Origin of the sequence: Brucella lupini (assembly GCF_002252535.1) — a bacterium.
Classification (GTDB): Bacteria; Pseudomonadota; Alphaproteobacteria; order Rhizobiales; family Rhizobiaceae; genus Brucella; species Brucella anthropi.
Window position 1 is genome coordinate 1 of the sequence record NZ_NNRN01000055.1, and the last position, 51,683, is coordinate 51,683.

Here is a 51,683-nt window from a genome sequence, read left to right on the forward strand (position 1 = left end):
TATCAGGCCACGCTGGGTCAGTTCTCAGTGGCAATCAACAGTTCTTCATTATTCGAGCCACTGGCGAGCGTTTCAGTCTCGGACGTGACAAAGTCCTTGCTGAAGCCTTCGCCGCTCTGTGGCTCGCTCTGGCGCTGTTGCAGGCGCTGCATGACGGAAGGGACAGGCGTAACGTCCTTGGCGTTATCCGGGCCTTGGAACGATTCCGCTTCGTCGCGGTCATAGACGCCGAGCAAAACCTCCGGACAGTGACGGCGAGCCCATGAACGAGCCGAGAAGTAACCGAGCTGCTGCTGCGGATCAGACTTCCAGAGCGGGCTGTTCTTTGTCGGGATCGTGCCGATCGTCGGTGACGTATATTCGCATTCCTCACCGTTGAGCGTACCGGTGACTGTGCACGTCATATCGTTGCCGGATCCGTTGAATGCGTACTTCAAGCGCCCCTTTATGCCAGAGCGAGTGTTTACTACCGCTGCGATTAGCTGTGCTTCGTAAGCAATCGTGCCGTTCACCGAGTAGGACTTGGACGCGACAGCAAATGGCGACATTTGCCATTCAAGGGCCTGCATCGCTACGGCCATGCATGCGCCGGCATTGCCGCGCAGGTGCTTCGGCAGGGCGATATCGGCCTTGCACATGACTTCGGCGAACCGGACAACTTCACCAAGGTTCTGGGGCGCAATGCTCGAACCGTTGGCGCCAGATGCGACGGTAACGCTGTTGATAGAGGTTTCACGCGGGGCGATCTGGTTCATTATGCGGCCCTTTCAGAGATTTTGATTTCGTCCTCGACGCGGGTTCGTGCCCACGCTGGCATTTCGATGAAGGACATGTGCTGTTCGTGACCGTCGTATCCGGGCCATTCGCCTGTCTTCAGGCACTTCTCCAGCACCTGCAGGCCAATGCGCGCTTGCTGTTCGCCAAGATCGATATCGGCGTCTTTCAACGTGACGACACGGACGTCGTAGGGAGCGGTCTTTTCGACAAAGACGAATGTGAATGACGTAAAAGCATCATCGCCGAGCACTTCACGGACAACCATGCGGGTGAAACCAGCCTGGATATGATAGCCGTGGGCATAGATCGCGGTTGAAAGGCTCTTATCATCGACAGAAGCTGCCGTTTTAAGGTCGACAAAGTCGCCACTGTCGTTCGGGATCACGTCGGGACGGTTCTTCAACCAGATGCCATTGCGCTTGGTGAAGATCGAACGTTCGATACGACCGTTCAGAATGCCCAGCCGGATTGCTTCCTTGTTCGAGAGAGCTTCGGCAATGTGTTTGATGTGCTCGACTTCAGTCTTGGTGATGACCGTACGACCGGCTTCCGCTTGTTCAACAAGCCAAGCTTGGCAAGTATGCGAATTACCGCTCCACGGCTTCCAAACGCCCTTGTTATCCTCGTACTTGTCTGGACGAAGGGCATAGCGTTCCGCAAAGCCATCTTCGCCAAGCAGAAGCATGTGGGCAGCCTTGCCGAAGTCGAGAGCCTTTGAACCTTCCGGCTCTTCTGCCTTCGGATTGTAAGGGCTGGAGTACCAGTACTCGAGAGGGCGCCGAAGGATTGTGCGAAGGCCAGATGATGATATAGAGAAGCCGTCAAACAGGCTTGTCTCACGGTGATACGTTTCGATAGGCACCATCGAGTACACGCCCGGTTTCATGATCTGCAAACCGTTCCACCGATGTTCCTTCGCCAGTCCGCTGACAATTGCATTCGTCACGCTTCCGACTTGCTGGAAGCTGTCGCGGTCGATGATCTTATTCATGATCACCTCCACGGGCAGCGAGCATGGCGTCAGCGGCCTTGTAAGCGGCCTCGGACATATCGCGCCAACCCATGATCATATCGCCGTCGTCTAGAGCGATGCTGGCCATGCCTTGAAGTGCCTTCGCTGCGAAGTAATCGCGGAGCGTCATGCCGGTTTGAGCGATGCTAAAGTTACCGTCTACTGTTTCGTGAAATGGGCGGGGGAATGCCGGTCCGCCTGTGTTGATCTCAGACATTCAAATCTCCCGGAAATGCTTCTGTCAGAACCTTTTCAAGCTCACGCGCTAACCATGCTGTCGTGATGAGTTTCGGCTTTGACTGGATTGGTTTGGATGGCTGGGCGCTTACTCGGAGGATGGCAGCCATCAGAGCACTGCTTTGATCGTCTCATCGATCTTTTCAAAGAGGGTGCTTGCGCGTTCCGGTTTATAATCGCCGCCTGCCTGATAAACGTTCAGGAACACGTCTTTCCCAAATGCCCTGCCGACACGTTCAGATTGAGCACGGACCGACTTCAACGCGCGTTCCAGTGTATCGATCCGGCTGAGAGCGGATTCCATCGCGGCTTTCGCGCCGGTCATAGCCTTTACGGCTTCCTTATCCTTGGCGATCTGGGCTTCGGTCTTTGTGATTTCGTCTGACATGATTGCCTCACACTTTCTCGGCCAGATACGCGGCCCACACTGCAAACGTTGCGATGAAGGTTGAAACGGCTACGAAGGATGCGATGTCATGGAGAAGGTCACGCATTGAAAAGCTCCACGATTAGACGCCAGATCAAAGGCGCTCCGAAGAACAGAATGATGGCGTAGAAGGAAACCATCGGGTGAACCCCGGCCTGTGCACACCATTTCCCGAACCAGAATGAGAGCGGCGAGAGCATGAAAGTTGTCAGGCACCAGAGGGTAAAAATCTTGTCTGTGCGGCTCACGGCCTCGTCCTCTTGATCTGGCACAGCGCGATAAAAGCGACGATCAGTGCCATGGTGATTAGGTGATCGAATGGGGAGAGCGTCATGATTTGGACCTCACCATCAGGTGGCAGACCCAGAGAACGACGATCCAGCCGGTCTCAATGAATTGTCTGCCTACTTCGTGCTCGTAAATTCCGTTGGCGATCAGGGCGATGAGGAGTGTCATTTCTGCCTCCGCTGGCACACAACTTCCGTGGTCATCAGGCGAAGCGCTTCGTATGGTCCGGTTTGGTAGGGGCGGTGGATCAAGTCGAAGGCGTGGTTTACGATGCCCTTGCCGACAAACTCACAATCATCACGGTCCCAGAATGGCCCGATCTGCTGCGTTACCCGGTTCTCGATCAGAACAAACCCAACATGTGGATCGTGCGGTCTGGTGGCTGGTACGACGGACAGAGCCGTGGAAATCATCAGTGCAGAGAACATTAAGCCGCCTCCGAAACTGTATCGATGGTCCACCGCATGTCTGAATAGCGCCGTGGTTCTCGATGCTTGCGTGGATTGAAACGAAGGGATGGGCGCGGTCTATCGCGCAGCCATTCCAGATAGGCCTTGAAGCCTCCATTGCGACGACGAAAGAAATGAATGACAGGCTCTAGGCTGGTCTCTTTGTCGCCTCGCTCAAGATTGTGAGCGACCCTATCAACAATACCGCATCTAGCGTGCGCCCGTCCTTTTGCACCCATTCCGGGCCAAGAACGGTTATTCCACGCATCTTCGTACCAATCTGGTTCTTCTTTGATCGCCAGTTCTGGATACCGGTTGTCCCCATGATACGGTAGCCAAGTGGGCATATAATCGAATTCAACCCATGTGGTGGACCTAGGCTCAAACCCGACTGGCGTAAGACATACTGGGCACAAAGTCCCGAAGCGCACAGCGAACTCATCAAGTGTATCGAGTGCGAAAAATCCCTTTTCCTTACAGCGATGCCCAGACTTTGTTGTTACGCTCACATCATCGCAGCATGGCCAAGAAAGATCGTCCAACGTATTCCAGACCGTATTCTCTGGCACGTGGGCGAATTGGCCCGCTTCGAGGATGGCGCGCCCCATTTCGGAGCGCGCATATAAGTATGTCTTAAGAAGACCCATGGTCAGGCTCCTAGCGTCAACGGCGAACCAAGCACAGACTGACCGGCGTGTTCCGTGTTGCCCGGTGCGGCCTGCCGAAGATGGCGCTGCACTTCCAATTCCATGCGAACAGTTTCAACAATGCCGGTTGCCAGCTTTGCCACAGCGTTAGCTCTGGTAGGATTGCTGTTTCCGTTGCGGATAGCGTCAATCTCGTCAAAGATTGCATCACGGAGACCTGCGCTAGTACGGCTGATCGGTGCGGCTGTTACTTCGATCGTCTTCTTTGTCATGGTGTTTTCCTTTTAAGGTCCCTTGGAAAATGGCCGCGTGGCGGGACAAATCACCGGCCAATTCTGATTGGTGCGACGAGCTGTCTAAGCTGCCTCTCCGCGGAACCCGTCCTGAGCCCATTCACGGGCCTCAGAGAGCAATCCCTCACGATCATCGAGGGTTTTCTCACGCATGATCTTGCGGTCAACGCGGGTCATCGGAGGCTGATTGCCCCAGCCGCGGACCTCATCAATCAGGCCCATACGGGTGTCAGTGACGATCTCATCAAATTCCCGGAGATACTCCGCGAACTGAAAGAAGCTCTCAGACTGAGCCTTATTGTCGAAACATGCGCCCGGCTGAATGCGGAGCTTCAAGGCTTCAAGCCGAGCCTGCATGTTGGTGATAAGAGCTTGGGTACCGGTCTGCGACATTTGCTGCCTCGTCAATCTCCGGGCGTTCGGTGACCCGGCGGTGAATTCGTTGAGCAGTTTTGGACATGCTCAGGTCCGTTCCAGTTCTTTCGGTCGAGTTGCGCGCACCGCGCTGCGGTTCACATGGCAACCTCCATCGCCTGTTTCGGCTTTGGTTCTCACGGACACTGACCAGATCAGCGGCTGGCTTCTTCGTGGTTGTGTTCGTTCGATGACTTATCAATAGCGGTAGATTTACCGCCAGTCAACAAGAAAACGGTAATGCTACCGCTTTTTTTGTTGCGCGACGCTATCGTGTTGGTTTAAGGGTGTTCTTACCGGAGCGGTATTTGTACCGGTTTTCATGGAATGCCTATCCTGAAAAGGACGGCCTCACGGCAGTTCGGAAGCTTCGACTTTAAGTCGCCTTCTGGTCTGTTTGTGCAGTAGGGGTGTGGTTTGCCGATCCATGGAATTGTCGAAGGCAAGGGACACAAGCGGCTCACCGGCAATCAGGTGAGAGGGAAGGCGCAACGACAAGGGCACCGTGAAAAGCCCCGCGCATGAGGCTCCTGAGCCAATAGAAACACGGCATGATCCGGACAGGCTATGCGCCGACATATGGCGTACCGGGGATGCAAGGAAACCTCACAGCTCGTCCGAGCTTCAAATGTTTCGTGCAGTAGTCCTTGGGCTGGGTTCGTCCCGGTCCCAAGGGATTACTGCGTCGTTTCCTACAGTCTGAACCGTCTTCAAATGAAGAATCGTCCTGAAAAATACAGATAGCGGATACGTTGAAAGGTAAGCGCTATGCATCCACGCGAAGAAAAAAATCTGACGATTGATCGATACCCGCGCTGCAAGGGCTATCTGGCGGCGATGTGGATAAAACCGCCGTACCACGGGATGAACGATTATTGGTGTGCGGTCGCTATCGCTGAAAGTTTCGACGATGAATATCTCGCGGATCTCGGAACGGTGAATTTCGACACTATGTCCGGATCGCAACTGCTGGATGTGTTTGAAAGAATATTGGCGGGCAGGGCGAAGTCGGCCAAATCTAAGCCAGTAGTTCATGCGAAGAAGGCATCAACTAGGCGTCGGAAAAAGCGGAAAGCGCTAATAGCGAAAGCCGCATAACTGCAACCATTGCACTTATTGGCAAAAAGAAACCCCGCAGTGCGGGGCCAAATAAACTTACAGCAGGTGAGGTGATAACCTCGCCGGCATACTATCAACGCTTTGTGTCAGTAATAAAAACCCCGCCGGAGCGGGGTACGTCTTATTGTTTTGGTGCTGGATTAAGTGGAGCCGGTTCGTTTTTCTTCTGAGCCTCAACGGCAGTTAGTATTACACCAATCTGCTGCTGCAGCGTCTGATAGTTTTTATCCAGTCTTTCGAAATTTGCATTCATGGTCGCGAAACGAGGCTCTGCTTGCAGCACAACATTCTTTGCCGATTGTTCCGCAATTGTTTGGGTGTCCAAACCGGCCGAAAACATCGAATTCCCATACTGGAGAGCCGTGTAGAACAGGCCTCCTATTGCTATAATTGTCGTAACTGCTGTTACCAGAACTGTCGTCTTGACCGACGAAATCGATTTTCGGGTCTCTCGATAGTTTTCGTCCAAATGCTCCAATTTACCGGAAATCACACGCAGCTCGCCCATCATCTCGGCAAACTTGGTGTCTGTCCGAGCTTCGGCAGCGGCAATTTTGGCGTCAACTTCACTCATTGGCAACTCGTCCTCTGCGGGAGGAACTTCCCCGCTGTTTATTCTCTCCCGTAGGTTTTTCAATAGCAACAAGTTTTTAGATGGCGGATAAGCCCTCTTTTCTCGCTTGTTAGATAGGTCATTAAATATGACAAATCCATGTTGAGCGGAGTGTTTCGGTTCTCGCTGTTTATTGCTATCTATCGAAACATCCTCTGCACCAGAAGAGGACCAGTTTGACGCATCTGTCCAAGGCGACGTTGAACTGCTTTGGCTTTGGCTCGTCATTTTGGCTGTGATCTTTCTTTTGTGAAAGGTGTCACAATCGTGCCGAACTCCTTCTCGTAGTTGGAGACAGCTTCATTTAGAAGTATCGTCAAGTCCTTCACAGACTGAGGGCTCATGGCAATAATGGCCTGAACATCAACGCCAGAGATCATCGTTTGTGGTTCTTCTGTGTTGCCAAATAAGCCTGGATGTTGACGCCCGCAAATGATGGTAAAATCATTGCCGGCCCAAATTGTTTGAAACATCGATGCATAGAAAAAGGGTGCTTCGATTTTTTGAACTTTTTGTTCTTCCGGATTCCCTGTCGTCATATCGCCCCCAAAAATGCTTCCATCATTTACATTCATAACGAGCCTCATATTGCGGCTCCAGCACAAGAGTTATGTCCCTAACCGAGCACGAACGTCCAGTTGACTTCAAATATTCCTCTGCCGCGTCACGATAGACGACTTCCGAATTTGACGGATTGTAAGCGCCGAACGTTGCACCTTTGATCGCGCCGCCGCCCATGGATGCGGCGATTGATGGCGTAATCATCAACCGGTTTTCAGTCGGCTTGTCGTAGATTCGGAAATCGGAGCCGGTCGACGTGGTAAAACTTTTGACCGGAACTCCTGAGTAGTGTGTCATCGCGTAGTTGGCGCCAGCGCATCCTGTAAGCGTCAGCGCTACTCCCGCCGCTATAATCCCCCGCATAATTCCCCCTTTCGTCCGTTAAACGATATTGAACCGCCCTTGAATCCCACCCTTGCGCTCGACGCGCCGGATTGACGATCTGGGCAGTACTGCAAAGATCTCCCCAACCCATTCCAAGTGGACGTCTTCGATAAGCGCGGAATTCCATGAAAACAGATTGACGCCGTTCGGCCCCCGCATGACGGTTTTGATGAACCTTCGTCCATCGGCGGTCCGAACTGCGGCTTCTTCGCCATAAAAGGATTCGATCGGGCGCTTCTGCTCGCGGTAAACGATTACGATATGCCCGTCCTTGTAGACGGGGAGCATTGAATCGCCTTTAACCTGGAACGCGATCATTTCGTCAGGGAGGGGGAAGGGAACCTTCACCTCATCGATGCCTTCTGGCGGGATCTGTTCGAACTCTGGCTCAATTTCTGCGCCAGCACCGATGTATCCCATGACGGAAACTATACCCTCATCGTGATGGGCATCCTCGTCGCCATCGCCTTCCAGTAGCCAAGCTACAGAAGTTTCGAGAACGGGGGCCAATGCGGAAATGGTTCGTGTAGAAACGCCAGCGCGTCCTTTTTGCTGAATAGCACGCTGCATATTGCGAATTGCGTCCTTGCTCAGGCCCGCTTTCACTGAGGCTGCTTGCGCCGATAAACCCACGGCTTTCAAGCGTTTTTCGACTCTATCGAGAACATCATCCAACATAGCGGTAAAATGAACGCTTCATGTATTTTCGAAAAGCGGTAAGAAAACCGTTGACAATGGCGGTAGAATTACCGCATAACAGATACATGATGATGAACACCGCACACATTCTCACCCTCGCTGACGCATACAAGGCGGCACTCGGTCTTGAAGATAAGACTGTGTCCAGCCGCGTGTTCGACGACAGCAAGAAGCTTACTGCGATCAGAACAGGTTCTGATCTTACCGTGTCGCGGTTCAATGCCGCGCTGCGATGGTTCGATGAAAATTGGCCTGACGGTGCTGAGTGGCCGAATAATGTCATTCGTCCTGTAACCCCTAACCGTTTCGACGGTCTGGCTGATGCGCATCGAGGTGCGGCATGAGCACGGCGGTAAGCTGCCCAAAATGCGGTGGCGGTCTCAAGACACAGCAAGTCAGCAACATCATCAAGAAGTACTGCGAACACTGCGGGCCTCATGTGTGGGGAACGAATGTGAAGACAGGCGCGTCTGTGCGCGTCCAGCGCTGAGCGCTTCGAATTAACTGATTACCTGCCGGGCCCCCAAGCCCCCTGCCTGTTACCCGGCAGGTAACGCCCGACGCGATGGGCACTCCTCCGAAGTCGCGTCGGGCAACTCATCCGCCACCACTGGCAAAACAGATTGTGGGCGGGTTTCCGGTGACTGCAGCGCAATCAAATGCGGAGGAACCGGGGTGGGCGACCTTCACACGAATGGGTCGCAACTGAACGCCCAGTTCGAAGGCGTGACAGTCGGGAGAGACCGGCACCGAATTTCAAACTGAAGGAACTCAACCGTGAACAGCAATTGGATCATCGCATGGCTTTACGTCGCGGGCTTCATTTCCTGCGCGGTTCTGGAGTTCGATCCACCCAGCCGATCACCAAAATGGATCAAGTGGGTTCTCGTTATAGGTTGGCCGCTTTGCGTGATGATTGCGGCTGCGGCTGGCCTTTGCCGGGGTATCTTTCGAGGTTTCCGGCCATGACCACAAGACAAGTTGAACGCCCGTATCAGTTTTCCAGGCTTTCCGGGTCGTTCGCTTCATCTTCATCGCAGTTTTCCTCTTTCAATCAGGAGGCGGCTTCAAGTCCGCGTCCCGTCCAACAATCTCAACGTACTGAAGGGATTGTCGGAAATGTCCGAAAAGTTGTCGGAGAAATCAGAAATGTCTGAGTTGGTTTTTGCGTCCAAAGTTCTGAAAAGCCACATCGCGCCGCCTTCAGTGGCGAGCGGCATTGGCGCGCGCATTCTCGCAGCTTCTCGGGCTCTCAAATGGTCTTTCAATCGAACCAAGGACGTTTGGTACGCGGATGAACGCGTGTCGATCAAGCCTCGGGAACTACGCAAACTAGAGGAGGTGTCCGGTGTCAAATACGGACAGCAAGAACTCAGTGAAGTCGACAAGCTCATCAGCCGAGCACAGGAAATCTTGGGTGACGAAGATAAGGATCTCGCTCGCTCGTTCCTTGCTGCGTTCCGCGCGTTCCTTGGCGCTGTGGATCGCCCCAGAGCTTAAGGAAGATCAGCGATGACGGGGCCGGTCGATCAACGGAAATCCCCGCCCGTCATCCTGAAATGGTTGCCACTAGTGAAGCGAATGCGACTGGCAACCACGATCAAACGGATCGGCAAGTCAATCGCAAATCGGGTTTGTCCAGAAATGGCTGATTACCCATCGATTGAACAAGAATTCAACATTCCACCATCGGGAGCCCGGAAATGACCAAAGCAGGACATAATTCGCAACTTTCCGAAACTGACAAGAAAGCGCTGTTCTTCCACCATCTGCGTATTCGCATGGGTCACGACGCCAAGGTGAAGGAAGCTAATGCCGATAAGAAGGCAGCAGGCAAGCTCGCGCAGGCGGATGATATCGTTCTCGGCGATCTGGACTATGCGATCAAGGCAATCAGTGCCGACGACAAGGCAACTGTCACCGATCGGTTTCTAGCCCATGGTGAAGTCCTGTCTTGGCTGAATGTCATTCCCGGCTTCCAGTCTGATCTGTTGCGTGACCGGGCACCGGCCATTGATCGTATCGAAGGCGAGGGCGAACTTGCCGGTCTGGCTGGAAAAGACCCTGAGAGTGGTTACGACAAGGGCTCTGATGAAGACGCTGCTTGGATGCGCGGATGGGACAAGGGCCAGAAGTTCATGCGCGACAATCTCCAGTCTGCAATGGAGAAGCGCAACGCCGAAGCCGATCGCGACCACGGCGATAATCCTGAGTTTCCAAGTCAGGAGGCGGCGTGATGGCCAATCAACTCCCGATCATCGCCCGGACAAACAAGTCCGGGCTCGACCTCCTGACCGTCCACAAGTCCCAGACTTTGGTTCTGCCAAACGGCGACAGTGCACCGGACTGCGATGTGGCTCTGACACTTCATAGCGAGGCACAGGAGATTGTTGACGGCCTTGTCGGTGCAGTAGAGCACTGCAAGCAGCTAATTATTCGATACGAGATCAACGCCGTCGACCATATGGAAATCGAAGACAAGGCGTTGAAGATTATACAGAGCGCCCTCGCCAAATCTCGCGGGGAGGCAGTCTGATGACAGTCTTCACCGAACAGCTCGAAGCCCGCATTGTCGAAATGGTCAAGAAGGGCGTTAACCAGATCATCATCCGTCACGAACTGCAGATCGGCAGCCGTCGACTTCAGGAAGTGATCAAGAAGCACGGTCTCAACTCCGGCCGCGGAAGTAAATCCTGGAGCGATGAAGAGCTCGCCATCATCGAGCAGATGCATTTCAAGGATGGGAAGTCTCCGACTGAAATTCATAGGTCTGGCGCACTTCCGGGCCGCTCACGAGCATCCATCTCCACGCGCTGTTACAGCATGACGAATAGTCGATGCAGCGGAGAGACGTCCAGCGTCATCCCGAAGGGCCAGATTGCCGCCCGTTTGGCCGAGATACCCGAAGACCGTCGCAGTAAGACCGGTCGAATTTTCGGTGATCCGATTTTTGAGAGGTCTTCTTTATTCGAAAAGCTGAAAGAGCAGCACACCATACCGATACGGAGGGTGGCATGAACGACTTTATCTGCTGGTTCATGATCTGTGCCGTGCTGGCCTTGGTCGGCTTCTTCATCGGTGTTTATCCGGTCATCATTTGGTGGGTGGGGTGAGACATGGACGCTTATCAGGAATTTCTTGCCCACAAACGCATTGTTGACCCAATGACGGGCATTGCCGGGTCCATCGATCTACCGGCAGTGCTCAAACCACACCAGAACGATATTGTTCGATGGGCCTTGCGCCGCGGTCGCGCGGCAATCTTCGCCGGCACTGGTCTTGGCAAGACGTTAATGGAACTGACGTGGTCCGGGAAAGTAAATGCCTTCACTGGTAAGCCCACGCTGATCTTTGCGCCGCTGGCAGTCGCCGAACAGCACATAATCGAAGCCGACAAGTTCGGGATCGCGGCTAATCTGGTGAGTTTCCACCCGGATGAGGGGTGGGGCGTCAACGTCTCCAACTATCAGAAGATGGATCATTTCGATCTGTCCAAGTTCGGCGGTGTCGTGCTGGACGAAAGCAGCATCCTGAAAAGCACAGACGGCAAATACCGCAATCGACTGATCGAAGAATGCTCGACCATCCCTTTTCGACTGGCTGCCACAGCCACGCCGGCGCCGAATGATTTCATGGAGCTGGGCAACCATGCCGAATTTCTCGGCGTCATGTCCTATACCGATATGCTGGCGACGTTCTTCATCCATGACGGCGGCGAGACACAGAAATGGCGGCTCAAGGGACATGCTGAAACCGAATTCTGGAAGTGGATGGCGTCATGGGCCGTTATGCTGCGCAAGCCTTCCGACCTTGGATATGCCAATGAGGGCTATGACCTTCCGAAACTGACCTATCATCAGCATATGGTCGGCGTGGAATACGCGCCAAGTATGGAAACCGGGCTGCTTTTCCCCATGGAAGCCCGCACGATGCAGGAGCGTATTTCTGCGCGGAAAGACAGCGTTGAAGAACGCGTTGCTCTGGCTGCCCGTCTGACGCCAAATGACAAGCCTTTTGTCTGGTGGTGCAATCTCAACAGCGAGGCCGACGCACTTACCAAGGCGATTGACGGCGCGGTCAATCTGTCCGGCTCGGACAAGGATGACGACAAGCGCCGTAAGCTGGTCGATTTCTCCAATGGCAAGATCCGCGTTCTGATCACCAAGCCGTCAATCGCCGGGTTCGGCATGAACTGGCAGCATTGTGCCGACACTGGTTTCGTCGGTCTGAATGATAGCTTCGAACAGGTATTTCAAGCTGTGCGCCGGTTCTGGCGCTTTGGCCAGACAAAACCCGTCAGCGTTCATTTTATCGCGGCAGAGACGGAAGGTGCAGTGGTTGCCAATCTGCGGCGCAAGGAAGCCGATGCCGAGCGTATGGCGGCGGCAATGGTCATGCACATGGCCGATCTGTCCAGCGAGGCTGTTCGGGGCGCTGTGCGAGAGCGCCCCGACTACGCCCCATCAATTCCGATGACAATTCCAGAATGGCTGACAGGAGTAGCGGCATGAATATCAAAGCCGTCGATCAGGTCGTCAATGACCGATATGCAATTTATCAGGGCGATGCTTGCGAGCTCATTCGTGGCGTTCCTTCCGGAACCGTCCATTTTGGCATCCATAGCCCGCCGTTTGAGGGACTTTACCGGTTCAGCAACTTTGACAGGGATATTTCCAACAATGACGGTGACGGCTTCTGGCAGCATTATGCTTTCCTGATCCAGGAACTGCTGCGCGTGACTATGCCGGGCCGCATTCACGCTGTTCATTGCATGCAGCTTCCGACCAGCAAGATACGACACGGCCATATTGGCATGCGTGACTTCCGAGGCGAAGTCGTTCGGGCTTATGAGGACGCTGGCTGGATATTCCATAGCGAGGTTTGCATCTGGAAAGATCCTGTGGTCGCTCAGCAGCGTACCAAGTCGATCCGCCTTCTTCACAAGCAGATCACCAAAGACAGCACGATCAGCGGGCAGGGACTTGCCGACTATATGCTGATGTTTCGCAAGCCCGGTGACAATCCCGAGCCGGTTGACGGAATGTTCGATCGCTATGTTGGATACGGAAACGCGCCGACAACAGTTGAATCACGTCTCGCATCCGGCGAGGAACGCGCCAAGGCCGAGAAATGGTTCTCTATTGAAGTCTGGCAGCGTTATGCATCGCCGGTGTGGATGGATATCAACCAGTCCCGCACTTTGCAGTACCGTGCTGCACGTGACGAAAAAGACGAACAGCATATATCGCCGCTTCAGTTGGACGTTATCGAACGCTGCATCGAACTGTGGAGCAATCCAGGCGACGTTGTGCTGACGCCATTTCTCGGCATTGGCAGCGAAGTTTACGCTGCAGTAGCTGCGGGACGGAGGGGTATGGGTTTCGAGTTGAAGCCTTCTTACTTCTCGCAAGCAGTCCGCAATCTCAAGGCTCTTGATGTGGAAAAGACTGCGTCTCTGTTCGTGACGGAGGCGGCAGAATGACACTTCACAAGCTCACAATCGACATTTCGACCAAGGCTGGCTGGTGTCTTCTCCTTGATGATAGTGCCAAACCGAAGGATGAACAGCGTCCAGTCGGTCAACGGCTGTTCTATGGCACCTGGGATTTGACCCGAGATCGTGACGGAAACAAATGCACCCGCCGCGGTCAGTACTATCTCAATCTCTGGGACAGCATCAGTCAAATGCGCCGTCATCACGGGATCGAAGAAGAAGACATTGAGATCGTAATCGAAGCGGAAGCCTACTCAGCGGCCCGTACAGAAGCATCAGCACAGTTGGCCGGTGGATGGCTCGCAACGCTTGAAATCATGTGTGAGCGGCGCGCTCTGCTCTATCCTCGGACGGTTACGACGTCATCATGGCGCAAGGCGTTCATCGGCGTGAGCATGGCGCCCAAGGAAATCAAGGATACCGAGGAACAGCCAAACGCCCGCCGCACATGGATCAAGGAAAAGGTACTCGAAGAATGCGCCCGTCGCGGTCTCAAGCCCCAGAACGATAACGAGGCTGACGCGATTGGAATCATGTTCTGGCTCGTGTCGGGTGGAAAGATTCATCAGGAAGCCAAGCGGGCAGCCAAGAAAGCCAAGTCTCTCGAAAAGCGCCGTCAGCAGAAGATGAACTTCAAGGTGGCGGCATGAACGCGCTTCGCAAATACGAATCCGAACCTGTTGTTCAGCCGATCTGCAATGTCGACGGTGAAGGCGCGATCATCGGTTCTATCCTGGTCAACAACGACGCTTTCCAGCTAGTGGCGGGCATCCTTCAGCCGATGCACTTCTTCGACAAGGTGATGGGCGAGATATACGAAGTCATCTCGACGGTCATCAAGCAGGGGAAGGTTGCCCAGCCGATCACTATCAAGCCTTATCTACCGTGGGACAGGAATATCGACAGCGAAACCACTGTCGGTCGCATGGTGTCGCGCTGTGTCGCTCAATTCTCCATGCCGCCGATGATGCTGCCACAGATCGCCGAGCAACTTGTCGACTTATACAAGCGTCGTCAGATGGTCGTGATCGCTGAGGATATGATCAAGGCAGCATATGAAATGTCGTTTGATGCCAGTCCGGCTGAAATCGGCGAGCAGGCAATCGCAGACCTTAGCCAGACGTTGTCGGACGGCGACGACATCTATGGCGCTGTGTCTCTCGGCACCGCACTGGATGAAGCTCTGGAGGACACAAACCGGGCTTACAGTGGCAAGAAGGGAACGGGCATCAATTACCGCTTTCGTCCTGTTGAAGAGCTCATCGGCCCGATGTGTGGCGGACAGCTTATCATTCTGGGTGGAGCAACCAAGCAGGGCAAGTCCGCACTGGCCGGTCAGTTGGCAATGGGCGCTGCGGCTGAAGGATTTCCAGTCTGGTTCTATTCCGGCGAGATGTCAGCGAAAGAGCTGGCGATGCGTGAAAGCAGCCGTGAAACGAAGGTCACTGTGAACCGACAGAAGCGTGGCAAGGTGAACGAGACCGATTTCGAGCGCCTGATGAACTTCCGCAACGCAAACCGAGAGAAGCAAATCTACATCCAGCAGAAGCGTCTCACACTCGATCAGATTGAAGAGCGCATCCGGTACTTCGTGTCCAAGAAAGGCAAAGGACTGGCCGTAATCGACCATATGGGCCTGATCGACAAGAGCAAGGATGAAAAGAAGCTGGCCGATTGGGAATTTGGACAGATAGTAACAGCCAGGCTGAAGCAGATCGCCAGAGAGACGGACATTCCGATTATCGGCTGCGCACAGTTGAAGAAGAACACCTTCACTGACTATAGACCGACGATCAATGAGAAGTTCTTCCACCAGCTTCTATCCAAAAAGCCACGTTATTCTGACCTGATAGGCGCAATCGAACGAGACGCCGACCATGTGTTGATCCCGTTCCGTCCGGTGGTCTTCCTCAAGGAATACGAGCCGTCCAAGTTCTCCGATCTGTACGAGGTCTGGAAAGACCTGGTCGACCAGAACGAAGACAAGGCGAAGGTGTTTCTTGCTCTGTCTCGTGAAAGCCAATGGCCGCGTGATGTCGAATGCGGCTGGCATGGATCAACAACAACCTTTGTCGATCTGGGCGGGATGAATGAGCGCGAACTGATCAAACAGGCAGTCATCGATAATCCAATGGGTCTGAACCTATGAACGAAGCAACCGCATTTGCAGAAGGTACGCCCAAAGGCTTTATCGGCAAGTTCCGTCTGGTCTGGCGCACTCAACATTTCACCGTGGCCAATGAAGACGGTCAGCCAAGGTATTTCCCAACCGCCGAAAAGGCAGAATGCGAGGCGTGGAGAGCGAAACACAAGATCGAACAAAGTGTGATGGTCCGGGACGGTGAAAAGCTGTCTGTGGCTCGCTCCGAGGCGGAGAAGGTATTCGGCACCATCTTCAGGAAAGGCCGCAAGATCGAAGTCGAGCGGAAGGAGAGGGCGGCATGACCCGGATGTGGTTCTGTTACGAGTTGGAAAACATGTCGTGGTCGCCCGTCGTTTACCGAACCAATGGCGGTGCGCCTGAGCTGAAAGCCGTCATGCAGCGCAGCAAGATCGTTGAAGTGCCGGCGGATTGTGTTGGGTCAGACGGTGAGCCAATGTTCGGAGCCTTGAAGCAGCGGCTTCCGCTTGAGGTGTTGGATGGCTAGGAACCATTGCGACATCTACAAGGTGGCCCGTCAGTGCGGTGTGATCCTGCGGGCCAGTTGCGATCACTCACCGACAAGCCGGAAGCCCCGAGAGTGCTTCTGCAAGCCAACACTGCGGGAAATAGGAAGAGAGCACGGCGAGGATCATCTTCGCCTTGTTCTGCAATTGATGGTCGGAACGGTGCCTAACTCGCGGGAACTGTTCGCAGATATGATCAAGGCCGTGTCGTCGGTGCTGGTCAGAAACCCGGAACTGGTCAGGCGGAGGACGCTATTGGATGACTTCGACGCTATTGACCTCGGCAGCCTGCGCCGAAAGGCAAAAGCCATGAACTGCGGGTTGCCTACTTCCCATGTTTTGCGTGTGCTTATCACCGTCCGGTTTTACGAACCGATCCAAGGAGACCTTCTAGATTGGCTGGAGGCAGCATGAATTACCAAGCATGGACATATGAAGCGGTAAGAGATCGGGTCGTAGAAGCCGCACAGACGCTGCTTTCTTCTCCCGCCGATCTTGGACCAAGAGCTAAGCAGGGCGCATTCAGCGACCTTGTGGCCGCCGTGATCCAGACCGAATATGACAGAGCGCCATCATACCGGCGGATATTGTCTGCGGGCGCATTAAGCCGGATGGAAGAAACGTGGAAGTGGATAAATGACTATCTGGATGAGGAAGATCGCAAGCTGGTTTACGATTATGGCTTCATAAAAAGCCGGAAAGGTCTCTATCTCGACCGTTATCTTGAGAAAAACGACATGGTGCGCCGAACTTTCGAACGTCGAATTAAGCGGTGTTGTCAATTAATTGCAGACAATCTTAACCGATTGTACTCAGTTCGGTTTACAGAGAGGCTAGACGACGTGTCGCAAATCGAGGTAGATATCGTGACAACAAAGGTATCGTCCGAGAAATGCGCCAATCACTGGAGAGCACCGGACGCCAAGCCCAAGAACATCCCTTCTCTTCATGAGAAAATGAAACCCGCTGCATAGCGGATCGGCACCAATATGCGGGTGCAAGTAGCAGGCGACCGAATGTCCAACCGGTTGCCGGGAGGTGCAAATCCTCCCACAGCGCCAAATCAAAACGGGATGGCCTCATCCTGCGGCATTGACCGGAGTTTCAAGAAGTCGTCACGGTCAAAGATATTGTAGCCTTCGATCCATACCTTAAGGTCAAACGTGGCATGTCGGACAAACTCTTGAGCGGTTTCGAGTTCGGTGAACTCGTATGGCCGTGAAGTTCCGCCTTCTAAGAGTTCCAATACCTTGATCTGATACATTGCTGCCTCCTGTTCCCATCAGGATAATGCAATTATCTAAATGCAGGATCAATAGTCATCCCTCATGCAGTACCGCCCCACTTATCCGGGTAGCGCGAGACACGAGGGCAACGAAATGCGATGCTGATGCCTCAGAGTGCCTGTCCCTGTATCGAACGATGTGATAAAAAACGCACTGTGAAGGGATTACGATGGGACAGAATAATCGCATTAAGCAAATCGACCCGCAGCTTCTCGCTGCTATAGACGCAGGATTTGTACTATCGAAGTGTGATGCCGAAGCGCACAATGCACTTGACAGCTTTCATGCTCGTGCAAAAAGTATTGGCGTCCCCGATGATAAGGCTGCGGAGTTTCTAAAGACAGAAGTGAATGAAGAGCGCGAGAAATCAAGCTTTACAGTTCTCGATGCAATAAAGTCAGCGACACGAAAGATTGCTGAACATACGGTGTGACCAGTTATACCGAGTTATAGCGGAAAACAGCTAGAACCATTCAGCCGTCGCCTTCGGGTGGCGGCTTTTTCGTTTCTGAGGAGCGGCTATCCTTTGCTCATCCCACCGGGCGATGAGGCCATGGCTTTCACTCGCGGGTGTAGAACTCAACACTGGTCGCTCCGGGGTGAGAACCCTGCATATCAACGGTGTTAAGTGGGCAAGCCCGGTTAAACGCTAATCAGGAGAATGGGATGCTTAAGGTCATGGCAGTTCTGTTCGTTGTGTACGCGTATCGGCATCGCGTGAAGTTCGTTCCCGGATCGAACGGAAAGTTCAAGTGCGTACCGAATGGATCATTCCTTTTCCTTTGAGAAGTAGGTGAGCAATATGACGCTTAACGAGTTCAAAGCATGGCTTGAAGGCTACAGCGAAGCATTCACGAGTGGCGCGCCTACGGCTGCACAGTGGGAGAAAATCCGTGAGAAGCTTGGTGAGGTGAAGATTGTAAAAGCGGAGGATACAATTGCTCCTCTACTACCCCGCCCAAATAGATGGCCAGAGCAACGCTATCAGCTTCTTGATGTGCGCGGCAAGGAGCATCCATCCTTTGCGGATCCTATCGTAAGCCCGTTGTTAAAGCCGCAGATCACTTGCACCGGAAAGGCGCTGTCATGAACCGCCGCCGCTTCCTCTCCTTCATCGGCCTTGCGCCTGTAGCTGCTGCACTTCCTGCAATGGCGCTGCCAAGGGCAGAGAAGCCGACTGAGATTGCCAAGGGTACGTTTCGGGTGACAGCTGAAACGTTGAGCGCTCATTCCAGCAATATCGGCACTTCAACGGCTGGTTTAGTTCTTCGCAGCTCAGACGGACGTGTTTTTATCGATACGCGCAATCATACAATCAGGTTCTCTGGCTGATTTGAGGCGCTACCCGTGCTTTCTCTTCGATCATGCGCGCGCGAGCTTCTTCTTCAGTTCTGCACCTTCGCACTTGGCGACGGAGACCGTCGGCATTGAGTGTAATGACGAGCCAGTACTGCCCTTCCTGTTCCATGCTAACCGTGATGTGGGGTTTTCCGCTCATTAATCGATCCTCCCTGTACCCATTAGGAATTGAACCGTGAGTCTCACGCCGAAACAAGAGGCCTTTGCCCGGGCCTATGTGGAAACCGGGAATGCTTCGGAAGCGTACCGGCGAGCATACAACGTGGGTGAGAAGACGAAGCCGGAAAGTGTTTGGCAGAAGGCGAGTGCGATCCTCGCAGAGGTCAAGGTTCAGTCAAGGGTGCAGGAACTGCAGGGCAAAGCCGCTCAGAAGGTGTCTGTAACGGTCGAGAGCTTGGCTACAGAGCTTGAAGAGGCTCGTCAGATAGCAATTACCGAGAAACAATCTAGTGCCGCTGTATCGGCCACTATGGGCAAAGCCAAGCTGTTCGGTCTGGGTACTGAAAACCGCAAGATAAGCGGAACTCTTCAGGTCATCACGATATCTGCAAAACAACTGGAAGCGCTGACAGACGATGAACTTGCAGCTCTCGAAAGCGCCTACCCGGTTCTGCAGAAGCTCGGGCTTGTCTCTACAGGCAATCCGGGCGGAGAGACAGGCGAGGGAAGCGAACAAGAGGATTGAAGAAGAGGCGGAAAGTGCCGGTGTTTCACTGTCCTCATTCATCCGTGGCGGCTGGCATGTGCTGGAACCGGGTAGAGCATATCTGCACGGCTGGCATATCGATGCGATATCGGACCATCTCGAAGCGGTCACCAATGACCAGCTAACCCGGCTGATCATTAACGTTCCGCCTGGTACGATGAAGTCGCTTACCGTCGGAGTATTTTGGCCCGCATGGGAATGGGGCCCGGTCGGTAAGCCGTTTATCCGATCTATCGCCACGTCGTATAAGGAAAGTCTGGCCAAGCGCGACAACATCAAGGCGCGTCGTCTGGTTCAGTCTGACTGGTATCGCCAAAGATGGGGCAGCCAGTTCCAGATGATGCCCGATCAGAACTCGACATTGAAGTTCGAGAACGACAAATCAGGGTTCAGAGCCGCAATGTCATTCGAATCCCTCACCGGTGAGCGCGGCGACCGTGTGATTATTGATGATCCGTTGTCGGTTGGTAAGGCAAAGTCTGATGCCGACCGTTTGACCGCGCAGGAAACGTTTCTGGAAGCCGTTCCGAACCGTCTGAGTGATCCGATAAAGTCGGCCATCATCCTTGTGATGCAGCGACTTCATGAGGGAGACACAACCGGCGTGGCGCTGGCGAAGAACCTCGGTTACGAGCACCTAATGCTCCCGATGGAGTTCGAGCCAGAACGCCGATGCTACACGATAGTGAAGCCAACAGGGTTTGAAAGTTCACCGGTCAAGGCTCGATATGACGCTGGAAAGCAAATCTGGTATCGGGAAGGGCAGGAAGTGCCGGAAGCCCGGCGCGAGTATGTCGAGAAGTCCGAGGTCAAGACTGTCTATACCCACGATAGACGTGAGAAAGACGGTGAACTGCTCTTTCCAGAGCGATTCCCGCGTGAAGTGGTCGAACGTGACAAGGTATCTCTCGGGTCAACTGGACATGCTGGACAGAACCAGCAGAGACCGGCACCACGTGAAGGTGGGATGTTCAAACGGTCATACTTCTCGATCGTTGGAGCGATACCGGCTGGAACTGTGTTTGTACGCGGCTGGGACTTGGCAGCAACAGAAGAAGGCGACGGCGCGAGAACTGCCGGTGTGAAGATCGGCAGGATGCCGGATGGAAAGTTCATCATCGCCCATTGTGTGGCAGAGCGGGCCAGTCCCGCAGGCGTCCGCACTCTGATCAAGAATACGGCTGAACAGGACGGCAAGGATTGCTCCATATCCATGCCGAAGGATCCGGGTCAGGCCGGTAAGGACCAGGCACAACAGCTTGTTGCGATGCTGGCTGGCTACAAGGCCAAGGCAACACCGGAAAGCGGCGACAAGGTCACCCGTGCCGAGCCCCTATCGGCTCAGTGTGAGGCTGGAAACGTCGTTCTGCTGAAAGGTGCTTGGAACGAACCATTCCTCGATGAGGTCGAGGTGTTTCCGAACGGCAAACTGAAAGACATCGTGGACGCATCGTCCCGCGCATTTAACGAACTGGCGACAAACCAGACCCGAACCGCACTCTTCGGTACATCAGGACGGATAAATGGCTGATACAGATTATCTCGCTACATCAGCCGATTATAAGGCGATGCTTGGTTATTGGACGAAGGTTGCGGCAATCCGTGGCGGTGTGGATGCCATGCGGAAGGCAGGTGCGGCTTATCTCCCGCAATTCCCGAACGAGAATGATCCGAACTATTCCTATCGTCTGGCGAACTCGAAGTTTACCGACATCTATTCGGATATTGTTGAGAACCTGGCATCCAAACCATTCTCGAAGGAAGTCACACTCGCCAACGATACCGTGCCGGAAGCAATCAAGGTTGTGACCGAGGATATCGACGGCGGCGGCAATCATCTGCATGTCTTTGCCGACAATGTGTTCTTCAACGGCATTCACAATGCCATTGACTGGATTCTGGTCGACTATCCGACGGTTCCGCAGGGCGCCACGCTTGCCGATGAGAAGCGGATGGGCGCACGTCCTTATTGGGTGAATATCCCCGCTACGGATATGCTCTGGGTCGAAAGCAAGGTCATCAACGGCAAGGAACAGTTCACCTATGCCAAGATTTACGAGCCTGTCACTCAGCGAGACAGTGCCGGCAAGGAGCAGTGCATCGATCGTGTTCGCATCCTCACCAGGGATGAACTTGAAGGTGGCCAGTATGGGCCTGCCCGATATGAAATCTGGGAGAAGGCTACAACGACTAATGCTGGATGGACGCTTATTGCTGAAGGTCCGATCTCGATTGGCGTGATTGCGCTTGTTCCGTTCTTCACCGGCAGGCGTGAGGGATCGACATGGCGCATTCGCCCGCCGATGCGAAACGTCGCTGAATTGCAGGTCGAGCATTATCAGCAGGAAACCAATCTCAAGTCTGCGAAGGAACTGACCGCGTTTCCGATGCTTGCAGGCAATGGTGTGGAACCGCCGAAGGATGAAAACGGAGAGCCGGTTATGGCGCCGATTGGCCCATCAGTCGTTCTCTATGCACCTCCATCGCCGGATGGCACAAAGAGCGGGCAGTGGCAATTCATTGAGCCTTCGGCCACTTCGCTGAAGTTTCTCTCGGAAGAGGTGGATAAGACCGAGACACAGATGCGCGAGCTTGGTCGCCAGCCGCTCACAGCGGGCACGAGCGGTATCACGCAGGTTGCAGCCGCCTTTGCTTCCCAGAAGTCAGCCAGCGCCGTACAGGCATGGGCATTCATGCTCAAGGATTGCCTGGAACGGGCGTATGTCTTCACTTCGATGTGGCTGAATGTAAAGCTTGAGCCGACTGTCTATGTGAATACTGATTTCGCCATAGAGCTCGGCGAGGACAAGGCGCCTGATACGCTTCTGACCATGAATGAGCGCGGAAAGCTCAGCACTCAGACGCTCTGGCAGGAAATGAAGCGCAGAAGCATCCTTTCGCCCGAGTTTGACGCGGACGAAGAGGAAAGACGGATTATGGACGAACTCCCTGGCGACGATACCGAGGATGATCTGACCGCTGCCATTACGCCACCGGTGAAAGAACCGGCGGAATAGTTCAATCGACAATCTGACTTCACACGGCTCGGCAGGGTGATCCTTCCGGGCCTTTTTCAATGCGCGGGAAGCGCACAACTATCCGGGATGGATAACAATGGCTCTTAAAGCAATTCTGGCATCGCTTGACGGTATCGATGAGGCTATCGCGGCTCTGTACGTCGAGAAGGATGGCAAGTTTATTCTTGATGTCGAAGGAGTCGACGGCTTCGCACTGGAAGACGTGAACGGTCTCAAAACGGCGCTTGGTAAAGAGCGCACCACACGCGAAAGACTAGAGCGCGATGTGGTCAAGTTCAAGGATCTTGACCCGGACAAGGCACGCGAAGCGCTGGCGAAGCTGGAAGAACTGACCAGCATCGACCCGGCCAAGGAAGCAGACAAGATCGCGAATACCAAATTCGAGGCTGCCAAGGCTCAGTTGTTGGAGAAGCACACCGGCGAGCTTACCAGCCGTGATGAGCGTATCGGCCATCTGACCAAAACCGTTGAGGGTCTGCTCATTGATGCAGCCGCAACGTCTGCACTGGCCGAAGCCAAGGGGTCGGTTGAACTGCTCCTTCCTCACGTCCGGGCTCATACCCGCGTCAAGGAAGTCGACGGCAAGTTTACGGTCGAAGTGATCGACAAGGACGGCAACGCAAAGATCGCGGATTCCAAGGGTACGCCGATGGATATCTCCGGTCTGGTTGCTGAAATGAAGGAATCGGACGCGTTCGGACGTGCCTTTGAAGGTTCCGGCCAGTCGGGCAGCGGTAAGCAGCCTGGGGCTGGCGGCGGTGGTAACGCTCCGCAACGCGGTAATTTCGGCGGATCGAAGGAAGAGCGCGCAGCCGCTATCGCTTCGAAGTTCCCCGAACTGAGGGGCTAAGCTCCTCTTATCTCTCTGCTGCTGTCTCGGGATGAGAAGCGGCATGCATCAGGCGGGAAGCCTACCAACCCATCAAATCCCGAGACAAGCACAGGAGAAAACCCATGTCTCTCAATCAAATGGTCGTCTTCAACAAGTACTTTATGCCGGCGACCATCGAAACGCTGGCCCAGATGGTCAACAAGTTCAATGCTGCTTCTGGCGGTACGATCCGACTGACCACGGAAGGCTTCGAAGGCGACTTCCTTCAGGAATCGTTCTACGCCGCGATCCACTCGGCTCGTCGTCGTGTAGACCGCTATGCGACTAATGCCGATCAGGCCGCTACCGATCTGACCCAGCAGAAGCACACTTCGGTCAAGGTTGCCGGTGGCTTCGGCCCGGTTCGCTATGAGCCTTCCCAGATGACCTGGCTTGAAAAGCCGACTGCCGAAGGCATCGAAGTGGCTTCGCGCAACTTCGCCGAGGCTCTACTTCAGGACCAGCTCAACACGGCAATTGCTGCTCTTGTTGCTGCAATCAGCAATCAGGGCGCAGATACGACCGTCGACGTGTCCGCAACTGGTCCGGTGACCTATGCGGCAGTCAACAACAGTCATGCTCTGTTCGGCGATCATTCCGGCCTGCTCGTTGCGCAGGTTATGGACGGTGCGACCTATCACGGGTTCATCGGCCAGAACATCGCCAACGCTCAGCAGCTGTTCCAGGCTGGCAACGTCCGTGTGATCGACATCCTCGGCAAGATCTCGGTCATCACCGACGCTCCGGCACTGTTCACCGCGGCAGTTGGTGCGGATCCGGCATTGCGTCGGGTTCTGTCCCTCGTTGCTGGCGCCGCCACGGTCACGGATAGCCGGGATATCATCTCGAATATCCAGACTACGAACGGCAAGCAGCGCATCGAAACGACCCTGCAGATCGATTACACCTTCGGTCTGGGTCTAAAGGGCTACACCTGGGATGAGACCAACGGCGGCAAGTCTCCGACTGACGCTGAACTCGCCACCGGTAGCAACTGGGACAAGGTCGTTACGTCGATCAAGCACACGGCGGGCACTCTCGCAGTGGGTGCAGCTGCCTAATCGCCATAGAGGGAGGGTTTCGGCTCTCCCTTTTCCTTTTTGATCGTGCGTCGAAGGAGCGCTGAGCATGGCGAAGATCATCTATTTCACCGCGTCTATCGTTCCCACGGCACAGGAGCGGGCCGATATCGATGCGATTAACGCGTCAATTCATACTCTGAACGTCTCGAATGGCTCGGTAGACAGCGGGCTTGGAATGGCCGAGGAATGTGATTTCGTCGCCGGAACCGTGCCGCCAGAATACGCTGGAAAGCCAACGTTCGACCCATCTGCAGGCGATCTGGATGACAATCAGGTTATTGTCACCGATGGCGACGCTGTGACTGTGGATGGCGCTGCGGTCACTCTGGCTGTTTCAGGCAATGCAATCACTGGCGCGACCCTTCCGGCCACGAATGCTGTGATCGCGAATGCGGGCACTATTCCGGTGCAGAACAGTGCAGGCGCTGCGATCGGTACTGGTACGCTTACGGTTGCGAACAACAACCCGACTAATATCCGCCTTCCGGCGACCATAGCTGGCGTGTCCAGTGGCTCACAGAACATCACAGACGCAGCAGGGAAAGCATCAACGGCCACTCGCACCGTGTCAGCTGGAGCGATCACCACAACCATTCTCGCCGCAGCAGATTGCATTGTGAAGAACGGCAATACCTTCACTGCGGCAGATGGCGGAACAATCACTGTCGCCGTAGCCGCTGGCGTCCCGACATTCACCTACACAGCTCCATAAGGTGCGATCATGACCAAAGAACTGAAGATTGCCTATGTCGTTCACCCGGTATCGGCCAAGATGAAGCAGTCTCTTCGCGAGAACGGGATGAAGATTGTTGATGCTCGGTTTGCCCCAGAGGACGCCAAGATCATCAACCCGCATAAGAAACGTGAGAAGGCTCCAGCTCAGCAGTCGCAGGCTACCGTTAACGGTATTGGCACTGACAGCGGCAACCAGTTCAGCGAAGAGCAACTTCGGGCGGCAATTGAAACCGCAACCGGCAAAGCCCCTCATCCTTCAGCCAAGCTTGAAACGTTGATCGACAAGTTCAATGAACTGAATGCTCAGGCTGCTTCGGAATGAGTGACACCGACCGCGTGATTTGGTGTGATCGCGGTTGGCAGCCAGTTCATTTCGGCTTCTGTCCCTCGAAGAAGGCATGGAAGCGGGAAATGAAACGGTTGAACTGCAAAGAACCGTATCCGGATACTGATGGACGCTGCACCACTTTCACCAATGAGGGGAAAGTCGTCTGTATCGTCACGCTGCGCGACGGGAGCGAGAATGAACGGTCGATCTCTGAGATTACGGGCCTTCTCGTTCATGAAGCTACTCACGTCTGGCAGACAATCCGCGATGACATTGGCGAAAAAGACCCATCGCCAGAATTCGAAGCTTATTCGATGCAGGCAATCTTTCAGGGGTTGTTCACAGCATTTCAGGAAACGCGAGGTCTAGACTGATGGCACTCATCACAACACCCGGCGATCCTGACGCTGACAGCTATGTCGATCTGGATGACTTCAAGGCCTACTGCAGCAAAGTTGGTTATGATCTTGAAGGAAAAACAGATACCGATCTCGAACAGGCTCTGCGCCGTGGTACGACATGGCTAGACGGAACTTACGGGCAGCGATTTATTGGTGAGCCTGCGACGGCAGAGCAGGCGCTTGAATGGCCTCGAAAGAACGCCGTGTGGCGCGGTGCACTGCTTCCGAGTGACGTTGTGCCGCAAAGGGTCAAGAACGCCTTGTGTGAGGCTGCTTGGCGTGAATTGACGGCACCAGGAAGCCTTTCGCCTGATTATGTGCCAGCAGAAGCGATCAAGCAGGAACAAGTCGGTGATCTGTCTGTCACTTACCAAGACACGAACGGCATGATTGATGACGTCCTGCCGGTAATCAGCGTAGTCGACGGCATCCTCGCCGGGTTTATCCGCGGCAAGGGTGCCGGTGTGTTCGGATCGGCTGCGAGAGCCTAAAGCATATCGTTATAGGGCTGCTTCGTTTCGCCAACCAAACGAGCAAGTTCGGTGAAGTTCCACGGACGTTCTGCTCCAGTCGTATTGGCGATTTGAAGAACCCTGATTGGAAAGCAGATTGCATCGCGATTGGACGGGTTTAAGTCCTCAACAAAGCGATCATCTCCACGAGCGGTTGCTTCGGCCCGTCTGAGGGCTTCGTCAATCTCGACCTGAGACAGAATGCCTTTCTCGACCAGTGAATGATTGATCGCGGCGAAAGCGAGGCACAGGCCTTCGATCTGCAAGTTTGCGACGTTCATGTTGTCCTCCATCGGTTCCCGATGTTTTTCAACGCATTTGATCGGTGATTTGATCCATTGGAGAGTGCCTAATGGCCAAGTTTAACTACGCCCGCTCGGTTCAGACGGCGAATAAGCTGATCGACAAGTTCGGACAGACTGGCGCTATCCGGCGTACCGAGACATCTGGCGATCCGTGGAACCCAGGCACGAGCGATACCGACTATCCGTGTACTCTGGTTGCGCTGGATTATGACCAGAAGGACGTTGACGGAACACTGATCAAGTCGACGGACAAGAAGGTTTATGTAGCCACCAAGGGCCTGCCGATCCAGCCGACGACAACCGACAAGGTCATCATCGGCGGTGTTGTCAGTTCAATTGTTCAGGCGAAACCTCTGAACCCGGCAGGGACTGTGGTGTACTGGGAGCTACAGGCTCGGACGTAGCAGCGCCGCATCGATTGGCGATAATAGTTTTCATTCCTTTCGACAGGAATGTGAGTTGCATTGCCTCGCCAACGAAAGTGATCGTTGCGTTTTCACTGGCGGGAACGCCGTCACGAGTGCAGACAAGCGCCAGTGTGTATGTACCCTTGATATTGTGAATGCTCATCACGTCACAATCGAGTTCGGGATATCTCAATTGCGTAGCTGAGATGGTGAACGTTTTGCCGTTGTTCACACACCATTTCCCCGTGATCGGAGTAGGGTCAGTCGGCATTTGTTGAGCTGTCTCTGACATGGACGCGACATTTGACTTTCCGCCACAGGCCGAAAGCAAAGACAAAGATAGACCAAACACGGCAATGCTTAATCCACGAAGCATTTAAGCCTCTCCAATTTTACGCAGCTTCACAACTTGGATAGACGGAAAGCCCATCATGCTCAAGCGTCTCACGCCTCGCGAACGGTTTGAAGCTCTTATCGCCACATACGAACCAATCCTGCGCGCCGCTTTCATGGCTGCCGTGGATGATATCCGTTCGAATATCGTCATTCGTCGGATCGTTGAACGGCTCGAAAAGGGCGATATAGCGGGCGCGATTGATGCAATGTTTATCGACCGTGCTGCCTACAGCCCGTTGGAAGAAGCCATTAGGCAGGCTTTCAATGGCGGAGGAGTGGCAGCCATCTCGGCAATGCCAACTTTGCGCGATCCAGACGGGCATCAAATTGTCATTCGGTGGGATGCTCGAAATATTGCAGCGGAGAACTGGCTTCGGGATTATTCGGCAACACGGGTTGCCGACATCGAAGCAGACCAGATCGCTGGTATCCGCGCCACGCTGATTGATAGTCTCGCTCGTGGCGACAATCCAACAAAGGCGGCAAAGTCTATCGTCGGTTCGGTAAATCGCGCCACGGGTAAGCGTGAAGGCGGGATACTCGGGCTTACATCACAGCAGGCCCAGTTCGTGCAGAAAGCGCGTGAAGAGCTGCTTTCAGGCGATAAGGGCATGTTGCGTAACTATTTGGATCGAGGACGGCGGGATAGGCGCTTTGACAAGACCGTTTTAAAGGCTCTGAAAGATCAGAAGCCGCTTGGGTCGGACGCGGTTGAAAAGATCGTCGGTCGTTACAGCGACGGATTGCTCAAACTTCGCGGCGATACCATCGCGCTGAATGAAACGTTCAACGCTATGGCCACAGCCAAGGACTTTGCTTTCAATCAGCAGATCGAGAGCGGGAACCTCTCGGCGGACATCGTCACCAAGACTTGGCGACACACTCCGCAGGAACACCCGCGAGCCCAGCACGTTGCGATGAGAGGCCAGAAGGTCAGATACGACCAGCCATTCGTTGCGCCTGACGGGACCTTGATCATGTATCCGCATGCTCCTGGCATCCCCGCTCGACACAAGATCGGCTGCAAGTGCATCGCTGAATACAAGATCGATTTCGTCGCTCAACTGGTGGAATAATGGCCAAGTCATTCGCCGCAACAGTCGGACAGTGGGCCGTCAAGGTCGACGGTGCGCTCGAAGTCGTGTTCAAAGAGAGTGCGCAAGAGCTTGTCAGCCAGATGGATAAGCTTCTGTCTGATATGGTCTATGACCAGCCATCCTCGGAAAACTACCGGCGAACAGGCTTTCTCCGTGCATCACTTATGGCATCGCGGGAAGCCATGCCGAGGCTGTATCGTGGCAATCCGGGCGGATCGGTTCCACCGGACCTTCAGTCGGTCATTCTGGTGATCAACAGTGCCGATATCGGAGATACGATTTATCTCGGCTACACAGCGAATTATGCCGCCTATGTGCATTACGGTGCCAAAGGTGCGGCTCCCCGTCCATGGGTAACTCTCATCGCTCAACGGTGGGAAGAGATCGTTGCCGCCAAGGCAAAAGAAGTGAAGCAAAGGCTCAAGCTCTGACATGACGATCGAGAAGAGTATAGAAAACGCTCTATTCGAGCGCGTGGCGTCGTTGGTGCTTAATCCTGCGCTTCCGGTCGCTTGGCCAAATATCGCGTTCCAGCGGCCCGCTACGGGATATCTGCGCGTGACGCATGTACCGAACACATCACGGCGCCGGTTCGTCGGGTCTACAGCACCGCATCAACGGCGCGGAGTTCTTCAGATTGATGTGTTCCTGCCTCTAAACGGTGGGGCAACGAAGTCGACGGAGAATGCAGGCAAGGTTGCTGAACATTTCCCGACTGACCTTAAACTGCCGAAAGACGGGTTGTCCGTTCGCATCACTAAGGCGCCTGACATCGTGCAGGGGTTCAGCGATGAGACGCACTGGCAAGTGCCCTTGACGATTTCATACGACTGTTTCGCATAACATTCATCCGGCCTGAGCCGTTAACAGCCCCGGATCGGGGCTTTTTTCATATGGAGAAGACCCATGATTACAACTGCTTCGGGCTCTACGATTGCAATAGGGCCTGCAACTCCTGTCACCGGTGCAAATGAAGCTGCGATCATCGCAGCGTACAAGGCACTTACGTTCGTTCCGGTCGGAGAAGTCCAGAATCTCGGCGAATTCGGCGATGAAGCCAATGATGTGACCTTCACATCATTGTCGGATGCCCGAGTGCGTCATCTCAAGGGTGCCCGTGATGCTGGCGTTCTCGCTCTGGTTTGTGGTCGTGATCCGCTCGATGCAGGTCAGATCGCGCTGCGGGCGGCTGAAAAGACCAATCTCGCCTATGCTATCCGGGTTGTTGCGAACGATGCGCCAGACGAAACCGGAACCCCCACCGAGTTCTACTTTCATGCGCTCGTACAGTCGGCCAAAGAAAGCTACGGGGAAGCTGATGACGTTGTGACCACGGCTTTCAATCTGGGCATCACGACCGCTGTATTTGAAGAAGAAGCCACTGCCGGAACGCCGTAAATTCCAACAGCTTATCAACCGTTTCTCCACAGACGTATCAACAGGAAATTCACAGATGGATCTGTCAGTATTTGACGGCGCGGCGAAAGCATTTGACGAAGGTTTCGAGGTGGACATCGTGCACCCGACCACAGGCAAGAAGCTGGGCATGAAGGTTCGTGTTGCGTCGTATCAGTCGCAGCGCGTTCGTGATGTCCAGCGTCGCCTGGCGAATGCCAATATTCGCGACCAGAAGCGCAACCCGAAGAAAACCCAGACGGTCGAGGAAGTCGAAGAACGCGCAATCGACGTGATGGTAGCTGCGGTGCTCTCGTGGGAAGGTTTCGAACGCGGTGGCAAGCCGATTGAATGCACGAAGGAGAACGTTCGTTCCGTGCTGTCGAATCCTGATCTCTGGTTCATTGCCGAGCAGATTGATTCTGCAGCGGATAACCAGTTGGCTTTCATCAAGGCCTTGCCAGCGACCTGATATCGTTCGGTGAGGCCGTATTCGCCATTCGGCGGCCATCTGTGCTTCCTGACTTCCCCGAAGAGCTCAGGCACGTCTGGGAATGGTTTCTCGACCTTAATTCCCGACGATCGGTCGGCATGGCTGCTAACCCTATCTCCTACGTCGATATTGACGCGTATTGTCGCCTGTATGGCATCGCCATGTTGACGTGGGAGATAGAGATGATCTGCTCACTGGATAACGCGATTCTCGCTGTCACACGATCCGGCCAGAAAACCAAATCCAGCGACCAGTTGAAGAACGAAACGCCGGCCAGTGACGGACACGGCGTCGCATCTCTCCTACGCGGGTTCAGATCGAAAAAGCAGAAGAGATGACAACGGAGATAGCGATTACTTGAACGGGTCTATCGGTGAGTTCGCTGGAAGGTCTGTTCTCATCTTGATCGAAAACTTGCCAGCCTCGGCGTCCCGGTAGGGCGAGCATCGTTCTATGGCAAGTGACGCTGATCTGACAACTTTCTCACCGTGCTTATCCTTCGGGGAATAATCGGTGACAGAGATATCTCTGACCGCACCTCGCTGATCGAATACCACGTCGAACGACATTTGAACGGGTTTGTCTTCTGCTTCGGCAGGGATGTTCCAGCATTTGTATGCGGCATTCGTCACGCTCTCGGCATCAAACGCCAGAGCGGGCGATGCAGCGATCAATAGAGCGGCAATAATCTTAAATTTCATGTCGAACCCCCAAGGTGAAATATGCCTGATATAGCAACTCTGGGCCTTGAGGTGAACAGCGGGCCAGTCGAGAAGGGCACCCGTGCACTCGACAAGATTTCAGGTGCGGCAAAACGGGCAGAGGCGGCTGTAGAAGGATTTTCTTCCACGAGCAGCGGTGCCGCGTCTGCGGCGTCACGTCTTTCAGCCGGTATGAACGGCGCCGAAGCAGGATTGGAGCGCGTTGCGGGTGCTGCGAAACAGGCCCAGCAGTCGCTTCGGCTGGCCAGCGTTGCCGCTAACGACAACATCCGAGCTGCTAGCAAATTCAATACGGCAAATATCGCTGCACAGTTTCAGGACATCGCAGTGTCAGCCCAGATGGGCATGGGCGCCTTCCAGATTGGCCTACAGCAGGGTACGCAGCTTGCAGCGGTCATCAGCATGATGGAAAACCCGTTACGCGGCCTCGGAGCGGCATTCATGTCCGTCATCTCGCCAGTCAGTCTCTTGACTATTGGCCTTGTGTCGCTGTCTGCGGCGGGCCTGCAAATGGTTGATTGGCCGAAACGAGCTTCTCAGGCACTTATCTTCCTTGCCGACAATCTCAAGGCTATTGCTCCTTACGCTGCAACGGCTGCTGCCGCACTCGCGCTGATCTATGCGCCGTCCGTTATCGCCGGGATGGTTTCGCTCATTGCGTGGATGGGCCGTGTATCGGTCGCTGCGCTCGGGATGGGTGCATCGTTCGCGCTCGCCAATCCCGCAACCGCTCTTGTGGCTGGGTTTGCGGCAGCAGTTATAGCCGCGAACGTCTTCCGCGATGAACTGACCAAGATCATCGGCTTTGATATCGTTGCGTCGACAAAGGAAGGCGTGAACGCGATCATTGGCATATTCGTCGGTTCATACGACGCGATCGTTGCCGGTTGGTCGAAATTGCCTGACGCCTTCGGGGATTTGGCATATCAGTCCGCTAATTCATTCCTCGCGGGAATCCAGTTCATGGTTCGTGAGGCGGTCACGCTAGTAAATGGCATGATTGCCAGCATGAATGGCTCAATCCGCGATGGATTTGAAGCCATGGGCCTCAATCGGGGTGATGCTCCGCAGCTATCGGACCTTGGACAGCCGCGAGATTACAAGTTTCAGCGGCTGGATAATCCTTATTCCGGTTCGGCGAAGTCGTTTGACGACAGCGTCCTAAAATCCATTCAGGACGCGCAAAAAACTGACTACGTCGGCAACATGTATTCAGCCATCGAAAACGGCGCGTCTGCGGCAGCGGACAAACTGAGAGAGCTTGCCAAGGGTCTTACCGATGTCGATGAAAAGACAAAGAAGGGCAAGAAGGGGCGCCATGGCAAGACCGACGCCGAATACTACCAGGACATCATTGACGGTGCTGATCGGCGGATAGCGTCGCTTCTGGTTGAGCAACAGGCTCTCGGGATGACCGAAGAAGCGGCAAATGCGCTTCGGTATGAACAGGACCTGCTTAACCAAGCCCAACAGCGCGGCATTGAACTCACGCCCCAGCAGGCCAATTACTTCAAATTGCTGGCTTCCACTATGGCCGGTCTGGAATCGTCAATCCAGAAGGCTCAGGACGCTCTGGACTTTGCGAAGGACATTTCGCGAGGCTTCATTGATGACTTTGTTTCTGGCCTGCGCTCTGGCGAGGATGCTTGGAAGTCGTTCGCAAAGGCTGCGTTGAACGCGCTTAATAAGATCGCCGACAAAATCCTTGATATGGCTATGGATTCTCTGTTCAGCGGCGGCGGTATCGGGAGCCTGTTTTCCGGCATATTCGGTGGCGGGTCTGGTTTCGGGGCCAGTTATTTCCCGCCAGCTCCTTCAATGGGCGGGTTTATGTTCTCGTCTGGCGGCTATACCGGCGCCGGTGGCAAGTATGATCCAGCCGGCATCGTGCACCGCGGCGAACTTGTCTGGAGCCAGGATGATATTCGCAACGCAGGTGGCTTGAGGGCTGCCGAGGCAATGCGTCAAGGAAATCTTCCAGATCGCAATACGGTTCAACGCATCAGAACATCGGCAAACGCCAACACATCACCTCAGCGGATGACCATGAACATGACGTTGAAGGTGGAAGGGACTGGCGACAAAGAACTGATGGCGCAAATGCGGCAAGGTACGGAAGAAATGATGAAGCAGGGCTTCGATCAGTTCAGCCGGGAGGTTTTGCCTGGTCGTGTGAATGAAATCAGTCAGGATCCGAGAGCGGTGGGAGCGTAAGGCATGGCACTAACGTTTCCACTCTCTCTGGCTGCTTTTGCTGACAAACTTCAGATCGAGACTGTTAAATGGCGTCTCGCCTTTCAGCAGGAAACTACTGGTCTCGGTTCAGGCGAAGTCATTACAGCCGATCTTGCTCCGCCTCGATGGGAAGGTGATGTTACCCTCGGCCCGATGTACCACGATGATGCAGCGGCTATTCAGGCGCTTATCGAGAGCTTGGGAGGGGCGTTAAGCTCCTTCTACCTTTATGCACCGCAGAAGGCTTATCCCGTCAAAGACCCGACAGGGTCGATAATGGGCAGTTCGGCACCGGTGATTGCTTCCGTCGGTGCGAACAACAAATCTCTGTCTGTCAGTGGGTTGCCTGCCGCATATCAACTTTCGGTGGGTGATCTGTTTGCATTCTCCTACGGTGAAAATCCGGTTCGGCGCAACATGCATCGATTGGTCGAGGGCGTGACTGCCACTGGCGGCGGTACAACGTCGGTATTTGAAGTGGCCCCGCCATTTCGGCCCGGCGTTACCGCAGGTCTAGCACTCACGTTTATCAAGCCCGCGATCAAGGTGAAGATATTGCCGGGCTCCTTCGATGAGGGAACGGCACAGGGTTTGATCACTCAAGGCATGGCCTTCAGCGTCTATCAGATTCCATAAGGATCATTCGGATGAGAGATACCGATCCCGCCGTTGCGGCTCAGGTAAGGAGCCGTGCGCCCGTTGTTCCGCGCTCTTTCGTCTGGATGAAGGCGAAGAACCGGACGACAGGAGTAGTTGAAGCGCTCGGGTTCTGGAATGGCGAGGATACCGTCACCCTGAGTGTTGTGAGCGGTGATACTGGCTTGCCAGAGACACGGACCTATTTCGGGTGGGGAAAGCTGGTGAACATCCCAGCAATACCGCTTGTGTCCGATCTGACGGTTCGAACAGTCACGCTGACAATGAGCCATCTCGATCCAACTGTTCAGTTGGCGGTTCGCGGATATGATCCACGGTTTCAGCCAATCGAGATCCATCGCGGATACTTCGACCCAGAGACACGCCTGCTGATTGCTCCGCCTCGATCCCGGTTTCTCGGCTTCGTAAATGGTGCACCGATCGAAACGGCTGCCAAAGGCGGCGAGGGCAGTCTCAAGATCAACTGTGTCTCTCACAGCCGGTCACTGACAAAAACCAATCCTGCAAAGCGAGGCGATGGATCTCAGCGTCTTCGCAATGGTGACCGGTTCCGCCGGTATTCCGATGTCGCCGGACAGTGGGAATTTTTCTGGGGCCAGAAGAAGGGCAAGGTCAATGGCTGAACGCTTCACGAACTGGCGAACAGATCTGAATGACTACGTTCATTCGGTGATGTCGAAGCCTTTCCTCTGGGGGCAACACGATTGCGCTCTATGGGCCGCTGGCGCTGTTCTGGCGATGACTGGACACGACCCCGCCGAAAAGTATCGAGGCCGCTACAAGACGCTTATTGGCGGTTTGCGACTGCTTCGAAAAGACGGCTTCGAGAACCATGCCGAACTTGCGGCGTCACAGTTCGAGGAAATCCATCCATCTCATGCGGCTGTTGGCGATATCGCTGCTGTCCGTATCGATGACAGCGCCTTGTGGGCGCTCGGCGTGGTGAACGGGCCTCGCATCTTTGTGCTTCGTCCTGATGCCTCCGGGCTAGGAACGGTCGATCTTCTGACTGCCGAAAGGGCATTCCGGATTTAGCAATGAAATCACTTCGGGTTCTGTTCTACGCCGTATGGTTCATGCTGGCGGCGATGTCGCTCGCCCATGCTGGACCGGTGGCGGCTGCTGTTGGCGCGATTGCATCGTCTATCGGCGCCATGGGTGCGCTCGGACAGTTCGTACTCGGCGTTGCACTCAAAGTCGGTCTGTCATTGCTGGAGCGGGCTCGCCAGAAGGGCCAGGAACCGCGAGGCGTTCAGGGTCAGATACAGGTTGGCGGTGACAACCCGCTATCATTCATTGTCGGCACATACGCGACTGCTGGCAGCCTTGAATACGTCAACACGTGGGGCAAGGCTGGTAAAACGCCAAATGCCTACCTGACACAGGTTATCAGCCTGTCTGACCTGCCCGTTACGTCGGTCAGCAATGCGTTCTGGACGAATGGCGAGAAGACCGTCGCAGAGTTAAGCGATACGTCATACGGCGATTGGGGCTTCCCGATCTATGCCTATCGTAAGGACGGCGACAACAACCATTATTGGTGGAAGTCTCATCTCGGCAACGAAACAGTAGCCGACAGCCTGCTTGTCCGTGAGTTTGGTAGCGACAGCCAGCGTCCATGGTCTGCCGACATGATCGGTCGCGGAATAGCTTATGTCGTCATCACGGCTCAGGTCGAGGAAGAACTGTTCACCGGCCCGCCTCAGTGCAAATTCGAAGTGCAGGGCATTCGTCTTTACGATCCTCGCAAGGATAGCACAGTAGGCGGTTCCGGTTCACATCGTTGGTCTGATCCGTCTACATGGGAATTCTCGGATAACCCGGCTGTTGTGATCTACAACATCCTCCGTGGCATCTACTACAACGGCCAGTGGATGTGGGGCGGTCAGGTTCCGCTCACTCGCCTGCCACTCTCCAACTGGTTTGCGGCGATGAACGAATGCGACCGGCTTGTACCGGGTGCAGAAGTTCCAACCGAGAAGCAGTTCCGCTGTGGCGCCGAAATTCGTCTGAACGAAGAGCCGTTGGACGTAATCGAGCGTCTTCTGAAGGTCTGCAACGGCAAGATGGCCGAGATCGGCGGCGTCTATAAGATTCGCGTCGGCGCGCCCGGTCTGCCGGTCTATGCGTTCACGGACGAAAGCATCGCCATCACGTCGAGCCAGAGCTACGAGCCCTTTCCGGGGCTGGAAACGATCTATAACGGCGTGAACGTTACCTATCCTGACCCTGATGCAGCATGGGAGAACAAGGAAGCACCGCCTCGGTATTTCCCGGAATATGAGGCCGAAGACGACAATCGCCGGCTTATGGCTGATGTTCAGTTCGAATATTCGCCGTTCCGGTACCAGAACCAGAGACTCGGCAAGGCCCTTGTAGAGACTAACCGGCGTTTCCGGTCGCACAAGTTCACTCTGCCGCCTGAAGCAGTCGAATTGGAACCTCTGGACGTTGTTTCGTGGTCAAGTGTCCGTAACGGATATGAGAACAAGCTCTTCGACATGGAGAGCATGGACGATCTTGAGAACGTCAACCAGTCGGTTGCAATTCGCGAAGTCGATCCGTCCGACTATAATTGGACACCGGCAACGGACGAGTTGCCTACTTCCGTGGGTTATCTCGGGCCGATCCGGCCATTACCGCAGCCGATTATCGACTTCTACGCTGATCGTGATATTGCGCAGGATGCCAATGGCAATAACCGGCGTTGCGCCATCTTGCTTGGATGGGATCCGGAACAGCCTGCCGTTGATCTTGTCATGTATGAGGTCAGGGCAGCGTGGAATCTCAAGGTTATCTACGTCGGACGAACTGAACGTGTTTCAGAAGGATCGATACAGATTGCGCCTGGTACACTTCTTCCGGCTCAGTCGTATGAGGTGAGGGCGAGATACGCCACCTATGCCGGGAATCGGCCTTTCGAATGGTCGGACTGGATTCCGGTCACAATGTACGACATCCGCCTCGGCCCGCTCGACATCTATCCGATCGACATTGACCAGCTGAACCAAGATGTTCAGCGCAATCTCGAATGGATCGGTGACAGCTTCCGATATGTGCAGGAAGAGCTTGACCGTATCGGCGCGCAGGCGACCGAGCAGGACAGTGCGAACTATACCGACAAGCAGACGCTTCGCCGGGAAATGTCCGTCACTGCCGAAGGCCTCAAGGCTTCGTACACCGAGGCTATTGAGGTCGCCATCGGTCCCGGTTCGGCAATCGTCACCCGGATTGAAAGTCTGGAAGCTGTCGTCAATGACCCGGTAACTGGCTTGGAAGCGACCGCTGGCGCAGTCGATCTATTGCAGGTGCAAGTTTCCACCATGGACGGCGTTCTGACCGCCACGGCTAACGCTGTGACCGGTCTGACGGCGACCGTGGGTAATTTCTCGGCTTCCGGTCTGTTCCGCACCACTGTGGAAGCAACTCCCGGCGGCGCTCTGGCCCGTATCGGTCTCAGTGTTTCAGCTTCAGGTGGCGGTTCGACGTCTCAGGCAGCAATCTTTCTAGATGCGCTGACAGGCGGTCAAAGCCGTGTCGTCATCAACGCTGATCAGTTCATCGTGACAAACGGCACGAACAGTCAGGCACCGCTCACATTCATTGCCGGTGGCTTGGCTCTTCAGGTCGCCAATATCGGTGATGTGACGGCGGGTATTCTTCGGTCGCCTGACAATCAGGTCGTGTTCAATCTGGCAGCGAAGACCTTGATCTTCAGTGACAATACGTGAGGCACAATGGCTGTTCGTATCTATGAAACGGGAAACCCGCCTCGGCTTATCACAAGTAAGCCGGGGTATAATGCTTCGCCGTCTCTTCGGGATGACCTGAAGACGTTCGATAGCCACTGGTTCAACGGTGGCGGGATAAAATTCCGATATGGCGGCACGGTTCCAGCCAACTTTGCATTTAATTTCCCATACCCGCTGAACTTCATCCCGAAGTACATCATTACGGGCGGGCGCACTTGGAATAACGACAGTCAGCTTTTTTACTGGAACCACCCAAATAGTCCTGGCTTTTCAGTCAATCCACCGAGCAATGCAATGACGATTTTTTGGCAATCCAGCCAAGCAAGCGCCCGCGCTTACACGAACCGGATTGAACTAAACAATCCTAATCCTGCGCCGTCAGGCGCATATACAACGATTTTGGTATTTGAGGCATGAGTGTGAGAAGTTTCACCGGGATGACCGGCGGGCGGATGCTCAAGCGGATGACCGCGCCGGGGTACAATGCGAATAATCTGGCCGATCCGGCCACGTTCTCATCGGACAATGACTATCTGAAACTACACACAATCGTAGACATACCGCTGACCAAATATCAGAGCAGCGGGTTGCGCTATTACATTGGTGAGGCCGCTTTCCCCGATCTTGGCTATATCCCACTGATATTCGTCTCGATCACAAATCTGGGGCGCGTCTTCTTTCCAAATGATCGGAACCCATCGACAACGGAGATGAATAACTTTTTCCAGATAGCACTCTGGACGAACCATATCTGGGTTTCTTCCAGCCAAGGAACGGGTTCGGATTACGACTACAGGTTCCGCGCTCTGATCTTCAAAAACCGATTGCAGGAGAATTTCTGATGCCAAAGCGTATCAAGTACTCTCCAGAAGGCGTTTACGTATCAAGACCCGGATATGACGTGGAGACCGCAAGTCTCGACAAGATGTCAATGTTTCCGGGCATGGGTGTCATGGCACAGGTGCTAGACGGATCAGTCACGCTTGGGGCGGGTGGATCGCAGGATTTCACCATCACGAACCCAGCTGGGAAGCTGCCCTATGTGATCCTCAACAGTACCGGCGGGGAGCATCCAGATCGCGATACTTTCTGCGCTGAAGTGAACCCACCATACAACTATGTCCGCATCAGAAACGCTGTCGGACAACCCACACGAACCATCCGCTTTGCCGCGTTGATCGATAACACCTGACATTCAAGGAAAATCCGACATGACCGACACGACGGTGAATGAACCGGCGAAGCCTACGCACGTGCAAATCGATCCGATGGCGGCGGCAGGCGAGTATGCGGCTCTCAATGCCTATTACCGGGACAGAAACTTGGTCTTAGCGAATGAGCTGGCTGTTCAGCGCGGTCACAGCGCCATGCTGGAAGCCCAGATCGAGAACCTACGCACCGAGCTTGAGCAGCGGAACAAAGACCTTGAAGCCGCTCAGAAGACAAAGAGGAACGCGTAATGGCAATCAGACCCGACTATAATATCGGTGAACTGACGCTTGTGGCGGGTGAAGAGGAGTTCACCACGTCCGGTTCAGCGCTCCAGACGGCGGCCATACAAGCGGGCGACAGCATTATCGCGCCTTCCGGTCACGTCCTGATTATCGCTTCGATTACGGGCCAGAACTCCGGCACCCTGTTTCTGCCATGTCCTGCTGCGGCGGCTGGAACTGACTTGCCCCTGCGCATTCGCTTCCAGCCAGACGGCAGCCGGTATCAGGGCGCGGTGCGCGTTTTGATTGATCTTCTGTCCAGCGGCAATCTTGAAGCATTCGCCGCTTTAGTCGGCTCTGCGGGTTTAGTGCCGATCTTCACTGGTGTCGGCACGATGGATCTCGCCGATCCTGCCACGTTCGGCATCCAAGACCCGAACGGAACCTTGGCGCAGGTAGTCACAAATGGCGCTCAGGCGAGTGGATTTATTGGCGGTCCAACGCTGTCTCTTACCCAAGGTGTGCCATTACCCTCATCGGATGTCGTTGGAGCTTCCACTATTTATGTCATCCCTTCTCCATCTAATTTGGTTGAATTGTATGACGGTCAACTTTGGCGGTCACGATCATTCAGTGCATTTTCGCTCAGCATTGCCGGATATGGAGCCTCCACGGCATATGATGTCTATGCTTTCCTTGATGGGGAAAACGTTGGTTTTGGATGTAAGTCGTGGGCTTCATCAACTGACCGAGGCACAGGAGGGGGGTCGGCAGAAGTTTCTTTATTTCAGGGCCGGGTGGTCAATCGGTATGCCATCTCTCTTGCGTCGAACGGTTCTTCCTTCACAATCCCGGCTCAAAAGGCGACCCTTATAGGATCTTTTCTGACTTCTGGAGCAGGAATTACAGACGATAGCGCAAGCAATCGCCTTCTTTCCAATCTGATGAACGTGGCGAACAAGGATTTGCTTTTCCAGTGGCCAGATGCCAGCTGGTCTGGTTCTGGAGCGCAATGGGTCAAAGCTAAGAACGGGAACGGTTTTAGTAGAGTAAGAGTATTTCAGTGTATGGCAGGGAGGAGATTAAACGTTGATGTTGTTGGACATGGGAGAAATGCATCATCAGCTACTGAAATATTACATGTTGCTATCGGAATAAACTCGACCAACCCGGTCAGCCAAATTGGATCTCCAGCCATAACAACAAATGGAACAACCGCTCGCGCGTCTGCATCATTTAACGGTGCGGCAGCAATCGGAGTTAGCGAATACATTTGGCTTGAATACGCAATTAATGGAAGTTCCGTGTGGACGGGTGTCAACGGTGGAACAAAGTCTGGCATGATTGGCGGGGTAATTATCTGATGCAATCTTTTGGATCGACAGTCTCGCCTTATGAATTGGCTATATCATCAATAAGCTATAATAACATCACTCCCTCGCCAGCTGATCGAAGTGTCAAATCAGTCGCGTCAGTATTGACAGCAAACACAGTCGTTTTTCTGACTGTGGGGCAGTCCTTGGTTTGCAATTATGCCTCTGGTTCGTTCTCACCAGCAAGTGATAATATCTATCAGGTTAATATCCGTGACGGTGGCCTGTATGATGCAGCTGATCCTACGCTCGGAGTAGACGGAACGCAAACTAACTTTGCTATACGTCTCGCAGACAAAATTATCGTAGGAGGAAAGGCCGATACCGTTATTTTCATTCCAATTGGCATGGGTGGTTCATCTGTTTCCCAATGGGGAACAGGCGGTGAGTTTAATCACCGTATAGGAGTTGGTATTAGAAGGTTGTCTGCATTGGGATTAACGCCGAACGCTGTTCTATGGCAGCAAGGCACAACCGATACGTCATTAGCAACAACACAGGCTGTTTATGCTGCACGACTTTCAGAAGTAATCGCAGCTTTTAGAGCAAACGCACCTGTGAATACACCAGTGTTTGTTGCACAAGAGAGCTGGGTTTCAGGAACTTTGTCTTTGCCAATAAAAGCCGCGCAAGTTGCCGCTGTTAACCCGCCAGCCTTCATTTATTCAGGACCGGATATTGACACGATCACAGAGCGACAAGACGCGACCCATCTGAACGCGGTGGGGGCAAATCAACAGGCGCAACTTTGGTACGACAAAATATCGGTTCACTTGCCATAATCATGTCAAGCACTAGAGGGAATAGGAGAATATTTCATCTCTCGTTTTGGTTTCAGTTTCAAAGCCTGTTTTTCAATAAGATGCCAAGAAAGGAAAGCAAATAATATTGAAAGGATGTAAGATGAAAAAATTAATTTATTTGCCCCGATGCCATTGCCAGCGTAGTGGACTAAAGTTTGTTGAATTGGAAAACTATAAAGATAGATGCCATAAGATAGATCTCCAAACCTTCCCCATTTGCGTAATATTGGCGTGCTCATAAAACCAAATTTCAAGCAGCCGTAAGAAGTAATAATGGCCGCAAATGTGATATTTAAGTAATTGGAATTGGTTGGAAATAATAATGCGTATAAAATAATAAAACCACCCAATATCCAAAAACTAAGATTAATTCTGTACAAGCGTATTATTGATCCTAATAGAAAATAAACTATAACTCCAGCAGAGCTAAACAGCTCCGTTCCATAAAAAACATACGTAATATCAGGATGTCTAAGATTGTAGAATGTCAATGATGACATAATTATTAAAATTGATAGATATGCAGCGTTCTTAAATCTATTCGCAAATATTCCAACAATTGCAACCATTATATAACACGCGAATTCAGGCGGAAGGCTCCAAAGTGAGCCGTTAACTGCGAATTTAAGATTATTGTTTTCAAATACTCCCGGTAAAACATAGTTTACATTTAAAGCTATATTTTGAAGATATTTAATGAATAAAGGGCTCTTAAAATATTCAGATGTGATTAAACTAGTAACGAACGGACCAAGAATAAAAGCAGTCAATACCGTTACTGAAACTAGGGCTGGGAAAATTCTTAAACAACGATTTGCGATGAAGGTTTTAAATGACTTTTGTCTCTCCCAACTGTCTGTAATCAGATATCCACTAATCGCAAAAAATACCATCACTCCTAGTGTGGAAATGTTGGATCCTAGTAGTTGGGTAACAGGAGTGCCACTGAGGGCCTGACCGTGCCCAAGGACAACAGTAGAGGCAGCTAAAAATCGAAGGAAGTCTAAATTATTAGTTCTGGTCATGGCGTAAATCTCGTTGCGAAGATTTCGTCATAGACCAGAGACGTTAGCTCATCAAGTAGCCGCCCTTGAGGCGGTTTCATGCCGAAAGGAAATCACCTTGAATATGCACCTTGGCGATACCCGCCTCTTGATTGAGGCAGGTCGAGAGCGTGGACTATTGCGCAATCAGATGGCGTATGTGTTGGCCACGGCTTACCACGAGACCGCACACACGATGAAGCCGATCAATGAGATGGGCGGTGATAAATACCTCCGGTCAAAGAAATATTGGCCGTATATCGGTCGTGGATACGTCCAGATCACTTGGAAGGCCAACTATGAAAAGGCTGGGAAGGTGCTCGGCGTTGACTTCGTGTCGAAGCCCGAACTTCTCCTGCAGCCCAAATATGCCGCTCCAATCATTATTGCTGGCATGGTCGAAGGTTGGTTCACTGGCAAGAAGCTGTCGGATTACATCACCCTGCAGAAGTCCGATTTCAAGAACGCTCGTCGGATCGTCAATGGCACGGACAAGGCCGAACTGATCGCCGGATATGCCAAGGATTATGACAAGGCACTTCTTGCTGAAGGCTACGGCGTTGACCAGGTAGTCACTGCTCCGGCTGCCGAGGTAGTTCCTGCACCCGTCGAGGAAAAGCCAATCTCGAAATCGTCTCGCTTCTGGACGTGGTTCGGATCGGGCGGCGGTGCTGCCGTCATGCCGTTTGTCGACTGGAAAGTGCAGCTGGTCATTGTGGCCGCAATCATCCTCATTGCCGGATACGCCATTTTCACCATGCCACAGGCGAGGGCCAAGCTTGAAAAGCTGGTCGATGCGTTATGACCGCGCTCTGGGCGCTCATCCCCAACTGGCTGAAAGTCGCGCTCGCTGCCCTTGCTGTTGCCGCACTTATTGCTGGCGGTAGCTATCTCGCCGGAAAGCTCTCAGGCAAGGCCAGCACGGAAACCAAGATTGAAAGACAGAACAATGAAGCCACAGGCAAAGCTCTGGATGCTGCTCGCTCTTATGATGAGTGCATTGACGCTGGCGGGGTGTGGACATTCAGGACCGGCAAATGTGAGCGGCGTTCGTAATGTTCTCGGAACCGATCTGCTGGGCGCTCGCGGGGCAACCGAGGCAGACCAACGAAAGATCGACCGCACCATAGTGCGCGGTTGTGCAGGCGGCGTCTGGTCGAAAGACGAGTGCGCTATTCACGACAAGAAGTAATAGGGGCAACCGGGCGGATGGATGCAACGAACATGCCGGACACTGAAAACGATCTTCGCTCACGTGTGGTCAATCTGGAGCATACGGCTGCCGCCAATGTCCAGAGGCTCACGTCAATCGAAAGCCGTCTCGTGAAGTACGATATCGATGATGCGCGCAAGGATGAGCAGATGAAGACCATTCAGAACCAAATCACGTCACTCGACAAAAAGTTTGACGATAAGGTGAATGGTATCGCTAGCTCTCTGAAGTCGATCAACATGTACATCATCGGCGGGATTATCGCCGGGATCATCGGCTTCATGCTGAAGGGCGGATTTCACATACCAGGCTAATTACTCGTCCGGTGCCGTGCCAGTCTCGCTTTGATGAATAGCGATGGCTGCTTCGACCATGGCCGTTGCAGCTTCCGTCCGGTTCCAGCCTGCGGCCTCTGCCGCGTCCAGAGCTTCCACAAGCTTCCCAGCAATCGCCTCCTGTAGGTCCATTTCCCGGTCTGGATAGTCGCCTTCTTGCTTCGGCTTGATCATGTGTCTCTCCCTTTGCGAAGAGAATAGCGCGGTTATTCGCGCCGTCCAGTCAACACATCTTCGCCTTCCTGTTTGTGAGCGCGACAAAGCCAAAGCTGGCCATTCGACAATTTATAGCCAAAGGTTCCCCACTCCTTACAGCCTTTGGCATCACACCAGTGCTCAAACAGCTTTCCAGCCTTCGCCACGTGTGCATTGTCATTCTTATATTCGCTCATTTGTACCAGTACTTTCCGTCATTCCACATATACGGTCGCTGAAATTCCAGGTTTTTTCTATCTCGCAATTCTTCAAACATCCGTTTCACTAGGCTTACGACTTCTCCCTTGTCCTCGCATACTCCGTAAGGAAGGTCTTGGAACGGGCTACGACAATCAATCAAACACCATTTCCACGTTCCCGCACTCGGCCCAAAGTCGCTTCTCAGGATCCGGCAGAAGTTGCCCCATTCAGTATATGCTATGAAGTCACCGGAACAGGTCTGGCCGCCAATGATCGTTCGACACCATTTCAGTTGCATCATTTCTCAGGCAGTCCGTAACTGATGAAGTTGCCCGCTTTGTTCCCGCACTTGCTGCAAACAAGCCGTGGCTCGATCTCTTCCAGCGTTACCCACTCTCCGAAGCGAGCGGCCATAAGCGGGGCTGTCTTTTCCAGATAATGCCGACAACGCGCACAGCTAAAGCGCACGACGTTTCGCGGGCGCAGTTCTCGCAGTACCGTTCGCATTTCATTTCACGAAGATTGTCGGCTTCCAACCACGTGCAAAGCCCATCGACATAGCCAGACTGGCATATTCGATCTCTTTTACGAGAAAATCCCGATCTTTCAGAAGTGCCTCAATTGCGGCCCGCGCATCGCCCTTGTGGTAGGCAAGAACCAATTCAATTTCGTCGTCGTATTCATTTCCCTGCGCAACTGCATTCATTGTCCTGCTCCAGTGAAGCAGACACACACGCCACCAAGCATGCCTGTGGGGTTATCGGGCCGCCTTCCGATGTTCCTAAAATGTTCTCACATGAGGTTAGAGTCAACTGACATTCGGAATGATGACTAGTATCTCACGGGCAAATGCGCAAATTCGGGAGGAAAAGGTTAGGGGGAGAGGTGGGATTATTCAATGATTTCAATGGGGCGTGGTTACAGGCGAGTTAGGGAGGGAACATAAAATTATTATTATTATTCAGTAAGTTATATCAAATTCGCCTAATCTGCTGCCGAAATTCATGGGACGCACTATCCGCGACGATGCCATCAAGGCGGAAGCCGAACTGTTGGCTGGCATAAGGGTCTTGGGGCAGGGCGAAAGCGAAGCAGCTCCTGATCTTGTGGGGCGCATCTATAAGGTGGAACAGGCATCAGGAAAGACCGTGGCCCAGATTGAGGCGATGACCTCTGTTGAAGACGCCATAACCATTGAACGGGTCAAACGTGCTGGCAAGATCATCGGCCTCGCACCCAATCTCCATCTGGAAAGGGACGACATCGTTCTTGTGGCCGGCAGGCGCTCAGGCGTTGTCGCTTCTGGCAACAAGATCGGCACCGAATTGCAATCTTCTGAAGGCATGGATGTCGTCGTGCAAATCCGTGACGTGACGATCACTTCACCGGATTATATCGGCAAGACCGTTGCTGCGATCAAGGAGAATATAAGCTCTGAACTGCGCCATGGCGTCTATGTTATCGGCGTCAAACGGGCCGACAAGCCTTTGCCGCTGCAACCTGATACGGTCATCAGTGCTGGCGATGTCGTTTCACTCTACGGAACCGATCAGGATTTGCAGCGTGCGGCGAAGTCTATCGGTCCGGTGATCGTTCCAAGCGATAAGACCGATTTCGTGTTCCATGGCCTCGGTATCGCTTTCGGTCTTCTGATTGGTCTGGCTGTCGTGCGTATTGGTTCGATACCGCTGACACTCGGCAGCGGCGGCGGAGCGCTTCTGTCAGGTCTGCTATTCGGTTGGTATCGCAGCCGGAACATGACCATCGGCAACATGCCGACCGGTGCCTCCACATTGCTGCGCGATTTGGGCCTCGCTGGCTTTGTTGCAGTTGTCGGCCTCCAATCAGGTCTGCAGGCCGTGCAGACAATTATCAGCAGCGGTCTCACCATTTTCCTGATCGGTGTGGTCGTAACCATTCTGCCGCTGATCATCACGATGTTCTTTGGCCGTTACGTGCTGAAATATGACAATGTGGCTATATTTGCTGGCGCTCTTTCCGGGTCGCGCAGCGCAAATCCTGCCTTCGGCGAAGTGCTCGACAAGGCAGGCAATTCCATTCCTACCACCCCGTTCGCAATCACCTATGCGCTTGCCAATGTCTTTTTGACATTGCTCGGGCCGTTGGTGGTCGCTTTCTCCTGAGGAGTAGATCATGGCGAAGACTGATTATAGCAAGTATGCAAAGCTAAGCCCGTTCGAACTCAAGGACGCACTGATCCAGCTGGCTTCAAGCAAAGCTGATCTGACCATGCTGAACGCCGGGCGCGGCAATCCGAATTTTCTGGCTACCCTACCGCGTCGTGCCTTTCTGCGACTAGGGCTATTTGCAGTCGCAGAAGCCGAACTTTCCTATTCCTATATGTCGACAAGCGTGGGCGGTTTGCCGAAAGTCGAGGGAATTGAAGGGCGTTTCCAGAGATTTCTCTCTGACAATGGCGACCAACCCGGGGTGAAGTTTCTCGGGCGTGCACTGTCTTATGTGCGTGATCAGCTGGGCCTTTCCCCATCAGAATATCTGCATGAAATGGTGGAAGGCATTCTTGGGTGTAACTATCCGGTTCCGCCGCGCATGCTGAAGATCAGCGAAGAGATCGTGAAGCATTATCTCGTGCGCGAGATGATCGGCGGTTACATGAGTTCCGATAAACTCGATATATTCGCGGTTGAAGGCGGAACTGCTGCCATGACCTATATTTTCGACACGCTGAAACAGAACAAGATACTTGATGAAGGCGATACAGTCGCCATCGGTATGCCAGCTTTCACGCCCTACATCGAAATACCGGAACTGAACAATTATCGGTTGAAAGAAGTGCACGTCAATGCCGACCCGCATCAGGGCTGGCAATATCCCGAAGCGGAGCTGAACAAGCTGCTCGACAAGTCGGTCAAGGTCTTCTTCCTGATCAATCCGAGCAACCCGCCGTCGGTCAAGATGGATCAACGCGGCCTTGAGCAAATCGCGCGGATCGTCAAGGAAAAGCGTCCCGATCTCATGATCTTGACGGATGACGTCTACGGCACTTTTGCAGATGACTTTAAGTCGCTCTTTGCGATCTGCCCTTACAATACAATGCTTGTCTATTCTTTTTCCAAGTACTTCGGAGCAACCGGCTGGCGTCTTGGTGTTGTCGCCATGCAGAAGGACAATCTTCTGGATGAAAAGCTCAAGAACCTCCCGTCTTCGGCGAAGAAGGAAATGAATGAGCGCTATTCCTCACTAACGCCGGATGTCTCAAAACTGAAGTTTATTGACAGGCTTGTTGCCGACAGCCGCACTGTCGCGCTTAACCACACAGCAGGGCTATCAACGCCGCAGCAAGTGCAGATGGTTCTGTTCTCGCTTTTCGGTCTGATGGACGAAAAGGATTCCTACAAGGCCGAACTCAAGAAGTTGATCCGTCACCGTGAAGCGGCGCTTTACCGCGAGCTTGGGCTGGAACCACAGTCCGACGAGAATGAAGTCGATTATTATACGCTGCTCGATCTGGAAGATATCGTTCGCCGCCTCTACGGCGATGATTTTGCGGCCTGGGTGAAGAAGAATATCTCTCCAACAGAATTGCTTTTCCGTATCGCAGATGAAACCGGCATTGTTATGCTTCCGGGCACTGGCTTCGGTACTTTGCAGCCTGCAGGGCGTATCTCGCTGGCGAACCTCAATGAGTATGAATATGCCGCTATCGGACGTTCGCTGCGGCGTATGGCGGAAGAGGTTTACGACAAGGAATTCAAGCCAAAGAAGAAAAACAAATAAGTTGTTGGGCAGGGGCGCGAAAAGCGCCCCTTCGGCCATTAGACTGACGACAGAACCAGCAAGTCGCGGCGGACGTCATCACCGTTGCCGCTTATGAGCTGCTTCTCGATATCCGCATGTGTGGCTTTCCATATCGGCACCGCTGCAGCAAGGGCTGCTTTTCCCTCTGGCGTGAGTTGCAATAAACGCTCGCGCCGGTCCTTTGGGTTGATAACGATCTCCACCCAACCTTGCCGCTGCAATGGCTTCAACGCTGCAGTCAAAGTCGTCTGATCCATGGCCAGAAGCTCAGCGACCGGCTTCATTGGCGGCGGTGCCGGGCGATTGAGCGACATCATCAGCGAGAATTGGCCGTTGGTCAGCCCAACTGGACGCAGAGCGTCGTCAAAGCGGCGGGCGAGCGCACGTGCGGCACGCTGAACATGCAAGCAAAGGCAGGTATCACGAACCAGAAGTGTTGTTTCAAAGGGTACATCGAGGCTATTTGACATGATTTATTAATATTGATATCAATGTAAATCGTCAAGCGGGAACATTGATATCTGGGCATAGACAGGGAGCAAAAGCCGGAGGAGGGCTTGCACCATGAATGAGGTCGTATCCCGAGAAGTTTGGCTTGAGGCGCGACGTGCGCTTCTGGCAAGTGAAAAAGAAGCCACTCATCTGCGCGACAAGGTCAATCGTGAGCGGCAGGCACTGCCATGGGTGAAGGTTGATAAGGATTATGCATTCGATACGCCTTCTGGTCGGAAGTCGCTTTCCGAACTGTTCGACGGGCGTAGCCAGTTGCTGATCTACCATTTCATGTTCGGACCCGACTGGGATCAAGGTTGCACCGGATGTTCGTTCCTTGCTGACAATCTTGATGGTGCCGTGACTCATCTCAACAATCACGACGTCACGCTAGTTGCCGTTTCGCGCGGGCCTCTGGCAAAGCTGGAAGCCTATAAGAAGCGGATGGGCTGGCATTTCCCATGGGTTTCGTCAGAAGGCAGTGATTTCAACTTCGATTACCACGTCTCCTTTACGAAGGATGAACTCGAGAATAACCGCGTTTTCTACAATTTCGACAAGCTGGCTGCAGAAGATGCTTTTGATGAGCTGCCCGGCATGAGCGCTTTCTACAAGGACGAAAGCGGTGCCATCTATCACACCTATTCCAGCTATGCCCGAGGCATCGAGGAGTGGATAGGCACTTTGATGATCCTCGACCGCGCCCCCAAGGGCCGGAATGAAAATGGCACGATGCATTTCGTCAAACGGCACGATGAGTATGAAGCACAGGCTTCCAAGCACAGCTGCTGCGGCTGATCATTCAACTGTGAAAGAAATCCAAGGGAGTACTTTCAATGAAAAACGGCTCTTCTCCGTTCGTCTGGTATGAACTTATGACAACAGATGCTGACAACGCACAGGATTTTTATACAAAAGTCGTCGGCTGGACAGCGAAAGATGCCGGGGTTCCCGGCATGAAATATACATTGTTCGAAGTGCCCGGATGCATGATTGCAGGCATGATGTCGATGGCGGATATGCCAAAGGAAGATTGCGGAGGCGAACCCGGCTGGATCGGTTATGTCGGTGTCGCAAATGCAGACGAATATGCCAAAAAGGTTGAAGCAGAAGGTGGCAAGGTGCTCAGAGCAGCGCAGGATATCCCGGACATTGGACGGTTTGCGATCGTTTCGGACCCGCAAGGTGGTATCTTTGCACTTTTTGAACCGAAAGACGACATGCCGCCACCGGCTGACTTCGGTTCGCGCAAACCGGGGCATCCGGGCTGGCATGAACTGTATGCTCAAAACTGCGAGACGGTATTTCCGTTCTATGAGAAAGTTTTCGGCTGGAAGCTCTCACGCAATTTCGACATGGGGCCTATGGGCAATTACAAGGTGTTCAGTGTCGATGGCGCCGATCACGGCGGTATCATGACCGCACCTCCCGGCACTCCTGTTGGCTGGGGCTTCTACTTCATGGTCGATGGCGTGAAGAATGCTGCCAGCCGGGTCAAGTCTCTCGGCGGAGCGGTTTTGCAAGAGCCGATGGAAGTACCGAACGGCGAATGGGTTGTTCAATGCAAGGATCCGCAAGGTGTGAACATCTCGCTCGTGGCGCCAAAACCGTAGGATAATTGCGCCTTGCGATTGACTGCCGATACATTTGCGATGATTGGTTGGACCATCGAAACGTATCGGCGGAAGATCGATCATGCACGACAGAAGGATGCGTCAGTCTCGGCAGGCAGGTACTGTTTTTGCCGCGGATGTTGGTGGGTCCTTCATTCGGCTGGCCCGCTCTGTACATCCGGGACACATCGAACTTCTTGAAAAGTTGCCGACCCCTGCAAACAGTTGGGATGAGTTCGGGGGCGCATTGGAAACTGCGCTTCGAACCCGCGTATCGGACGAGGCGGGGCCACTTGCACTTTCCATCGCTGGATTGGTTGATCCAGTAACTAGTTCCGCTTTCTCGGCGAACATTCCTTGCATCACCGATCATAGATTAAGCCTTGAACTCGGCGAGCGATTGCAGCGACAGGTGATCGCCGCCAATGATGCTGATTGTCTGGCCCTTGCAGAAGCTATCGAAGGGGCCGGTAAGGGGCACGACATAGTTTTTTGCGCAGTGCTGGGCACAGGTGTTGGCGGCGGGCTTGTTATCGACGGTCGATTGGTTCGCGGTAAAGCCGGTTTGACTGGCGAATGGGGGCATGGCCCGATCCTCAACACGTGTGTAGAAATAGACGGACAAACAGTGTCGGTTCCTCGCTTCGATTGTGGCTGCGGTCAGAGCGGTTGCGTCGATACGATTGGCGGCGCGCGCGGGATCGAAAAGCTGCATCAGTTTCTGAACGGTATAGATGCGAGTAGCCATGCGGTCCTGCAGGAATGGCTGGAAGGCAAACCGGAGGCGAGACGGACGATTACCGCTCATCTCCAGCTGGTTGCCGATCCGCTTGCAGCCGTCGTCAACATAACAGGCACGTCGATTATTCCGGTTGGTGGTGGACTTGCTACTGCTTCCGAATTGATCTCCGCACTTGATACGGCCGTCAGGGCCAGAATTTTGCGGAAAATGAACCAGCCATTGGTCGTTCCGGGTGTATTCGGCAGTGATGGCGGTTTGGTTGGGGCCGCAATATTGGGGCATCAGACGTGAGCGTGTTACTTGAAGTCTGCGTAGATAGCGCCGAAGGGTTGCGGTCGGCAATTGAAGGTGGTGCGGATCGTATCGAGCTCTGTTCTGCGCTTGAGCTTGGTGGTTTGACTCCTTCGCTCGGATTGATGGAGCTTGCCTCGAAAGCGCCAATCCCGGTTTACACAATGATCAGACCGCGCGCGGGCAATTTCTGCTTTTCGACAGAAGATGAAGCCATCATGGTGTCGGATATTCGTAATGCCAGAAATGCCGGTTTGGCCGGTGTTGTCATTGGTGCTTCGCTGAGCGACGGTTCTCTTGATGTCGCCATG

At 53.7% G+C, this 51,683-nt stretch carries 78 protein-coding genes (1 of these 78 running past the window's edge); 56 read left to right on the top strand and 22 right to left on the bottom strand.

Annotation, left to right across the window (positions count from 1 at the left end; genetic code table 11):
• Positions 1–17: 17 nt before the first annotated feature.
• From CES86_RS19595 to CES86_RS28135, 6 genes are all read right to left on the bottom strand, one after another.
• A complete protein-coding gene (locus CES86_RS19595; protein WP_094515129.1) occupies positions 18–755 on the bottom strand; it encodes a recombinase RecT in 738 nt (245 codons plus the stop codon).
• Positions 755–1,768 (bottom strand): PD-(D/E)XK nuclease-like domain-containing protein, encoded by a 1,014-nt coding sequence (locus CES86_RS19600; protein WP_094515130.1) that lies wholly within the window; start codon positions 1,766–1,768, stop codon positions 755–757. Before CES86_RS19600 ends, CES86_RS19595 begins: the two co-directional genes overlap by 1 nt.
• Complete coding sequence (locus tag CES86_RS19605) at positions 1,761–2,006, bottom strand: hypothetical protein (protein WP_094515131.1); 246 nt, start codon at positions 2,004–2,006, stop codon at positions 1,761–1,763. The genes CES86_RS19600 and CES86_RS19605 overlap by 8 nt, the downstream gene beginning before the upstream one ends.
• Positions 2,007–2,135: 129 nt before the next feature.
• Positions 2,136–2,414: a hypothetical protein gene (locus tag CES86_RS19610; RefSeq protein WP_094515132.1), complete on the bottom strand. Its 279-nt coding sequence runs from the start codon at positions 2,412–2,414 to the stop codon at positions 2,136–2,138.
• Positions 2,415–2,512: 98 nt separating this feature from the next.
• A complete protein-coding gene (locus CES86_RS27245; protein ID WP_143851089.1) occupies positions 2,513–2,701 on the bottom strand; it encodes a hypothetical protein in 189 nt (62 codons plus the stop codon).
• Positions 2,702–2,783: 82 nt separating this feature from the next.
• A complete protein-coding gene (locus CES86_RS28135; protein WP_255412129.1) occupies positions 2,784–2,909 on the bottom strand; it encodes a hypothetical protein in 126 nt (41 codons plus the stop codon).
• On the opposite strand from CES86_RS28135, the gene CES86_RS27595 reads away from it, so the two are divergent.
• Positions 2,903–3,172 (top strand): hypothetical protein, encoded by a 270-nt coding sequence (locus CES86_RS27595; protein WP_167387131.1) that lies wholly within the window; start codon positions 2,903–2,905, stop codon positions 3,170–3,172. The two genes, CES86_RS28135 and CES86_RS27595, sit on opposite strands and share 7 nt — an antisense overlap.
• Here CES86_RS27595 and CES86_RS19620 read toward each other — a convergent pair.
• The 3 genes from CES86_RS19620 to CES86_RS19630 all read right to left on the bottom strand — a co-directional run bounded on the left by CES86_RS19620 (position 3,169) and on the right by CES86_RS19630 (position 4,523).
• Positions 3,169–3,837, bottom strand: coding sequence for a hypothetical protein (locus CES86_RS19620; RefSeq protein WP_094515134.1), 669 nt, complete (start codon positions 3,835–3,837; stop codon positions 3,169–3,171). The two genes, CES86_RS27595 and CES86_RS19620, sit on opposite strands and share 4 nt — an antisense overlap.
• 2 nt (positions 3,838–3,839) lie before the next feature.
• Positions 3,840–4,109 (bottom strand): hypothetical protein, encoded by a 270-nt coding sequence (locus CES86_RS19625; RefSeq protein WP_094515135.1) that lies wholly within the window; start codon positions 4,107–4,109, stop codon positions 3,840–3,842.
• A gap of 84 nt (positions 4,110–4,193) precedes the next feature.
• Positions 4,194–4,523: a hypothetical protein gene (locus CES86_RS19630; protein ID WP_094515136.1), complete on the bottom strand. Its 330-nt coding sequence runs from the start codon at positions 4,521–4,523 to the stop codon at positions 4,194–4,196.
• 789 nt (positions 4,524–5,312) lie between these two features.
• Between CES86_RS19630 and CES86_RS19635 the strand changes: the two genes are divergently transcribed.
• Positions 5,313–5,642, top strand: a complete 330-nt coding sequence (locus CES86_RS19635; RefSeq protein ID WP_094515137.1) for a hypothetical protein — start codon at positions 5,313–5,315, stop codon at positions 5,640–5,642.
• Between the two features lie 142 nt (positions 5,643–5,784).
• On the opposite strand, the gene CES86_RS19640 is transcribed toward CES86_RS19635, so the two are convergent.
• From CES86_RS19640 to CES86_RS19655, 4 genes are all read right to left on the bottom strand, one after another.
• Complete coding sequence (locus tag CES86_RS19640) at positions 5,785–6,237, bottom strand: hypothetical protein (protein WP_094515138.1); 453 nt, start codon at positions 6,235–6,237, stop codon at positions 5,785–5,787.
• A 263-nt stretch (positions 6,238–6,500) separates the two neighbouring features.
• Entirely contained in the window at positions 6,501–6,851 is a 351-nt protein-coding gene (locus CES86_RS19645) for a hypothetical protein (protein WP_094515139.1), read from the bottom strand.
• Positions 6,838–7,200 (bottom strand): hypothetical protein, encoded by a 363-nt coding sequence (locus CES86_RS27250; protein WP_143851090.1) that lies wholly within the window; start codon positions 7,198–7,200, stop codon positions 6,838–6,840. The genes CES86_RS19645 and CES86_RS27250 overlap by 14 nt, the downstream gene beginning before the upstream one ends.
• An 18-nt stretch (positions 7,201–7,218) precedes the next feature.
• Complete coding sequence (locus CES86_RS19655; protein ID WP_235819968.1) at positions 7,219–7,854, bottom strand: XRE family transcriptional regulator; 636 nt, start codon at positions 7,852–7,854, stop codon at positions 7,219–7,221.
• Positions 7,855–7,955: 101 nt separating this feature from the next.
• Here CES86_RS19655 and CES86_RS19660 point away from each other — a divergent pair, with 101 nt between their 5' ends.
• The 14 genes from CES86_RS19660 to CES86_RS19720 all read left to right on the top strand — a co-directional run bounded on the left by CES86_RS19660 (position 7,956) and on the right by CES86_RS19720 (position 17,055).
• Positions 7,956–8,264: a hypothetical protein gene (locus CES86_RS19660; protein ID WP_208617828.1), complete on the top strand. Its 309-nt coding sequence runs from the start codon at positions 7,956–7,958 to the stop codon at positions 8,262–8,264.
• A 456-nt stretch (positions 8,265–8,720) separates the two neighbouring features.
• On the top strand, positions 8,721–9,077 hold the full coding sequence (locus CES86_RS27260; protein WP_143851092.1) for a hypothetical protein: 357 nt from the start codon (positions 8,721–8,723) through the stop codon (positions 9,075–9,077).
• Complete coding sequence (locus tag CES86_RS19665) at positions 9,040–9,420, top strand: hypothetical protein (protein WP_100229519.1); 381 nt, start codon at positions 9,040–9,042, stop codon at positions 9,418–9,420. Before CES86_RS27260 ends, CES86_RS19665 begins: the two co-directional genes overlap by 38 nt.
• A gap of 203 nt (positions 9,421–9,623) precedes the next feature.
• Positions 9,624–10,157 carry a hypothetical protein gene (locus CES86_RS19670; RefSeq protein ID WP_094515142.1) on the top strand — a complete coding sequence of 178 codons (534 nt, stop codon included), beginning with the start codon at positions 9,624–9,626 and terminating at the stop codon, positions 10,155–10,157.
• Entirely contained in the window at positions 10,157–10,456 is a 300-nt protein-coding gene (locus tag CES86_RS19675) for a hypothetical protein (RefSeq protein ID WP_094515143.1), read from the top strand. The genes CES86_RS19670 and CES86_RS19675 overlap by 1 nt, the downstream gene beginning before the upstream one ends.
• Positions 10,456–10,938: a hypothetical protein gene (locus tag CES86_RS19680; protein WP_094515144.1), complete on the top strand. Its 483-nt coding sequence runs from the start codon at positions 10,456–10,458 to the stop codon at positions 10,936–10,938. The genes CES86_RS19675 and CES86_RS19680 overlap by 1 nt, the downstream gene beginning before the upstream one ends.
• A 98-nt stretch (positions 10,939–11,036) precedes the next feature.
• Positions 11,037–12,431, top strand: a complete 1,395-nt coding sequence (locus CES86_RS19685; RefSeq protein ID WP_094515145.1) for a DEAD/DEAH box helicase — start codon at positions 11,037–11,039, stop codon at positions 12,429–12,431.
• A complete protein-coding gene (locus CES86_RS19690; RefSeq protein WP_094515146.1) occupies positions 12,428–13,402 on the top strand; it encodes a DNA-methyltransferase in 975 nt (324 codons plus the stop codon). Before CES86_RS19685 ends, CES86_RS19690 begins: the two co-directional genes overlap by 4 nt.
• Positions 13,399–14,064 carry a hypothetical protein gene (locus CES86_RS19695; RefSeq protein WP_094515147.1) on the top strand — a complete coding sequence of 222 codons (666 nt, stop codon included), beginning with the start codon at positions 13,399–13,401 and terminating at the stop codon, positions 14,062–14,064. The genes CES86_RS19690 and CES86_RS19695 overlap by 4 nt, the downstream gene beginning before the upstream one ends.
• On the top strand, positions 14,061–15,563 hold the full coding sequence (locus tag CES86_RS19700; protein WP_094515148.1) for a replicative DNA helicase: 1,503 nt from the start codon (positions 14,061–14,063) through the stop codon (positions 15,561–15,563). The genes CES86_RS19695 and CES86_RS19700 overlap by 4 nt, the downstream gene beginning before the upstream one ends.
• Positions 15,560–15,859, top strand: coding sequence for a hypothetical protein (locus CES86_RS19705; RefSeq protein WP_094515149.1), 300 nt, complete (start codon positions 15,560–15,562; stop codon positions 15,857–15,859). Before CES86_RS19700 ends, CES86_RS19705 begins: the two co-directional genes overlap by 4 nt.
• Positions 15,856–16,062, top strand: coding sequence for a hypothetical protein (locus tag CES86_RS19710; RefSeq protein ID WP_094515150.1), 207 nt, complete (start codon positions 15,856–15,858; stop codon positions 16,060–16,062). Before CES86_RS19705 ends, CES86_RS19710 begins: the two co-directional genes overlap by 4 nt.
• Positions 16,055–16,495 (top strand): hypothetical protein, encoded by a 441-nt coding sequence (locus CES86_RS19715; protein ID WP_094515151.1) that lies wholly within the window; start codon positions 16,055–16,057, stop codon positions 16,493–16,495. Before CES86_RS19710 ends, CES86_RS19715 begins: the two co-directional genes overlap by 8 nt.
• Positions 16,492–17,055 (top strand): hypothetical protein, encoded by a 564-nt coding sequence (locus tag CES86_RS19720; protein ID WP_094515152.1) that lies wholly within the window; start codon positions 16,492–16,494, stop codon positions 17,053–17,055. The genes CES86_RS19715 and CES86_RS19720 overlap by 4 nt, the downstream gene beginning before the upstream one ends.
• Before the next feature lie 89 nt (positions 17,056–17,144).
• Here the strand turns inward: CES86_RS19720 and CES86_RS19725 are convergent, their stop codons facing one another.
• Positions 17,145–17,345 (bottom strand): hypothetical protein, encoded by a 201-nt coding sequence (locus CES86_RS19725; protein ID WP_094515153.1) that lies wholly within the window; start codon positions 17,343–17,345, stop codon positions 17,145–17,147.
• Positions 17,346–17,536: 191 nt separating this feature from the next.
• Between CES86_RS19725 and CES86_RS19730 the strand changes: the two genes are divergently transcribed.
• The 3 genes from CES86_RS19730 (at position 17,537) to CES86_RS19740 (ending at position 18,699) form a co-directional block, all read left to right on the top strand.
• Positions 17,537–17,800 carry a hypothetical protein gene (locus CES86_RS19730; protein ID WP_094515154.1) on the top strand — a complete coding sequence of 88 codons (264 nt, stop codon included), beginning with the start codon at positions 17,537–17,539 and terminating at the stop codon, positions 17,798–17,800.
• Positions 17,801–18,169: 369 nt separating this feature from the next.
• Positions 18,170–18,457, top strand: coding sequence for a hypothetical protein (locus CES86_RS19735; RefSeq protein WP_094515155.1), 288 nt, complete (start codon positions 18,170–18,172; stop codon positions 18,455–18,457).
• A complete protein-coding gene (locus CES86_RS19740) occupies positions 18,454–18,699 on the top strand; it encodes a hypothetical protein (protein WP_094515156.1) in 246 nt (81 codons plus the stop codon). Before CES86_RS19735 ends, CES86_RS19740 begins: the two co-directional genes overlap by 4 nt.
• Here the strand turns inward: CES86_RS19740 and CES86_RS19745 are convergent.
• Positions 18,683–18,865 (bottom strand): hypothetical protein, encoded by a 183-nt coding sequence (locus CES86_RS19745; protein WP_094515157.1) that lies wholly within the window; start codon positions 18,863–18,865, stop codon positions 18,683–18,685. The genes CES86_RS19740 and CES86_RS19745 overlap by 17 nt on opposite strands.
• Before the next feature lie 36 nt (positions 18,866–18,901).
• On the opposite strand from CES86_RS19745, the gene CES86_RS19750 reads away from it, so the two are divergent.
• From CES86_RS19750 to CES86_RS19790, 9 genes are all read left to right on the top strand, one after another.
• Positions 18,902–19,411, top strand: a complete 510-nt coding sequence (locus tag CES86_RS19750; RefSeq protein WP_094515158.1) for a terminase small subunit — start codon at positions 18,902–18,904, stop codon at positions 19,409–19,411.
• The gene (terL, locus tag CES86_RS19755) at positions 19,353–20,963 is read left to right on the top strand and encodes a phage terminase large subunit (protein ID WP_235819951.1); all 1,611 of its coding nucleotides are present in this window, start codon (positions 19,353–19,355) and stop codon (positions 20,961–20,963) included. The genes CES86_RS19750 and terL overlap by 59 nt, the downstream gene beginning before the upstream one ends.
• Entirely contained in the window at positions 20,956–22,449 is a 1,494-nt protein-coding gene (locus CES86_RS19760; RefSeq protein WP_235819952.1) for a DUF4055 domain-containing protein, read from the top strand. Before terL ends, CES86_RS19760 begins: the two co-directional genes overlap by 8 nt.
• Before the next feature lie 97 nt (positions 22,450–22,546).
• A complete protein-coding gene (locus tag CES86_RS19765) occupies positions 22,547–23,320 on the top strand; it encodes a hypothetical protein (protein WP_094515159.1) in 774 nt (257 codons plus the stop codon).
• A 104-nt stretch (positions 23,321–23,424) separates the two neighbouring features.
• The gene (locus CES86_RS19770) at positions 23,425–24,402 is read left to right on the top strand and encodes a major capsid protein (RefSeq protein WP_094515160.1); all 978 of its coding nucleotides are present in this window, start codon (positions 23,425–23,427) and stop codon (positions 24,400–24,402) included.
• Between the two features lie 67 nt (positions 24,403–24,469).
• Positions 24,470–25,135 (top strand): hypothetical protein, encoded by a 666-nt coding sequence (locus CES86_RS19775; RefSeq protein ID WP_094515161.1) that lies wholly within the window; start codon positions 24,470–24,472, stop codon positions 25,133–25,135.
• 9 nt (positions 25,136–25,144) lie between these two features.
• Positions 25,145–25,480, top strand: coding sequence for a hypothetical protein (locus tag CES86_RS19780; RefSeq protein WP_094515162.1), 336 nt, complete (start codon positions 25,145–25,147; stop codon positions 25,478–25,480).
• 89 nt (positions 25,481–25,569) lie between these two features.
• Positions 25,570–25,860 carry a hypothetical protein gene (locus tag CES86_RS19785; protein WP_051129094.1) on the top strand — a complete coding sequence of 97 codons (291 nt, stop codon included), beginning with the start codon at positions 25,570–25,572 and terminating at the stop codon, positions 25,858–25,860.
• Positions 25,860–26,378, top strand: a complete 519-nt coding sequence (locus tag CES86_RS19790; RefSeq protein WP_094515164.1) for a DnaT-like ssDNA-binding protein — start codon at positions 25,860–25,862, stop codon at positions 26,376–26,378. The genes CES86_RS19785 and CES86_RS19790 overlap by 1 nt, the downstream gene beginning before the upstream one ends.
• Here the strand turns inward: CES86_RS19790 and CES86_RS19795 are convergent.
• A complete protein-coding gene (locus tag CES86_RS19795) occupies positions 26,375–26,680 on the bottom strand; it encodes a hypothetical protein (protein WP_094515259.1) in 306 nt (101 codons plus the stop codon). The genes CES86_RS19790 and CES86_RS19795 overlap by 4 nt on opposite strands.
• A 71-nt stretch (positions 26,681–26,751) precedes the next feature.
• Between CES86_RS19795 and CES86_RS19800 the strand changes: the two genes are divergently transcribed.
• The 7 genes from CES86_RS19800 to CES86_RS28345 all read left to right on the top strand — a co-directional run bounded on the left by CES86_RS19800 (position 26,752) and on the right by CES86_RS28345 (position 30,830).
• A complete protein-coding gene (locus CES86_RS19800) occupies positions 26,752–27,108 on the top strand; it encodes a hypothetical protein (protein ID WP_094515165.1) in 357 nt (118 codons plus the stop codon).
• A gap of 434 nt (positions 27,109–27,542) precedes the next feature.
• Positions 27,543–28,583 (top strand): head morphogenesis protein, encoded by a 1,041-nt coding sequence (locus CES86_RS19805; RefSeq protein ID WP_094515166.1) that lies wholly within the window; start codon positions 27,543–27,545, stop codon positions 28,581–28,583.
• On the top strand, positions 28,583–29,035 hold the full coding sequence (locus tag CES86_RS19810; protein WP_094515167.1) for a hypothetical protein: 453 nt from the start codon (positions 28,583–28,585) through the stop codon (positions 29,033–29,035). Before CES86_RS19805 ends, CES86_RS19810 begins: the two co-directional genes overlap by 1 nt.
• A 1-nt stretch (position 29,036) precedes the next feature.
• Complete coding sequence (locus CES86_RS19815) at positions 29,037–29,447, top strand: DUF4128 domain-containing protein (RefSeq protein WP_094515168.1); 411 nt, start codon at positions 29,037–29,039, stop codon at positions 29,445–29,447.
• 63 nt (positions 29,448–29,510) lie between these two features.
• Positions 29,511–30,002 carry a phage tail tube protein gene (locus tag CES86_RS19820; protein ID WP_094515169.1) on the top strand — a complete coding sequence of 164 codons (492 nt, stop codon included), beginning with the start codon at positions 29,511–29,513 and terminating at the stop codon, positions 30,000–30,002.
• A 55-nt stretch (positions 30,003–30,057) separates the two neighbouring features.
• Positions 30,058–30,471: a hypothetical protein gene (locus CES86_RS19825; RefSeq protein WP_094515170.1), complete on the top strand. Its 414-nt coding sequence runs from the start codon at positions 30,058–30,060 to the stop codon at positions 30,469–30,471.
• 41 nt (positions 30,472–30,512) lie between these two features.
• Positions 30,513–30,830 carry a phage tail assembly chaperone gene (locus CES86_RS28345; protein ID WP_445433067.1) on the top strand — a complete coding sequence of 106 codons (318 nt, stop codon included), beginning with the start codon at positions 30,513–30,515 and terminating at the stop codon, positions 30,828–30,830.
• Positions 30,831–30,845: 15 nt separating this feature from the next.
• Here CES86_RS28345 and CES86_RS19835 read toward each other — a convergent pair whose 3' ends face one another.
• The gene (locus CES86_RS19835; RefSeq protein ID WP_094515172.1) at positions 30,846–31,193 is read right to left on the bottom strand and encodes a hypothetical protein; all 348 of its coding nucleotides are present in this window, start codon (positions 31,191–31,193) and stop codon (positions 30,846–30,848) included.
• Positions 31,194–31,214: 21 nt separating this feature from the next.
• Here CES86_RS19835 and CES86_RS19840 point away from each other — a divergent pair, with 21 nt between their 5' ends.
• The 11 genes from CES86_RS19840 to CES86_RS19890 are packed head-to-tail and all read left to right on the top strand — an operon-like array spanning position 31,215 to position 41,446.
• Positions 31,215–33,428, top strand: coding sequence for a phage tail length tape measure family protein (locus CES86_RS19840; protein WP_094515173.1), 2,214 nt, complete (start codon positions 31,215–31,217; stop codon positions 33,426–33,428).
• 3 nt (positions 33,429–33,431) lie between these two features.
• On the top strand, positions 33,432–34,085 hold the full coding sequence (locus CES86_RS19845) for a hypothetical protein (RefSeq protein WP_094515174.1): 654 nt from the start codon (positions 33,432–33,434) through the stop codon (positions 34,083–34,085).
• A gap of 11 nt (positions 34,086–34,096) precedes the next feature.
• Positions 34,097–34,729 carry a hypothetical protein gene (locus tag CES86_RS19850; protein ID WP_094515175.1) on the top strand — a complete coding sequence of 211 codons (633 nt, stop codon included), beginning with the start codon at positions 34,097–34,099 and terminating at the stop codon, positions 34,727–34,729.
• Positions 34,722–35,141 (top strand): DUF6950 family protein, encoded by a 420-nt coding sequence (locus CES86_RS19855; RefSeq protein ID WP_094515176.1) that lies wholly within the window; start codon positions 34,722–34,724, stop codon positions 35,139–35,141. The genes CES86_RS19850 and CES86_RS19855 overlap by 8 nt, the downstream gene beginning before the upstream one ends.
• Positions 35,142–35,143: 2 nt before the next feature.
• Complete coding sequence (locus CES86_RS19860) at positions 35,144–37,837, top strand: phage tail protein (RefSeq protein WP_235819953.1); 2,694 nt, start codon at positions 35,144–35,146, stop codon at positions 37,835–37,837.
• A 6-nt stretch (positions 37,838–37,843) separates the two neighbouring features.
• Positions 37,844–38,275 carry a hypothetical protein gene (locus CES86_RS19865; RefSeq protein WP_235819954.1) on the top strand — a complete coding sequence of 144 codons (432 nt, stop codon included), beginning with the start codon at positions 37,844–37,846 and terminating at the stop codon, positions 38,273–38,275.
• The gene (locus tag CES86_RS19870; RefSeq protein WP_235819955.1) at positions 38,272–38,700 is read left to right on the top strand and encodes a hypothetical protein; all 429 of its coding nucleotides are present in this window, start codon (positions 38,272–38,274) and stop codon (positions 38,698–38,700) included. The genes CES86_RS19865 and CES86_RS19870 overlap by 4 nt, the downstream gene beginning before the upstream one ends.
• Positions 38,700–39,050 (top strand): hypothetical protein, encoded by a 351-nt coding sequence (locus CES86_RS19875; protein WP_094515177.1) that lies wholly within the window; start codon positions 38,700–38,702, stop codon positions 39,048–39,050. Before CES86_RS19870 ends, CES86_RS19875 begins: the two co-directional genes overlap by 1 nt.
• Before the next feature lie 19 nt (positions 39,051–39,069).
• Positions 39,070–39,318 carry a hypothetical protein gene (locus tag CES86_RS19880; RefSeq protein ID WP_094515178.1) on the top strand — a complete coding sequence of 83 codons (249 nt, stop codon included), beginning with the start codon at positions 39,070–39,072 and terminating at the stop codon, positions 39,316–39,318.
• Positions 39,318–40,655, top strand: a complete 1,338-nt coding sequence (locus CES86_RS27725) for a hypothetical protein (RefSeq protein WP_192802351.1) — start codon at positions 39,318–39,320, stop codon at positions 40,653–40,655. The genes CES86_RS19880 and CES86_RS27725 overlap by 1 nt, the downstream gene beginning before the upstream one ends.
• A complete protein-coding gene (locus CES86_RS19890; RefSeq protein WP_094515179.1) occupies positions 40,655–41,446 on the top strand; it encodes a sialate O-acetylesterase in 792 nt (263 codons plus the stop codon). Before CES86_RS27725 ends, CES86_RS19890 begins: the two co-directional genes overlap by 1 nt.
• Before the next feature lie 5 nt (positions 41,447–41,451).
• Here CES86_RS19890 and CES86_RS19895 read toward each other — a convergent pair whose 3' ends face one another.
• Positions 41,452–42,492, bottom strand: a complete 1,041-nt coding sequence (locus CES86_RS19895; RefSeq protein ID WP_094515180.1) for an acyltransferase family protein — start codon at positions 42,490–42,492, stop codon at positions 41,452–41,454.
• A gap of 103 nt (positions 42,493–42,595) precedes the next feature.
• Here CES86_RS19895 and CES86_RS19900 point away from each other — a divergent pair, with 103 nt between their 5' ends.
• From CES86_RS19900 to CES86_RS19915, 4 genes are read left to right on the top strand one after another with little or no spacing between them, the layout of a single operon-like run.
• Entirely contained in the window at positions 42,596–43,315 is a 720-nt protein-coding gene (locus CES86_RS19900) for a glycoside hydrolase family 19 protein (RefSeq protein WP_094515181.1), read from the top strand.
• Positions 43,312–43,566, top strand: a complete 255-nt coding sequence (locus CES86_RS19905) for a hypothetical protein (RefSeq protein ID WP_094515182.1) — start codon at positions 43,312–43,314, stop codon at positions 43,564–43,566. Before CES86_RS19900 ends, CES86_RS19905 begins: the two co-directional genes overlap by 4 nt.
• Complete coding sequence (locus CES86_RS19910) at positions 43,460–43,702, top strand: hypothetical protein (RefSeq protein ID WP_036586338.1); 243 nt, start codon at positions 43,460–43,462, stop codon at positions 43,700–43,702. Before CES86_RS19905 ends, CES86_RS19910 begins: the two co-directional genes overlap by 107 nt.
• A gap of 32 nt (positions 43,703–43,734) precedes the next feature.
• Positions 43,735–44,037 carry a hypothetical protein gene (locus tag CES86_RS19915; RefSeq protein WP_235819956.1) on the top strand — a complete coding sequence of 101 codons (303 nt, stop codon included), beginning with the start codon at positions 43,735–43,737 and terminating at the stop codon, positions 44,035–44,037.
• Here the strand turns inward: CES86_RS19915 and CES86_RS19920 are convergent, their stop codons facing one another.
• From CES86_RS19920 to CES86_RS19935, 3 genes are all read right to left on the bottom strand, one after another.
• Positions 44,038–44,232, bottom strand: a complete 195-nt coding sequence (locus tag CES86_RS19920; protein ID WP_094515183.1) for a hypothetical protein — start codon at positions 44,230–44,232, stop codon at positions 44,038–44,040.
• Between the two features lie 32 nt (positions 44,233–44,264).
• A complete protein-coding gene (locus CES86_RS19925; RefSeq protein WP_094515184.1) occupies positions 44,265–44,450 on the bottom strand; it encodes a hypothetical protein in 186 nt (61 codons plus the stop codon).
• A 512-nt stretch (positions 44,451–44,962) separates the two neighbouring features.
• On the bottom strand, positions 44,963–45,160 hold the full coding sequence (locus tag CES86_RS19935; protein ID WP_094515186.1) for a hypothetical protein: 198 nt from the start codon (positions 45,158–45,160) through the stop codon (positions 44,963–44,965).
• Positions 45,161–45,458: 298 nt separating this feature from the next.
• On the opposite strand from CES86_RS19935, the gene CES86_RS19940 reads away from it, so the two are divergent.
• Complete coding sequence (locus CES86_RS19940; RefSeq protein WP_235819957.1) at positions 45,459–46,598, top strand: aspartate-alanine antiporter-like transporter; 1,140 nt, start codon at positions 45,459–45,461, stop codon at positions 46,596–46,598.
• A 10-nt stretch (positions 46,599–46,608) separates the two neighbouring features.
• A complete protein-coding gene (locus tag CES86_RS19945) occupies positions 46,609–48,213 on the top strand; it encodes a bifunctional aspartate transaminase/aspartate 4-decarboxylase (RefSeq protein WP_094515187.1) in 1,605 nt (534 codons plus the stop codon).
• Between the two features lie 38 nt (positions 48,214–48,251).
• Here CES86_RS19945 and CES86_RS19950 read toward each other — a convergent pair whose 3' ends face one another.
• Positions 48,252–48,704 (bottom strand): MarR family winged helix-turn-helix transcriptional regulator, encoded by a 453-nt coding sequence (locus tag CES86_RS19950; protein ID WP_012092903.1) that lies wholly within the window; start codon positions 48,702–48,704, stop codon positions 48,252–48,254.
• Between the two features lie 94 nt (positions 48,705–48,798).
• Between CES86_RS19950 and CES86_RS19955 the strand changes: the two genes are divergently transcribed.
• From CES86_RS19955 to CES86_RS19970, 4 genes are all read left to right on the top strand, one after another.
• Positions 48,799–49,524: a DUF899 domain-containing protein gene (locus tag CES86_RS19955; protein WP_010658684.1), complete on the top strand. Its 726-nt coding sequence runs from the start codon at positions 48,799–48,801 to the stop codon at positions 49,522–49,524.
• A gap of 38 nt (positions 49,525–49,562) precedes the next feature.
• Complete coding sequence (locus tag CES86_RS19960) at positions 49,563–50,339, top strand: VOC family protein (protein WP_010658685.1); 777 nt, start codon at positions 49,563–49,565, stop codon at positions 50,337–50,339.
• 82 nt (positions 50,340–50,421) lie between these two features.
• The gene (locus tag CES86_RS19965) at positions 50,422–51,372 is read left to right on the top strand and encodes an ROK family protein (RefSeq protein ID WP_094515188.1); all 951 of its coding nucleotides are present in this window, start codon (positions 50,422–50,424) and stop codon (positions 51,370–51,372) included.
• Positions 51,369–51,683 carry the 5' end (the start) of a copper homeostasis protein CutC gene (locus tag CES86_RS19970; RefSeq protein WP_029927546.1) on the top strand. It continues 408 nt past the right edge of the window, so only the first 315 of its 723 coding nucleotides appear in the window; the start codon lies at positions 51,369–51,371; its stop codon lies beyond the right edge, outside the window. Before CES86_RS19965 ends, CES86_RS19970 begins: the two co-directional genes overlap by 4 nt.

Bases quoted from the DNA above. Each gene is read 5' to 3' on its own strand.
- CES86_RS19900 (WP_094515181.1), top strand. From the start codon at position 42,596: ATGCACCTTGGCGATACCCGCCTCTTGATTGAGGCAGGTCGAGAGCGT.
- CES86_RS19635 (WP_094515137.1), top strand. From the start codon at position 5,313: ATGCATCCACGCGAAGAAAAAAATCTGACGATTGATCGATACCCGCGC.
- CES86_RS19905 (WP_094515182.1), top strand. From the start codon at position 43,312: ATGACCGCGCTCTGGGCGCTCATCCCCAACTGGCTGAAAGTCGCGCTC.
- CES86_RS19925 (WP_094515184.1), bottom strand. From the start codon at position 44,450: ATGAGCGAATATAAGAATGACAATGCACACGTGGCGAAGGCTGGAAAG.
- CES86_RS19730 (WP_094515154.1), top strand. From the start codon at position 17,537: ATGGGACAGAATAATCGCATTAAGCAAATCGACCCGCAGCTTCTCGCT.
- CES86_RS19845 (WP_094515174.1), top strand. From the start codon at position 33,432: ATGGCACTAACGTTTCCACTCTCTCTGGCTGCTTTTGCTGACAAACTT.
- CES86_RS19705 (WP_094515149.1), top strand. From the start codon at position 15,560: ATGAACGAAGCAACCGCATTTGCAGAAGGTACGCCCAAAGGCTTTATC.
- CES86_RS19620 (WP_094515134.1), bottom strand. From the start codon at position 3,837: ATGGGTCTTCTTAAGACATACTTATATGCGCGCTCCGAAATGGGGCGC.
- CES86_RS19725 (WP_094515153.1), bottom strand. From the start codon at position 17,345: ATGTATCAGATCAAGGTATTGGAACTCTTAGAAGGCGGAACTTCACGG.
- CES86_RS19940 (WP_235819957.1), top strand. From the start codon at position 45,459: ATGGGACGCACTATCCGCGACGATGCCATCAAGGCGGAAGCCGAACTG.
- CES86_RS19700 (WP_094515148.1), top strand. From the start codon at position 14,061: ATGAACGCGCTTCGCAAATACGAATCCGAACCTGTTGTTCAGCCGATC.
- CES86_RS19765 (WP_094515159.1), top strand. From the start codon at position 22,547: ATGGCTCTTAAAGCAATTCTGGCATCGCTTGACGGTATCGATGAGGCT.
- CES86_RS19605 (WP_094515131.1), bottom strand. From the start codon at position 2,006: ATGTCTGAGATCAACACAGGCGGACCGGCATTCCCCCGCCCATTTCAC.
- CES86_RS19815 (WP_094515168.1), top strand. From the start codon at position 29,037: ATGACGATCGAGAAGAGTATAGAAAACGCTCTATTCGAGCGCGTGGCG.
- CES86_RS19720 (WP_094515152.1), top strand. From the start codon at position 16,492: ATGAATTACCAAGCATGGACATATGAAGCGGTAAGAGATCGGGTCGTA.
- CES86_RS19640 (WP_094515138.1), bottom strand. From the start codon at position 6,237: ATGAGTGAAGTTGACGCCAAAATTGCCGCTGCCGAAGCTCGGACAGAC.
- CES86_RS19770 (WP_094515160.1), top strand. From the start codon at position 23,425: ATGTCTCTCAATCAAATGGTCGTCTTCAACAAGTACTTTATGCCGGCG.
- CES86_RS19595 (WP_094515129.1), bottom strand. From the start codon at position 755: ATGAACCAGATCGCCCCGCGTGAAACCTCTATCAACAGCGTTACCGTC.
- CES86_RS19890 (WP_094515179.1), top strand. From the start codon at position 40,655: ATGCAATCTTTTGGATCGACAGTCTCGCCTTATGAATTGGCTATATCA.
- CES86_RS19895 (WP_094515180.1), bottom strand. From the start codon at position 42,492: ATGACCAGAACTAATAATTTAGACTTCCTTCGATTTTTAGCTGCCTCT.
- CES86_RS19740 (WP_094515156.1), top strand. From the start codon at position 18,454: ATGAACCGCCGCCGCTTCCTCTCCTTCATCGGCCTTGCGCCTGTAGCT.
- CES86_RS19850 (WP_094515175.1), top strand. From the start codon at position 34,097: ATGAGAGATACCGATCCCGCCGTTGCGGCTCAGGTAAGGAGCCGTGCG.
- CES86_RS19860 (WP_235819953.1), top strand. From the start codon at position 35,144: ATGAAATCACTTCGGGTTCTGTTCTACGCCGTATGGTTCATGCTGGCG.
- CES86_RS19645 (WP_094515139.1), bottom strand. From the start codon at position 6,851: ATGAATGTAAATGATGGAAGCATTTTTGGGGGCGATATGACGACAGGG.
- CES86_RS19760 (WP_235819952.1), top strand. From the start codon at position 20,956: ATGGCTGATACAGATTATCTCGCTACATCAGCCGATTATAAGGCGATG.
- CES86_RS27725 (WP_192802351.1), top strand. From the start codon at position 39,318: ATGGCAATCAGACCCGACTATAATATCGGTGAACTGACGCTTGTGGCG.
- CES86_RS19880 (WP_094515178.1), top strand. From the start codon at position 39,070: ATGACCGACACGACGGTGAATGAACCGGCGAAGCCTACGCACGTGCAA.
- CES86_RS19710 (WP_094515150.1), top strand. From the start codon at position 15,856: ATGACCCGGATGTGGTTCTGTTACGAGTTGGAAAACATGTCGTGGTCG.
- CES86_RS19675 (WP_094515143.1), top strand. From the start codon at position 10,157: ATGGCCAATCAACTCCCGATCATCGCCCGGACAAACAAGTCCGGGCTC.
- CES86_RS19910 (WP_036586338.1), top strand. From the start codon at position 43,460: ATGAAGCCACAGGCAAAGCTCTGGATGCTGCTCGCTCTTATGATGAGT.
- CES86_RS27260 (WP_143851092.1), top strand. From the start codon at position 8,721: ATGGCTTTACGTCGCGGGCTTCATTTCCTGCGCGGTTCTGGAGTTCGA.
- CES86_RS19775 (WP_094515161.1), top strand. From the start codon at position 24,470: ATGGCGAAGATCATCTATTTCACCGCGTCTATCGTTCCCACGGCACAG.
- CES86_RS19610 (WP_094515132.1), bottom strand. From the start codon at position 2,414: ATGTCAGACGAAATCACAAAGACCGAAGCCCAGATCGCCAAGGATAAG.
- CES86_RS19855 (WP_094515176.1), top strand. From the start codon at position 34,722: ATGGCTGAACGCTTCACGAACTGGCGAACAGATCTGAATGACTACGTT.
- CES86_RS19915 (WP_235819956.1), top strand. From the start codon at position 43,735: ATGCCGGACACTGAAAACGATCTTCGCTCACGTGTGGTCAATCTGGAG.
- CES86_RS19875 (WP_094515177.1), top strand. From the start codon at position 38,700: ATGCCAAAGCGTATCAAGTACTCTCCAGAAGGCGTTTACGTATCAAGA.
- CES86_RS19665 (WP_100229519.1), top strand. From the start codon at position 9,040: ATGTCCGAAAAGTTGTCGGAGAAATCAGAAATGTCTGAGTTGGTTTTT.
- CES86_RS19865 (WP_235819954.1), top strand. From the start codon at position 37,844: ATGGCTGTTCGTATCTATGAAACGGGAAACCCGCCTCGGCTTATCACA.
- CES86_RS19680 (WP_094515144.1), top strand. From the start codon at position 10,456: ATGACAGTCTTCACCGAACAGCTCGAAGCCCGCATTGTCGAAATGGTC.
- CES86_RS19870 (WP_235819955.1), top strand. From the start codon at position 38,272: ATGAGTGTGAGAAGTTTCACCGGGATGACCGGCGGGCGGATGCTCAAG.
- CES86_RS19810 (WP_094515167.1), top strand. From the start codon at position 28,583: ATGGCCAAGTCATTCGCCGCAACAGTCGGACAGTGGGCCGTCAAGGTC.
- CES86_RS19795 (WP_094515259.1), bottom strand. From the start codon at position 26,680: ATGAACGTCGCAAACTTGCAGATCGAAGGCCTGTGCCTCGCTTTCGCC.
- CES86_RS19955 (WP_010658684.1), top strand. From the start codon at position 48,799: ATGAATGAGGTCGTATCCCGAGAAGTTTGGCTTGAGGCGCGACGTGCG.
- CES86_RS27250 (WP_143851090.1), bottom strand. From the start codon at position 7,200: ATGCGGGGGATTATAGCGGCGGGAGTAGCGCTGACGCTTACAGGATGC.
- CES86_RS19660 (WP_208617828.1), top strand. From the start codon at position 7,956: ATGGCGGTAGAATTACCGCATAACAGATACATGATGATGAACACCGCA.
- CES86_RS19800 (WP_094515165.1), top strand. From the start codon at position 26,752: ATGGCCAAGTTTAACTACGCCCGCTCGGTTCAGACGGCGAATAAGCTG.
- CES86_RS19695 (WP_094515147.1), top strand. From the start codon at position 13,399: ATGACACTTCACAAGCTCACAATCGACATTTCGACCAAGGCTGGCTGG.
- CES86_RS19630 (WP_094515136.1), bottom strand. From the start codon at position 4,523: ATGTCGCAGACCGGTACCCAAGCTCTTATCACCAACATGCAGGCTCGG.
- CES86_RS19690 (WP_094515146.1), top strand. From the start codon at position 12,428: ATGAATATCAAAGCCGTCGATCAGGTCGTCAATGACCGATATGCAATT.
- CES86_RS19670 (WP_094515142.1), top strand. From the start codon at position 9,624: ATGACCAAAGCAGGACATAATTCGCAACTTTCCGAAACTGACAAGAAA.
- CES86_RS19790 (WP_094515164.1), top strand. From the start codon at position 25,860: ATGGCACTCATCACAACACCCGGCGATCCTGACGCTGACAGCTATGTC.
- CES86_RS19820 (WP_094515169.1), top strand. From the start codon at position 29,511: ATGATTACAACTGCTTCGGGCTCTACGATTGCAATAGGGCCTGCAACT.
- CES86_RS19960 (WP_010658685.1), top strand. From the start codon at position 49,563: ATGAAAAACGGCTCTTCTCCGTTCGTCTGGTATGAACTTATGACAACA.
- CES86_RS19745 (WP_094515157.1), bottom strand. From the start codon at position 18,865: ATGAGCGGAAAACCCCACATCACGGTTAGCATGGAACAGGAAGGGCAG.
- CES86_RS19840 (WP_094515173.1), top strand. From the start codon at position 31,215: ATGCCTGATATAGCAACTCTGGGCCTTGAGGTGAACAGCGGGCCAGTC.
- CES86_RS19935 (WP_094515186.1), bottom strand. From the start codon at position 45,160: ATGAATGCAGTTGCGCAGGGAAATGAATACGACGACGAAATTGAATTG.
- CES86_RS19785 (WP_051129094.1), top strand. From the start codon at position 25,570: ATGAAACGGTTGAACTGCAAAGAACCGTATCCGGATACTGATGGACGC.
- CES86_RS19735 (WP_094515155.1), top strand. From the start codon at position 18,170: ATGACGCTTAACGAGTTCAAAGCATGGCTTGAAGGCTACAGCGAAGCA.
- CES86_RS19715 (WP_094515151.1), top strand. From the start codon at position 16,055: ATGGCTAGGAACCATTGCGACATCTACAAGGTGGCCCGTCAGTGCGGT.
- CES86_RS19600 (WP_094515130.1), bottom strand. From the start codon at position 1,768: ATGAATAAGATCATCGACCGCGACAGCTTCCAGCAAGTCGGAAGCGTG.
- CES86_RS19780 (WP_094515162.1), top strand. From the start codon at position 25,145: ATGACCAAAGAACTGAAGATTGCCTATGTCGTTCACCCGGTATCGGCC.
- CES86_RS28135 (WP_255412129.1), bottom strand. From the start codon at position 2,909: ATGACACTCCTCATCGCCCTGATCGCCAACGGAATTTACGAGCACGAA.
- CES86_RS19685 (WP_094515145.1), top strand. From the start codon at position 11,037: ATGGACGCTTATCAGGAATTTCTTGCCCACAAACGCATTGTTGACCCA.
- CES86_RS19920 (WP_094515183.1), bottom strand. From the start codon at position 44,232: ATGATCAAGCCGAAGCAAGAAGGCGACTATCCAGACCGGGAAATGGAC.
- CES86_RS19805 (WP_094515166.1), top strand. From the start codon at position 27,543: ATGCTCAAGCGTCTCACGCCTCGCGAACGGTTTGAAGCTCTTATCGCC.
- CES86_RS19825 (WP_094515170.1), top strand. From the start codon at position 30,058: ATGGATCTGTCAGTATTTGACGGCGCGGCGAAAGCATTTGACGAAGGT.
- CES86_RS19945 (WP_094515187.1), top strand. From the start codon at position 46,609: ATGGCGAAGACTGATTATAGCAAGTATGCAAAGCTAAGCCCGTTCGAA.
- CES86_RS19950 (WP_012092903.1), bottom strand. From the start codon at position 48,704: ATGTCAAATAGCCTCGATGTACCCTTTGAAACAACACTTCTGGTTCGT.
- CES86_RS19625 (WP_094515135.1), bottom strand. From the start codon at position 4,109: ATGACAAAGAAGACGATCGAAGTAACAGCCGCACCGATCAGCCGTACT.
- CES86_RS19965 (WP_094515188.1), top strand. From the start codon at position 50,422: ATGCACGACAGAAGGATGCGTCAGTCTCGGCAGGCAGGTACTGTTTTT.
- CES86_RS19835 (WP_094515172.1), bottom strand. From the start codon at position 31,193: ATGAAATTTAAGATTATTGCCGCTCTATTGATCGCTGCATCGCCCGCT.